This window comes from Pseudomonas sp. Pdm06 (assembly GCF_014851795.1).
GTDB lineage: Bacteria > Pseudomonadota > Gammaproteobacteria > Pseudomonadales > Pseudomonadaceae > Aquipseudomonas > Aquipseudomonas fluorescens_AA.
In genome coordinates, this window is record NZ_JACVAH010000011.1 from 115,344 (window position 1) to 171,950 (window position 56,607).

Sequence of the window (56,607 nt, forward strand, 5' to 3'; positions counted from 1 at the left end):
CAAGCCGGGCAAGGAGCCCCGCATCGGCGATGAGTTTGTCATCCGCACCGGGTTCGATGAAAAGACCGTGGTGGTCGAGGCCCTGTCGATCGTGCGTCGCGGCGCACCTGAAGCGCAGGCGTTGTATCGCGAAACCGAAGCCAGCATCGCCAAGCGCGAAGCCGCCGCCGCGCAACGCAAGGCCGGCGCCCTGGGGGTCAGCACCGATGGCAAGCCGAGCAAGAAGCAACGCCGTGACCTGTTCAAGTTTCACGGCAGCAATAACGAATAAAAGGCTGGCGCAAGGCCCGTGGCGAGGGAGCTTGCTCCCGCTGGGCTGCGTAGCGGCCCCAAAATCTGACGGTCGCTGCGCAGCCGAGCGGGAGCAAGCTCCTTCGCCACAATGACCATTCGGATTGAGTCATCGGTCTCTTCCCGTCAGGCAAACCCAAGCCTTGCTTGGAACCCACCCTGAATGCCCATAAAATGCCCGCCATCATTTGTCATCACCTCAGATACCAGATCCTATGACTGATTTACCGGATACCGACTACACCCAACGTTTCATCTTCGATGACAGCGACGCCCGCGGCGAGCTGGTGGCGTTGGAGCGTAGCTACGCCGAAGTCCTCGCCAAGCACCCCTATCCGGAGCCGGTCGCACAACTGCTCGGCGAGCTGATGGCGGCTGCGGCGTTGCTGGTGGGCACCTTGAAGTTCGATGGCTTGCTGATTCTCCAGGCGCGTTCCGAAGGTCCGGTCCCGCTGCTGATGATCGAGTGCTCCAGCGAGCGCGAGATCCGTGGCCTGGCCCGTTATCACGCCGAGCAGATCGCGCCCGACGCGACCCTGGCCGACATGATGCCCAACGGCGTGCTGGCCCTGACGGTGGACCCCACCCATGGCAAGCGCTACCAGGGCATCGTCGATCTCGACGGCGCGACCCTGGCCGAGTGCTTCACCAACTACTTCGTCATGTCCCAGCAGACCAATACCCGTTTCTGGCTCTACGCCGACGGGCGGCGCGCGCGCGGTTTGCTACTGCAACAGCTGCCCGCCGATCGCCTTCGTGACACCGAGGAACGTGACGCCAGTTGGCAGCACATTACCGCTCTGGCCAGCACCCTGAGCGCCGATGAGCTGCTGAGCCTGGACAACGAAACCGTGCTGCATCGCCTCTATCACGAGGAGCAGGTACGCTTGTTCGACGGCCAGCCGTTGCGCTTCCAATGCAGTTGCTCTCGTGAACGTTCCGGCAATGCGCTGGTCAGTCTGGGTCTGGAAGATGCGCAGCAACTGGTGATCGAGCATGGCGGCGCCATCGAGATCGACTGCCAGTTTTGCAATGAGCGCTACCTGTTCGACGCGGCGGACATCGCTCAATTGTTCGCCGGTGCGGGTGTCGACACACCGTCAGATACTCGACACTAAAACGGTTCAGCGCAGGTAAATCTCCTGGCAAACGCCGGATTTACGCCGTACTGACGGGAGGGCCCTACTTTTTTTGGGCTTTTCTGGCATAATCCGGCCCACTTTTTTCGGGTAGTAGTGCGCGACTTCCTACTACAAAACGTTTGGAGCACTCGGCCACGGGCCGACGGGGAATCTCATGACGCAAGCCAATAACGCCGTGTACACCGATCTGAGTGTCGATGATCTGGTCAAAGAAGCCCTGAATCGCGGTGAAGGCGAGCTTGCCGATACTGGCGCGCTGGTTGTTCGTACCGGTCATCGTACCGGTCGCTCGCCAGTCGACCGTTTCATCGTGGAAGAGCCAACCACCCAGGATGCCATCGCCTGGGGCCCGATCAACCGCAAGTTCCCGGCCGACAAGTTCGATGCCCTGTGGAACCGCGTCGAAGCCTACTTGGGCGAGCGTGAGCGTTTTGTCTCCCATGTGCATGTAGGTTCCGATCCTGCGCACTACCTGCCGGTCAAGATGACCACCGAGACGGCGTGGCACAACCTGTTCGGCCGTTGCCTGTTCATCAACCCCGAGCAATACAACGCCGGCGGCAAGGACGAGTGGCAGATCCTCAACGCGCCGAACTTCGTCTGCGAGCCTGAGCGCGACGGCACCAACTCCGACGGCACCGTGATCATCAATTTCGCGGCCAAGAAAGTGCTGATCGCCGGCATGCGCTACGCCGGTGAAATGAAGAAAGCCCTGTTCTCCGTGCAGAACTTCCTGCTGCCAGCCGTTGACGTGCTGCCGATGCACTGCGCCGCGAACATGGGCGAAGAGGGCGATGTGACCCTGTTCTTCGGCCTGTCGGGCACCGGCAAGACCACCCTGTCCGCCGATGAAAGCCGTTACCTGATCGGTGACGACGAACACGGCTGGGGCGTGGGCGTGGTCTTCAACATCGAAGGCGGCTGCTACGCCAAGTGCATCGACCTGTCCGAGAAGAACGAACCGGTGATCTGGAAAGCCATCCAGCACGGCGCCGTACTGGAAAACGTCGTCCTGGACCCGGCCACCAAGAAAGCCGACTACGCCGACGACAGCCTGACCCAGAACAGCCGCGCTGCCTACCCGCGTGAGCTGATCGAGAAACGCGCACCGAAAAACCTCGGTGGCGAGCCAAACGCCGTGATCTTCCTGACCTGCGACCTGACCGGCGTACTGCCGCCGGTGTCGATCCTCAGCGAAGAACAAGCCGCCTACCACTTCCTGTCCGGCTACACCGCACTGGTGGGCTCGACCGAAATGGGTTCGGGCAGTGGCATCAAGTCGACCTTCTCCACTTGCTTCGGCGCCCCGTTCTTCCCGCGTCCGGCCGGTGAGTACGCTGAGCTGCTGATCAAGCGCATTCGTGGTTTCGGCTCCAAGGTCTACCTGGTCAACACCGGCTGGACCGGTGGCGGCTACGGCGTCGGCAAACGCTTCAACATTCCGACCACCCGTGCGGTGATCGCGGCGATCCAGAGCGGCGCGCTGATCGGTGCTGCAACCGAACACCTGGACATCATCAACCTGGATGTGCCGCTGGCTGTTCCAGGCGTCGAGACTGGCCTGTTGAACCCACGCAACACCTGGGCCGACAAAGCCGCCTACGACGAAGCAGCCAAGGCATTGGCCGGTCTGTTCACCGAGAACTTCAAGAAGTTCGACGTGAGCGACGCGATCAAGGCTGCTGGGCCGCAGCTGTAAGGCTTGGTTGGTGAATGAAAAAACCGCCCTTTATGGGCGGTTTTTTCATGGGTGGCTATTTGAGGCGCGCCGATCAGCTAGGCTTCTTCCACTTCCCGCGTATCCCATCGCTGTGCCTTGATCGCCTTGTAAAGCATGCCGATGGTCAGTGGCAGCTTGTTCCCCCGGCCCTTGGCCCTGCGTTTTTGAAACACATCGAACCCTTCAGGCTGGAAATAGCGGTAGGCGTCGTAGTCGATGAGCTCGATGGCGAACCGCTCCTCCAGTGCCTCCATCAGGTGCCGGGCGTCCGCGCCATCGCAACCCAAGTCGAGATTGATCGCAGTGCCCAGGCGAATCGTCTTGCGCTCAGGCAGGCCGATTTCTTCGTGGAGCAGCTCCATGAGTTGGCGCATGGCATGGTCATCGGGGAAGTCTGGCGCAAGGTGCATGATGAAATGTCCAGAATAAAAGAGGTGCGTCTGTACCGGTGGAAAGTTTAGGGGGAAATCGTTGCCCGTTGGAAAAAGAAGAACGCTGCAATCAAGAAATCGCAGGCGTCGCGATTGCGGTTTTGACCGTCGCGAGGATTGGCGGGTCGTCGGGGAATTTCATGCATCCGCCCAGTAGTAGGGACAGCATCAGGACGGTAGGTAGGTTCAGTTTGTGCGACATGGTTACTTCCTTTTTCAAGCTGCGAACCGCGGGCGTCCTGCCGTTGGTGGGCCAGGCGTAAAGTGTTCATGGGTATCGCGAGTCGATTGCTGCCAGGCTCGCGAGCGATAGGGGTTTGGGTTCAGTCAGCCATTTGTTCAGGCATGCGTAGTGCGGCGGCCTCAAGGTCCATCAATCCTCTGCCATAGGCTTCGCTGTTGGCGTAGATACCTGTGCTGTTGGCTGTCGCCAGCAGATGTTCGCGTATCTGCTGCGGGCTGAGTTGCGGGTGAAGGCTTTGTAGCGCCGCCAGTGCGCCACTGACCAACGCGGCGGCGGGAGATGTGCCAGCGGTCTGCACGTAGCGGCCGTCCTTGCCAACGGTGAGCAGGCCGGCCTGTGCACCGGCGTCGCCGCCGGGAACGGCGATGCACCAGGCAGCTGCGACGCCGCAATAGTTGGATTTGCCATTGATGGCGCTGCCGTCGTTCTTCAACGCCACCACTGCGATCCAGCCTTTTTCCAGTTCTGGCAATGCGACCGGCAGTCCTGGCTCGGCCAGGGGCTCTCGCTTGAGTTCGTTACCGGTGGGGAAGACCAACACGGCGCCGTCCGCGACCAGTTTTCGAGCGACGGCCAGGGAGTCGGGCATCACCTGGTTGTAGCGCGCCTCATTGATCTCGGTGGCGGGAATGGCGTTGGCCCACGAGTTGTTGAACAGCCGGGCACCCTTGTCAAAACCACTTTGCCAGGACCGGGCGATTTCGCTGTCGAAGAAAAACGGCTCGTTGTCGTCGCCAAAGCGAAAGGGGATCAACCGCGCATTGAACGCGATGCCGTGCATGCCCCGGTCGTCCTTGTTGGCGGCGAGAATACCGGCCATCTGCGTGCCATGACCGATGCGGTCAACGGTGCCGGGACGGTCTTCGACATGGTCGAATCCAGGATCACCCAGTCTGCCCTCGAACTCCTCGAGGCTGGCGTTGAGCCCCGAGTCGATCAACGCCACGACAACATCCTGGCCAGTCCCGCCACGAGCGTAGAGCGCTGATGCCTTGACGACGGCCAAGCCTTGTTGGGCGTGGTACTCCGGGGTTTCGAACTGGGTAGGATCCACGCCGGGGGGATCGGGGACGGTCAAGCAACCGGCGAGCAATGAGGCCGACGTGATCGTCAGCGCGCGTAGAGCGGAAAATGGGTGTGGCATGGTTCGTTCCTTGAAGAATTGAAATCGAGCGTCAGGCTTCCTGGCCTTGACGTACAGCATGAGTTGTCGGCGCACCTTACCGTGGAGGCGAAGTCGGGACGAGACATCAAATTGCCCGGATTTGTATCTGCTCGTGGCAAGGCAAAGGCGCTCGACGCTGTATCATCCAGTATCGTTTTTACCCCCGACCTTTTCTCGACGCGCTGCGTTGTCCCGCTAGGCTTTCGGCATCGCAGCAGTCAAAGGAGCGACCGCGCATGCACAGCACCCTGGAACAGGTTTTCGGTTATCCACAGTTTCGTCCCGGTCAGGAGGCGGCCATCGGCGCCGTGCTGGCCGGTCGGTCGGCGGCGGCCATCTTTCCTACCGGCTCGGGCAAGTCCCTGTGTTATCAATTGCCGGCCCTGCTCTTGCCGCACCTGACCCTGGTGGTTTCGCCACTGCTGGCGTTGATGCAGGACCAGTTGGTGTTCCTCAAGCGCCACGGCATCGCGGCGGCCAGTATCGATTCGGCCCAGAGCCGTGACGAAGCCAACGACGCCATGGCGCGGGCCCGTTCGGGCGAGTTGAAGATCCTGATGATTTCCGTGGAGCGCCTGAAGAACGAGCGCTTTCGCAATTTCCTGCAGCAGGTGCCGATTTCGTTGCTGGTGGTGGACGAGGCCCACTGTATTTCGGAGTGGGGGCATAACTTTCGACCTGACTACCTCAAGCTTCCCGATTACCAGCACCAGTTCAATATTCCCCAGGTATTGCTGCTGACGGCCACCGCCACACCCAAGGTCATCGCCGACATGCAGGCGAAGTTCGCCATTGCCGCCGCCGATGTGGTGACGACCGGTTTCTACCGACCTAACCTCAACCTGTTGGTCGAACCCGTGCCGGGTGTCGCCAAGCGCGCACGGCTGGTGCAGTGGTTGGGCGCGCGCGTCGGGCAGCCGAGCATCGTCTATGTCACCTTGCAGCGAACCGCCGAGCAGATCGCCGAGCACCTGAGCCAGCACGGTATCGAGGCCGAGGCCTATCACGCCGGTTTGCCCCATGAGCAGCGCGAAGCCATCCAGCGGCGATTCATGGGCGGGCAATCCAATTGCATCGTCGCCACCATCGCTTTCGGCATGGGCATCGACAAGAGCGATATCCGCAACGTCGTGCATTTCGACCTGCCCAAGTCCATCGAAAACTACAGCCAGGAAATCGGCCGGGCCGGGCGCGACGGGCAGCCATCGGATTGCCTGGTGCTGGCCAACCGCGATAGTCTCAACGTGCTGGAGAACTTTGTGTACGGCGATACGCCGGAGCTCGCAGGCATTCGTTGCGTGCTCGACGAACTGAAGGCCGCTGCCCCCGATGGGCAATGGGAGTTCTTGCTGGGCCCGCTGGCGGACCAGAGCAACATCCGCCAACTGCCGCTCAAGACGTTGTTGGTCCAGTTGGAGTTGCGCCGGCTGATCGCGCCGCGCTATGCCTATTTCGCGGAGTATCGCTTCAAGTTCCTGACCGAGCCCCAGGAGCTGCTGGAGCGCTTCGAAGGTGAGCGCAGGGACTTCGTCGCGGCCATCATCCAGACCTCCAGTCGCGCCCGGAGCTGGGCCACGGTGGATTTCGACGGGATGTACCAGCAGTACCACGCTGAGCGTAATCGGGTGGTCAAGGCGCTGGATTATTTCCAGGAGAAGGGTTGGATCGAGCTGGAAAGCAAGCAGATGACCGAGGTGTACAGCGTGCTGGAAGCGGACCTGGATGTGCAGGTCTTGAGTGCCGAGCTGCATGCCTATTTCACCCGGCACGAACACAGTGAAATCGCGCGGATCCACGCCATGCTCGAATTGTTCGCCACCGACCGTTGCCTGGGTCATCGCTTGGCGCAGTATTTCGGCGACGACAGTGCGCCCCACCCGTGTGGCCATTGTTCGGTGTGCCATGGGCATATCGCTCGCCTGCCGGAGCCGCCTGCGCTGCCGGCGCTTATGGATAAAAGCTTCGAGGCACTGTGTGGCGATTTTATCCACAAGCATGAGCAGCACAGCGGCAGCGTGCCGTCTGCCGAGCGCCTCACCCGCTTCCTGTGCGGGATCAGTGTGCCGCTGTTCACCCGATTGAAGGCGCGGAAGGTCCCTGGCTACGCCGCACTGGAAGCGTATCCATACGCGGAAGTTCGCCAGTGGACTCAAGCGCACCTGTGAGCTGCATCCATCCGCTGAATGCCCTTCATCACACGAATAAATTTCAAAAACATTCGGCGGCTGACTAAGGTGAAGGCTGTCTTCGGATCGCCAACAAGAGAGCCAACATGAGCCAGACACCTTTCGATATTCAGCGCGCCGCGGTAGTCGGTGCCGGCACCATGGGACGGGGCATCGTGATGTGCCTGGCCAACGCCGGCGTGGCGGTGCAGTGGGTCGACAACAATCCGCAGATGCTCGAGCAGGCACTGGTTGCCGTGGCCGAGACCTATGCCCATGGTGTGCGCCAGGGTCGTATCGACCAGCGTGAGGCAGATGCGCGGATCGCCCGGGTGACACGGGCGGATGATTACGCGGCGATCCGTGAGGTGGACCTGGTGATCGAAGCGGTCTACGAAAACCTGGAGCTCAAACAGACCATCTTTCGCGAGCTGGACGGCCTGCTCAAACCCGAGGCCATCCTGGCGAGCAATACGTCGGCGCTGGACATCGATGCCATCGCCGCCGTCACCCGCAGGCCAGCCCAGGTCCTGGGCCTGCATTTCTTCAGTCCGGCGCACATCATGAAGCTGCTGGAGATCGTTCGCGGCGCACAAACCTCCAAAGCGGTGCTGGATGCGGCCCTGGTGCTGGGCCAGCGCATGGGCAAGGTCAGCGTGATATCGGGCAACTGCCATGGCTTCATCGGCAACCGGATGCTTCATCCGTATGTGCTGGAAGCGCGCAAGATGTTGCTGGAGGGGGCGTTCCCCCATCAGGTGGATGCGGCGTTGCAAGGCTTTGGTTTCGCCATGGGGCCGTTTCGCATGTACGACGTCGTTGGCATCGACCTGGAGTGGCGCGCCCGTGAGTTGGCGGGCAAGGGCCAGGATGCGCCCGAGGTGCAGGTGGACAATCGTCTGTGCGAGCTGGGACGGTTCGGCCAGAAAAGCGGCAATGGGTATTATCACTACGAGCCGGGCAGTCGACAGGCCGAGCATGATGTCGAGGTCGATGCGCTGGTGTTGCGGGTCAGTGAGGCGTTGGGTTTCCAGCGTCGCGAGATCGGCCCGGAGGAAATCCTCGAGCGTTGCTTGCTGGCGCTGGTCAACGAGGGGGCGAAGATCCTGCAGGAAGGCATTGCCGAGTCGGCCCACGCTATCGACCTGGTCTACCTCAACGGCTACGGCTTCCCTGCGGACAAGGGCGGGCCGATGGCCTGGGCTGACGGGCAGGGGCTGGAAGCCATCCATGCACGCCTGCTGGAGCTCGAAACGAAGCAGGGCGACCAGTGGAAGCCAGCGCGCGTGATTGGCGAGCTGGCGGCGCAGGGCAAGGGATTCGCGCAGGCCTGAGCCCCGTGCCACGTCAAGACCATTGAACAACCGTAAAGGACAGCTGATGCCCCAACGCAATGAATACCCACACTTGCAGCCTATCACCACGCGCTGGCACGACAACGATGTGTACGGTCACGTCAACAACGTCACCTACTACAGCTTTTTCGATACCGCTGTGAATACCTACCTGATCGAAGTCGGCGGCCTGGATATCCATGATGGAGACGTGGTGGGGTTCGTGGTGAGTTCGGCCTGCGACTACTTCGCTTCGATTGCCTTTCCAGACCGGATTGAAATCGGCCTGCGAGTTGGCAAGTTGGGCAGCAGTTCGGTGCAGTATGAGCTGGCGGTGTTCAAGGAGGGCGAGGAGGAGGCTTGTGCGGCGGGGCGTTTTGTTCACGTATTCGTGGATCGGGCGTCGAATCGGCCGGTGGCAATTGCGGATCGGCTACGTGGGGCGTTGGAGCGGTTGGTGGTCTGAAACAAAAAATCGCAGCCTCCTGTCAGCGCTGGGCGCTGTCGGAGGCTGCGATCTTCAACGGCTAGTATCGATCAGCCGTTAGTCGCGGTAGTGGCGATGATGTTTTTTGCGGTGGCCGTAGGCATGGCCGCGACCTGGATGGCCGTCACGGTAGTAGCGGCGATCACCACGGCGATCGTCATAACGACGGTCATCGTCATCGTCCTTGCCCATGTAGTTACCCAGGGCGCCACCCGCGCCACCGCCCGCCGCCGCACCGATCAGGCTGCCGGTGCTGCCACCGACGCTACGGCCGACCACGTTACCGCCGGCCGCGCCCAGCGCGCCGCCGATCGCCGCTTCGCCGCGGCTGTGTTTGTCTGCGCCGACCGCACTACCGCCCGCACCGCCCAGCGCCGCGCCGATAGTGGAACCGGTGTTGCCGCCCAGGGACTGGCCGACGACCGAACCCAAAACCCCGCCCAATGCGCCACCCACACCTGCTTCGGCAGTACCGCCGGCGGAAGCGATGCCACTGGCCAGGCTAAGGGACAACAAGAGAATGGAGGAGAACTTCATAGAGGAGCCTCAAAGGGATGACGGCGCGATCCTGAGGCTCGCTTCGCTTGGTTACAATAGAAATCCGACGAGTAACACGACTTGTGCACAATTCTCTAAGTTATTGTTTTACGGTCGGAACTTAACGCGAATTGGCCGGTCTTTAGCTACTTCGGACAGGCCGTTTTCTATGGAAAACGGCCTTTTTTGTGGGCGCTCGAAAAGTACGATCATGGGAGCGAGCTGTGTGGGAGCAAAGCTTGCTCGCGACACAGCGTCCCTATTCCTGTAAGACCGCATCGCTTTCATCGCGGGCAAGCCTTGCTCCCACACAATCCAATCGCCTCGCCAATGAACTGTGTCAGGCCGATTTGGCCAGGATCAGTCCATTCTCGCTCGCCGCTTCCAGGCGGATTGCGACGAATTTCGACGTCGGCGTGTGGCTGCCGTCGCCCGTGCTTTCCAGCGGCACCAGCGGGTTCACTTCCGGGTAGTAGGCCGCAGCCTGTCCGGCCGGAATGTCGAATGCCAGCAGGGTAAAACCCTTGACCCGACGTTCGCGACCGTCATCCCAGAGCGAGACGATGTCAGCTTTCTGCCCCGGCTTGAAGCCCAGGCGAATGATGTCCGCTTCGTTGGCGAACAACACGTCACGCTGGCCCTTGACGCCGCGATAGCGGTCATCGAGGCCATAGATGGTGGTGTTGTACTGGTCGTGGGAGCGCATGGACTGCATGATCAGGTCGGGCAACTGGCCGGTGGCACGGGTGCGTTCATGCACAAGGTCTCCCGGCAGCCGGTTGGACTTGAAGTTGGCGCGGCCCGACGGGGTGTTCCAGCGTCGTGAACCGGCGCTGTTGCCCAGATAGAATCCGCCGGGGTTCTTCAGTTTTTCATTGAAGTCCTTGAAGCCGGGTACGGTATCGGCGATCAGGTCGCGGATGCGACTGTAGTCGGCCACCAGCCAGTTCCAGTCCACCGGACGGCTACCCAGCGTGGCGGCGGCGATGCCGGCGATGATCCACGGTTCGGAGCGCATCTGGTTCGACAGCGGCTGCAACTGGCCGTTGGAGGCATGCACCATGCTGAAGGAGTCTTCCACGGTCACCGCTTGCGCGCCTTCGGTCTGCAAATCGATGTCGGTGCGGCCCAGGCACGGCAGGATCAACGCATCCTTGCCGTGAGCCAGGTGGCTGCGGTTGAGCTTGGTGCTGATCTGCACCGTCAGCTCGCAATTGGCCAAGGCCTGGAAGGTCCGATGGCTGTCCGGCGTGGCTTGGGCGAAGTTGCCGCCCAGGGCGATGAACACCTTCGCCTGGCCGTCGGCCATGGCGTGGATCGCCTCGACCACGTTATGGCCGTTTTCCCGCGGTACCTTGAACTGGAAGCGCCGCTCCAGCGCGTCGAGGAATGCCGCCGGTGGACGTTCGTTGATGCCCATGGTCCGGTCGCCCTGCACATTGCTGTGGCCGCGAACCGGGCACAGGCCTGCGCCTGGTCGGCCAATGTTGCCGCGCAGCATCATCACGTTGGCGATTTCCTGGATGGTCGCCACCGAATGACGGTGCTGGGTGATGCCCATCGCCCAGCACATGATCACGTTCTGGCTTGTGGCGTACATGCGCGCCGCCTGCTCGATTTCGACCAGGGTCAAGCCCGATTGCTCGACGATCTGTTCCCACGGCGTATCGTCGACCGCCGCCAGGTAATCCAGCACGTTGGTGCTGTGTTCATTGAGGAACGCATGGTCGAACACCGCCGCCGCGCCGCTGTTCTGCGCCTCACGCTCCCATTGCAGCAGGAACTTGGCCATGCCGCGCAAGATCGCCATGTCGCCACCCAGGGCCGGGCGGAAATACGCGGTGTTGGTCGGCTTATTGCCGTTGGTGAGCATTTCGATCGGGCTCTGCGGGTGCTGGAAGCGCTCCAGGCCCCGCTCCTTGAGCGGGTTGATGCACACCACCTGGGCACCACGTTTCACCGCCTCGCGCAGTGGTTCGAGCATCCGCGGGTGATTGGTGCCAGGGTTCTGGCCCCAGACGAAAATCGCGTCGGCGTGCTCGAAGTCATCGAACGTCACCGTGCCCTTGCCCACGCCCACGCTCTGGGCCAGCGCTACGCCGCTGGCTTCGTGGCACATGTTCGAGCAGTCGGGGAAGTTGTTGGTGCCGTAGGCGCGCACGAACAGTTGATACAGGTAGGCCGCTTCGTTGCTGGCCCGGCCCGACGTATAGAACTCGGCCTGGTTGGGGCTGGACAGCCCTTGCAGGTGCTTGCCGATCAGGGCGAACGCCGCTTCCCAGCTGATGGGCTTGTAGCGGTCGGTTTCGGCGTCGTAGCGCATTGGCTCGGTCAGGCGACCCTGGTACTCGAGCCAGTAGTCGCTCTGCTCCAGCAGCGAGGTCACGCTGTGCTTGGCGAAAAATGCACCGTCGACGCGACGCTTGGTTGCTTCCCAGTTCACGGCCTTGGCGCCGTTCTCGCAGAACTTGACCATACCGCTTTCGGGAGAGTCGCCCCAGGCGCAGCCAGGGCAGTCAAAACCGCCATTCTGGTTGGTCTTGAGCATCATGCGGATGTTTTTCAGCGCGTTGTCGCTGGTCAACCAGGCCTGAGCGACACTGATCAGCGCACCCCATCCACCGGCCGGGCCTTTGTAGGGCTTGTAACGCGGTACGGGTTTCTGGTCGGCTTGTTGATGATTGCTCACGCTTGTTTCTCCATCGCAGGGCTGTAGACCCGCGGCGCACTTTTTTGCGGCAGGTGGATGAGGTTGAGATTGTGTTGGCGGGCCCACTGCACGGCGAGGCCCGTGGGCGACGACAGGCTGACCAGGGTCTGGATGCCGGCGCGCAGTACTTTCTGGATCAGTTCGAGGCTGCAACGGCTGGTGACGATCGCCACGCCACCGGCCACTGGGACCTGTTGCCGGATCAACGCGCCGATCAGCTTATCGAGGGCGTTGTGTCGGCCAATGTCTTCGCGGCCCAGCAGCAATTCACCCTGGGCGTTCATGAACAACGCCGCATGTACCGCGCCGCAATGTTGGCCCAGGGGCTGGAATTGGCTGATACGGTCACGCAGGCCATCGAGCCATTGCGCCGCGGGCAGTGGTGCGCCGGGCAGCACCTTGAGGTTTGGCAAGGCCTGTTCCACCGCTTCCACGCCGCACAATCCGCAGCCACTGGTGCCCGCCAACTGCCGGCGTTGCTGCTTGAGGTTCCAGAAGGCGCGGTTGGCGATGGTCACCTGGGCATAGTGCGCGGCGCCCGTGCCGCTCAGTTGCAGGTCATAGATGTCCGATGAATCTTCGATGATGCCGCTGCCGAGGCTGAAACCGACGATGAAGTCTTCCAGGTCGGTGGGGGTGACCAGCATGACTGCCTGGCTGATGCCGTTATAGGCAATCGCCAGCGCCACTTCCTCGGCCAGCGCGGTGCTGTCCGATTGGGAGTGGTCCAGATTGCAGTAGCCATAGCTCTGGCTGGCGACCGGCGTGGATGTTTCCATCGCTGGCGCTGGACTGACCGGAGGCTTGTCGTTCATGGGCATCACTGAAAGTAGGAATAGTGTTAAGACTAAATGCGGCAATCTGCCACGTCTAATCGCTATTACTGATCTTCCAATAGATGACGTCGATCAAGAAGTCGTCGCTGATTTCTGGTAGAGGGCAAAACAGGCCTCTGCCAACGCCGAGCGGGGGGCACCACGCCGCATGATCAGGCCCAGCGGGACTAGCGTCTGGGCGTTTTCAATGGGTTGGATGCGCAAATCCTCGGTCAGGACGTCCAGGCCGCTGTCCAGGGGCATCACCGCGCAACACAGCCCGCCGTGCACAGCTTGTAACAATTGGTGCACCGCGTCGGTTTGCAACAGTGGTTGTGGGGTCAGGCCCCGGCTGTGGAAATTGTGGTCGATGGACTGGCGAAAATGCATGCCGCTGGTGAGCATGCCCAGGGGCAGTTCGATCAAGGCTTCCCAACTCAGCGGTTGTTCACCGAAAAAGAAATAACGCTGGTCGTAAAGCAAGCCCATGCGGGTGGGGCTGAAGGGCAGTGCCTCGAAACGTTCGTTGTCCAGGCGTTCCAGGTAGGAAACGCCCAGGTCGATGCGGTTGTTCGCCAACTGTTCGAGGATGCGTTCGGAGCTCAGGGACGACAATTCGAAACGCAGGCTGGGGTGCTCGGTGTGCAAGCGCTGCATCATCGCCAGCGGGTCGAAGTCCGACAACGGCACCACGCCCAGGCGCAGCGTACCCACCAGGTTGCCCCGACAAGCCGCCGCTTCGGCCTGCAGCCCGTCATAGGCCGCCAGCACCGTGCGCGCCCAGGCCAGCACCCGTTCTCCCGGCGCGGTGAAACCTTCAAAGCGCTGGCCGCGGTTGACCAGCGGCAGGTCGAGTTCTTCTTCAAGGCTGCGCAGGCGCATCGACAGGGTCGGCTGGGTGATGTGGCAGCGTGCGGCGGCCTGGCCGAAGTGACGGGTTTCGTCCAGCGCGATGAGAAATTTCAGCTGCTTGATGTCCATCTTCGCTCCAGGGCGCGGGAAGATCCGGATTCTAGCGCTTGCGCGTGGCGGGGTCATTGGTCGGCTGGGAACCGGGTTCGTCTTGCCTGGTCTAGTCTTTGCGTCTGGACATTTAAATCAAGGAGCGTGTGCCATGAGTATCTTTAGCTTTGTGAAGGAAGCCGGTGAAAAGCTGATCGACCTGCTGACCCCCGGCAATGCCAATGCCAGCGAACAACTGAAAGAGCACATTGAAAAGGTCGGCCTGGGCAATCCGAACGTTCAGGCCACCGTCGAGGGCGATAAAGTCATCGTCACCGGTGAAGTCGCGAGCCAGGAAGAGAAGGAAAAGATCCTGTTGGCGGTGGGCAACATCGCCGGCGTCGGCAGTGTCGACGACCAGATCACCGTGACGGGCCCGGTCGCTGTACCGGCGAAGTTCGTCACTGTTGAGAAGGGTGACACATTGAGCGCCATTTCCAAGCGAGTTTATGGCGACGCGAACAAGTACAACAAGATTTTCGAGGCCAACAAACCGATGCTGTCGCACCCGGACAAGATCTACCCAGGGCAGGTGTTGCGTATTCCCGAGTAACTTGCAGGTCTGTATTGTCTTCATCGCGAGCAAGCTCGCTCCCACAGGGTTTCCTGGTTCGCCGCGAAACCAATGTGGGAGCGAGCTTGCTCGCGATGAATATGGCGCGGTTCAAAGCCCGGCAATCAAGTCCCGATAATCCTCCAACGCCTCGAACTCTCCCGTATCCTTCGGCCCCTTGCGACTGTCCGGTTCGCTGACCGCCAACAGGTGCGCCACGCCGAAATCCCGGGCGCTGCGCAGCACCGGCAGGGTGTCGTCGATGAACAGGCTGCGGGCCGGGTCGAAATTCAGGTCGGCTTGCAGCGCGTCCCAGAATTGCGGGTTTTCCTTGGGGAAGCCGTAGTCGTGGGAACTGATCAAGCGTTCGAAGTAGGGGGCCAGTTCGATGCGTTCCAGCTTCAAGGACAACGAATCGCGGTGGGCATTGGTGATCATTACCACGCGTTTGCCGGCCCGCTGGATGGCCGCCAGGAACGTATCGGCGTCCGGGCGCAAGGCGATCAAGTGGGCGGTTTCCAACTTCAGTTCGCGCACCGGCAACTTCAGCTCAGTGCTCCAAAAGTCCAGACAATACCACTGCAACTGGCCGGCGTTGCGCTCGAACAGGGGTTGCAGCTCCATCTCGGCCATCGCCCGGCTCACGCCATGTAGTTCGGCGTAGCGCTGGGGCAGGTGTTCGAGCCAGAAATGGTTGTCGTAATGCAGGTCCAACAGGGTGCCGTCCATGTCCAGTAGAACCGTATCGATCTCATGCCAGGGCAGCAAGGCCATAAAACTTCTCCAGCGGTAATCGGATATCCGACACAAACAATCAGAATAGGCCGGGTATAGTAGCCCGCTATCGCCCAGGGAGCCGTTTATGCGCCAGAAACCCACCATACTCGATCGCCGGATCGTCGCTACCAGCCGCCTGTTCTGTGTGGAAGAACTGAAATTGCGGTTTTCCAACGGTGTGGAACGTACCTATGAACGGCTGGCGAGTAACGGTGCGGGCTACGGCGCGGTGATGATCGTGGCGATGCTCGACGCCGACCACGCGGTGCTGGTGGAAGAGTATTGCGGTGGCACCGATGCCTACGAACTGTCCCTGCCCAAGGGCTTGATCGAGCCAGGGGAAGACGTGCTGGCGGCGGCCGAGCGTGAGCTCAAGGAAGAAGCCGGCTTCGGTGCACGACAGTTGGAACACCTGACCGAGTTGTCGCTGTCCCCTGGCTACATGAGCCAGAAGATCCAGGTGGTGCTGGCCACCGATCTGTACGAAGAACGGCTGGAGGGCGACGAGCCCGAGCCGATGGGGGTGGACAAGGTCAACCTGCGTGAGCTCTCGGCCCTGGCGCAGAACCCGCAATTCACCGAGGGTCGGGCCTTGGCGGCGCTGTACCTGGCCCGTGACCTGCTGGCCCAGCGTGGAGCGTTCCTGTCATGACTTTCCCTCATCCGTTGATGGCTCCCGTAGTCGAGCTGGCGCTCCAGGCCGGTGAAGCGATCCTGCCGTTCTGGCGTGCCAACGTGCAGGTCAACCATAAGGCTGACGAGTCGCCGGTGACTGCCGCGGACATGGCGGCTCATGATGTGATCGTGGCCGGGTTGACGGCGCTGGCCCCGGATATTCCGATCCTCTCCGAAGAGGACGCCGATATTGCCCAAAGCGTGCGCGCCGGCTGGCAGCGCTGGTGGCTGGTGGACCCGTTGGATGGCACCAAGGAGTTCATCTCCGGCAGCGAGGAGTTCACCGTCAATATCGCCTTGGTGGAACAGGGCCGTGTGGTGTTCGGTGTGGTATCGATGCCGACCAATGGACGCTTTTACGTCGGCGGCGCCGGGTTGGGTGCCTGGCGTGGCGACAAGGGCGGCGTGCCTTTGCCTATCGCGGTTCGTGATGTATTGGCGCCGGGCGAAGCGTTCACCGTGGTCGCCAGTCGCCGGCACACCAGCCCGGAGCAGGAACGCCTGCTGGAGGGCTTGAGCGGGAGCCTGGGCGAGCTGCAACTGACCAGCATTGGCAGTTCGTTGAAGTTCTGCCTGGTGGCCGAAGGCGCGGCGGATTGTTATCCCCGGCTGGCGCCGACCTCCCAGTGGGACACCGCCGCCGCCCAGGGTGTGCTGGAGGGGGCGGGGGGCGAGGTGTTGGACTTGAGCGGCGAACCGTTCTGTTATCCACCGCGGGAGTCGCTGTTGAATACGTCATTCCTGGCGTTGCCGGCCAAAGCGCCGTGGCGTGGGAAGCTGTTGGAGCTGGCTCGCGCTTAAGTCTGGCTCGATCCCTTGTGGCGAGGGGATTGTGGGAGCAAAGCTTGCTCGCGATACAGGCGCCTCGATTTCTGAAAGACCGCAGCGCCTCCATCGCGGGCAAGCCTTGCTCCCACACAGCGATACCTCGCCACAGGGGCCGGCGGTGTTTCAGCGGTGCAACACGTATTGCCCCTCGAATTGCACCGCGATTTCATCGCTCCCCACGTTCATCACCTGTGTCTGCAACGCCAGCCGCGCCCGGCCATAGCGCCGATACGTGGCCAGGAAGCGCTTCCACAGCTTTTCCTCGGGCGCATCGCAGACGACAGTCGCATCGCGGGTCACTGGCAGCGGATAGCTGATCTGCCCTTCCTGAATCACGATATGCCCGTCTTCGATGCCTTCCTCGCGCAGGGCCAGGTGCAGCCAGCCCCAGCCACCCAGTACGGCGCCGCAATACAGGCTGCCACCGAACATGGTGCTCTTGTGGTTGACGTTGGCCGCCAGCGGCAAGGACAGGCGCAGTTGCCGAGCCTGCCAATCGAGCACCTTGAGGCCCATGTCCCGGGTCAAGGGGATGTCGTGGTGCAGGATCGATTCCAGGTAACGGCTGTCGCGGTTCATTGCGGGGCCTCTTGCTTGACGGGGAAATGACGATAATTCAATCGGACTCATCGGCCGAACCCTGGCTGCTGTCGCCGAAGGTCAGGCCATGCTTGCGCAACTTGTCGTGCAGGGTCTTGCGGGGGATGCCCAGGGCTTCGGCCAGGCTGCGCACCGAGCTGTGGGGGCGCGCCAGTTCGGCGGCGATCAGGGTTTTCTCGAAATTTTCCACCTGTTCGCTCAAGCCGCCACTGACCAGTTCCACCGGTGCGCCGGGGTTGCCGTCTGGCGCGCTGTTGTCCAGGGCCAGTTCCAGTCCCAGGGCAAAGCGTTCGGCGGCGTTCTGCAGTTCCCGGACATTGCCCGGCCAGCTATGGCGCAGCAGCAACGCCCGTTGCGCCGGCTGCAATTCGTGGGGCGGCAGGCCATGGCGAGCACTGGCTTCGTTGGCGAAGTGCTGGAACAGCATGAGCGCATCCTCGCCCCGTTCGCGCAACGGCGGTATGCGCAGCGGCGCGACGTTCAGGCGGTAATACAGGTCGGCGCGGAAACGTCCCTGGTCGGCGGCCTGGCGCAAGTCTTCCTTGGTCGCGGCGATGACGCGGATATCCAGCGGGATCTGTTGATTGCCCCCCAGTCGTTCCACCATGCGCTCTTGCAGCAGGCGCAGCAGCTTGACCTGGACATCCAGGCTCATGCTTTCGATTTCATCCAGAAACAGCGTGCCACCGTTGGCGAACTCGAACTTGCCGATACGGCGTTTCTGCGCGCCGGTAAAAGCACCGGGCTCGTGGCCGAACAGCTCGCTTTCCACCACCGACTCGGCCAGGGCCCCGGCGTTGATAGCCACGAAGGGGCCATTGCGTCGGCTTGAGAGGTCGTGCAAGGCACGGGCGACCACTTCCTTGCCAGCGCCGGTTTCACCGAGGATCAACACGTCGGCGCGGGTGGCGGCCAGAGCCCCGATCTGTTCGCGCAGGCGCAGCATCGGAGTCGATTGGCCGACCAGGCGGGCGCTGAGTTCGTGGCGATCGCTCAGGGCCAGGCGCAGGCTGCGGTTGTCCAGCACCAGGCGACGCAAGGCCAGGGCGCGGCGTACGCTGTCGAGAAGATGATCGCTGGCGAAAGGTTTTTCCAGGAAGTCGTAGGCCCCGGCGCGCATTGCCTGCACCGCCAGCGGCACGTCGCCATGGCCGGTGATCAGCAGCACCGGCAGTTCCGGGTCCTGGGCGTGGAGTTCGCCCAGCAGTTCGAGGCCATCCATGCCCGGCATGCGAATATCACTGACCACCACCCCCGGCCAGTCACGGGGCAGTTGCCCGGCCACGCCCTTGGCTTCGGCCAGGGGCAGGATTTTCAGGCCGGCCAGGTCGAGGGTCTGGCTCAAGGCCTGACGCAGATGGGGATCGTCATCGATCAGCACCACCTCAATCCGGTTATCGATGGTCATACACTTCGGTCCTCGGACGGTTGCAGGCTCACCCCGGGTGCGCCGGCGCGCAGCTTCAGGGTGATCAGGGCGCCGCCTTCCTTGTGGTTGGCGAACGACAGTTCGCCGCCGAAGGCGCGCATCAGGGTGTCGCAGATCGCCAGCCCCAGGCCAAGGCCCTGGGTGCGCGTCTTGGTGGTGTAGAAGGGCTCGCCGGCGCGGCCCAGGGCTTCCATGCAAAACCCCGGGCCGTTATCGCGGATGTACAGGTTGACGCCGGTGTCGGTGGCCTGGGCGCTGAGCCAGAGTTTGCGTGGCGGGCCTTTCTCTGTGAGCGCATCGAGGGCGTTGGCCAACAGGTTGCCGAGTACCTGGCGCAGGCGGGTTTCGCCGGCCTCGACCCACAGCGTGGCGGCCGGCAAGTCACGGATCAGTTCCACTTCCATGCTGCGCCGGCGTTTGGCGAGCAGCGCCAGGGCGTCGTCCAGCGCCGGTTGCAGGGCGACGCTTTCCGGGGCATGACGGTCGCGGCGGGCAAAGGCGCGCAGGTGGGCGATGATCGACGCCATGCGCCCGGTCAGTTCGCTGATCAGCTTGAGGTTGCCGCGGGCATCCTCGGTGCGTTGGTGGTCGAGCAATATCTCGGCGTTTTCCGCGTAGCTGCGAATCGCCGCCAGCGGCTGGTTGAGTTCGTGGCTGATGCTCGCCGACATGGTGCCCAGGGCCGACAGCTTGCCGGCTTGCACCAGGTCATCCTGGGCACGGACCAACTCCTGCTGGGCTTGTTCGCGCTCCAGCACTTCCTGCTTCAAACGTCGGTTCAGCCCTTCCAGGTCGCTGGTCCGTTCGGCCACCCGCCCTTCCAGCTGGTGGCGGGCCTTGGCTTCGAAGGCGATCCGATCCAGATAATGGCGCCGGCGTTGCATCATCAAGCCGAGCAACAGCATCAAGACCAGCAATGCCGCGCCGCCGATGGCGACCACGGTGCGCACAGGACGGTCGATCAACGTGCGCGGGGCGAGAATGCTCACGCTCCAGCCGGTCTCTTCGATGGATTGGGTCTGGGTCAGCCAGGCGTTGGCATCCAGGTTCAGCGGCTTGGGGTCGCGGGTCGGATAAGGCTGTACCGCGCTGATGGCCTTGCGCTCGTCGTCGCCCAACGGCCGGGTCGCGCGAAATCGCCATTCCTGGCGCGACGTGAGGATGACCACGCCATTGTGGTCAGTCACCAGCAACTGCTCCGGGGTCTTGCCCCACAGGCTTTCGGTGTGGTCGAGGTCGACCTTGACCACCAGCACGCCGATGACTTTCTCGCGGTCGCGCACGGCGGCGGCAAAGAAATAACCACGCTTGGCCGAGGTGGTGCCCAGGCCGAAGAAGCGCCCCAGGCGCCCGGCCATGGCTTCGATGAAGTACGGACGGAAGGCGAAGTTGCGTCCCACGAAACTGTCGTGCTTGTCCCAGTTCGACGCCGCCAGGGTCTTGCCGGTGGGGTCCATCAGGTACATGACTTCCGCGCCGGTCTGGGCGCTGATGTTTTTCAGCAGCCGGTTGGCGTTGCCTTGGGTCACGCCGTCGTCCGGGGCCGACAAGGCGGCGCGCAAGGCCGGCAGGTCGCCGAGAATCTGTGGCAGCACCTCATAGCGGTGCAACGTGCCCAACAAGTTGGCGACGTAAAGGTCCAGGGTCTGGCGGTTCTGCCCAGCCAGTTCACTGCGGTAATAACGTTCGGCCAGATGCTCCAACGGCCACAGCAACGGCGCCAGGCACAGCGCGAGCAAGGCCAGGCTACGCCAACGGGGTCTGCGGGGAAGGGTGGAATTCATGAGCATCGGGCGCCTGTGGTGACAGGCGTATTATGCCTAGTTGCCTCGCAAATACTATTTGTAAGGCCTTACCAGGCTTGTCCGGCAAGACACTGCTGCAACGCGTCTCGCCAGTCGGGTTGGCTCACCGCCCATTCCTTGAGCAGGCGGCTGCAGTCCAGGCGCGAGTTCAGCGGTCGAGGGGCCGGCGTCGGGTAAGCGCTGGACGCAATGGGCTCAAGCAGTGCACACGACTTGTGTCGCTCGAGCAGGTTTTCGCCGATGGCCTGGGCGAAACCGAACCAGGACGTCTCGCCCCGGGCCGTCAGGTGATAGGTGCCCCAGGCTCCGGGTTGACCGGCCTGCCAGCGTTCGATCAGTTGGGCGGTGCTGTCGGCAATGGTGCCCGCCCAGGTCGGTGCGCCAATCTGATCGGCCACCACCCGCAGCTGCGGTTTTTCCTGCAACAGGCGTTGCATGGTCAGCAGGAAATTGCGTCCCTCGGTGGAGTACACCCAACTGGTGCGCAGGATCAGGTGCTGGCCGCCTGCCTGGCCGATGGCATGTTCGCCAGCCAGTTTGCTGCGCCCGTAGACACTCAGCGGGTTGGGCGTGTCGTCCTCGGTGTAGGGGGCGGGCTTGAGGCCATCGAAGACGTAGTCGGTGGAGTAGTGAATCAACGGGATGCCCAGGGCGAGCGCTGCCTGGGCCAGGATGCCCGGTGCCGTGGCATTGATGGCAAACGCCCGTTCCGGTTCGCTCTCGGCCTGGTCGACGGCCGTGTGAGCGGCGGCATTGATGATCAGGTCGGGCCTCAGGGCTTCGATGGGCGCGTGCAGGGCGTCCGGTTGCGCCAGATCGAGCTGGTCGCTGCCGCGTACCAGCAACTCGCCCATGCCGCTCAGGCGCGACTGGAGTGCCTGGGAAACCTGGCCATTGCGGCCGATGATCAGGATGCGCAGGGTGGAATTCATGGGAACAGGTCTGCCTCGTGCAAGGCCTTGCCGTTCTGGTCCTTGGCCGAGAGGATCGGCGCGCCTTCCAGCGCCCAATCGATGGCCAGTTGCGGATCGTCCCAGCGAATGCAGCGCTCGGCCGAGGGGGAGTAGTAATCGGTGGTCTTGTAGAGAAAGTCTGCCGATTCGCTCAGTACGACAAAGCCGTGGGCAAACCCTGGTGGCACCCACAACTGCCGATGGTTCTGCGCCGACAGGCGAACGCTTGCCCATTGGCCGAAGGTCGGCGAGCTGCGACGAATGTCCACCGCGATATCCAGCACCTCCCCGGCAGTGACGCGTACGAGTTTCCCCTGGGCCTGTTCGATCTGATAGTGCAGGCCCCGCAACACACCCCGGGTGGAGCGTGAGTGGTTGTCCTGGACGAACGGCAGGGTGCAGCCGGTCGCCTCGGCAAACGCCCGGGCATTGAAGCTTTCGTAGAAAAAACCCCGATCGTCACCGAAGACTTTCGGTTCGATGATCAGGATGTCCGGCAGACGGGTGGCGATGACGTTCAACGTGTTTCTCCGGCGATCTTGAACAGGTACTGGCCGTAGCCGGTCTTGCCGAAATACTGGGCGCGCTCAAGGATGTGCTCGCGGCTGACCCAACCTTGCTGGTAGGCAATTTCTTCCAGGCACGCCACTTTCAGGCCTTGGCGATGTTCGATGGTCTGCACGTACTGCGAGGCTTCCAGCAGGCTGTCGTGGGTGCCGGTGTCCAGCCAGGCGAAACCGCGGCCGAAGCGCTCGACGTGCAGGTCGCCGCGTTGCAGGTAGGCGTTGTTGACGTCGGTGATTTCCAGTTCGCCGCGTTTGGAAGGCTTGATGGCCTTGGCGATCTCGATCACGTCGTTGTCGTAGAAGTACAGGCCGGTCACCGCGTAGCTGGATTTAGGCACAGTGGGTTTTTCTTCGATGGACATCGCCCGCCCTTCCGCGTCGAAGTCGATCACGCCAAATCGCTCGGGGTCCTTGACCCAGTAGCCGAACACCGTCGCGCCACTTGGCCGGTTGATGGCCGTCTGCAATTGCTCGCCGAAATACTGACCGTGAAAAATGTTGTCGCCCAGGATCAGGCACACCGAGTCGCTGCCAATGAACTGTTCGCCGATCAGGAACGCCTGGGCCAAGCCATCGGGCGATGGCTGCTCGGCATAGCTGAAGTGCACGCCAAATTGCTGGCCGTCGCCCAACAGGTTGCGGTATTGCGGCAGATCCTGAGGGGTGGAAATGATCAGGATGTCTTTGATGCCCGCGAGCATCAGCACCGAGATCGGGTAGTAAATCATCGGTTTGTCATAAATCGGCAAGAGCTGCTTGGAAACCCCGAGGGTAATCGGGTGCAGGCGGGTGCCGGAACCACCGGCCAGGACAATGCCTTTCATCATGCAATTGCATCCTTGTTGTCGAGCGAGCCCAGGCGCTCGCCTTGATAACTGCCGTCCTGGACACGTTGGCACCACAGCAGGTTCTCGAGGTACCACTGCACGGTCTTGCGCAGCCCGGTCTCGAAGGTTTCCCGAGGTGTCCAGCCCAGTTCCCGTTCGATCTTGCTGGCGTCGATGGCGTAGCGCAGGTCGTGGCCGGGGCGATCCTGGACGAAGCTGATCAGGTCGGCATAGTGCTCGACGCCTTCGGGTTTGCGTGGTGCCAGCTCTTCGAGCAGCGCGCAGATGCTGCGCACCACGTCGATGTTTTTCTGCTCGTTGTGCCCGCCAATGTTGTACGTCTCGCCGACCGCGCCCTGGGTGACGACCTTGAGCAGCGCCCGGGCATGGTCTTCGACGAACAGCCAGTCGCGCACTTGCTGGCCGTTGCCGTAGACCGGCAGCGGTTTACCGGCCAGCGCATTGAGAATCACCAGGGGAATCAACTTCTCGGGGAAGTGAAACGGCCCGTAGTTGTTCGAGCAGTTGGTCAACAGCACGGGCAAGCCGTAGGTGCGTTGCCAGGCGCGGACCAGGTGGTCGGACGCCGCCTTGCTCGCCGAATACGGTGAGCTTGGGGCGTAGGCGGTGGTTTCGGTGAACAGGTCATCCACGCCGTGCAAGTCGCCATACACTTCATCGGTGGAGATGTGGTGGAAGCGAAACGCGCGTTTCTGCGGTTCGGCCAGGGCCTGCCAATAAGCGCGGGTGGCTTCCAGCAGGCTGTAGGTGCCCACGATGTTGGTCTGGATGAAGTCTGCCGGGCCATCGATGGAGCGGTCTACATGGGATTCGGCCGCCAGGTGCATGATGGCCTCAGGCTTGAATCGCGCGAGCACCGCACTGACGGTCGCTTGATCGACAATGTCGGCCTGGACGAATTCGTAGCGGCTGTCGTGATCGATGCTGCTCAGCGATTCGAGATTGCCAGCGTACGTCAGCTTGTCGAGGTTCAGGACCTGGTGCTCGGTATCGAGAATCAAGTGCCGTATGAGCGCCGAGCCGATGAAGCCAGCACCGCCAGTGATGAGAATGCGCATCCGGTTAAGCCTTTTTCCGTGGGACGACAAAGCATTAGGAGCATAGCTTGTCGGCATGGCGGGAGCGGCGCAAGCGAATATCCCCTGGACACACTCTCCCCATACATCGCCTCAGGAGCGCTGTGCATATTTTTGAACAGAGGGGTTGCTTATCCTCCGACTCAGTGGCGAGATAGGCATCCAAACAAAACCACTTCAGGGGTCCTTGTATGCCACTCGCTACGTTGGTTCACCGTGCCAGTTTGCCAAGCCCACAGATCAGCGCCGAGCAAGCGCTGGTGCTGTTGCGCTTGAATTACGGACTCAGTGGCGACCTGCGACCCCTTGGCAGCAACCAGGACCTCAACTACCGCGTTGACAGCGAGCGCGGGCGCTTTGTGTTGAAAATTTGCCACGGCGACTACGCTGTCCCGGAAATACAGGCTCAACACGCAGCCCTCAAACAGTTGGCCGGACACGACGCGGTGAAAGTCCCGCGGGTGATTTGCGCCAGCAACGGGCTGGACCTGCTGACATTGGACGTCGACGGCCAAGCGATTCACATGCGCCTGCTGGAGTACATCGACGGCCAGTCCCTCACGCAACTCAAGCACCTGACACCCGAGCTTGTCACGGGCCTGGGCCGCCTGTGCGCGGAAATGGACCTGGCCCTGGCGACATTCGACCACCCGGGCCTGGAGCGCACCCTGCAATGGGACGCGCGCCATGCCCCGGCCCTGGTCGAGTACCTGTTGCCTGTCATCGCGGATGAACAACGGCGCCATCTGGTCGCCGAGGTCGCGCAACAGGCCGAGCGACGCTTGCAACCGCTCAAGGCCAGCTTGCCGGTGCAGGCGATCCACATGGACATCACCGATGACAACGTGGTCTGGCAGCGCGATGCCCAGCGCCAGTGGCAATTGCAGGGCGTCATCGATTTCGGCGACCTGGTCCGTACCTGGCGCATCACTGACTTGTCGGTGACGTGCGCGGCCCTGCTGCATCACGCCGACGGCGATCCGTTCTTCATCTTGCCGGCGATCAAGGCCTACCACGCAGTCAACCCCTTGCAGCACCAGGAGCTGTTGGCGCTGTGGCCACTGATCGTGGCGCGCGCCGCGGTGCTGGTGCTCAGCGGTGAACAGCAGGTTTCCATCGACCCGGACAACCAATACAGCCGCGACAACCTGGCCCATGAGTGGGAGATTTTCCGAGTGGCTCACTCGGTGCCTTTCGAACTGATGGAAGCGGCGATTCTCACCGCCGTCGGCCACAGCCTGCCGGCCATTGCCAGCGAGGGCTTTGCGCCGCTGTTGCCGACCCTGGTGGGGCGTGAGTTCGCCCTGATCGACCTGGGTGTGCTGAGCCCGCATTTCGAGGCCGGCAATTGGGAGCAGCCGGGTATCGACCAGCGCCTGCTGGACGAAGCCGCCGGGCTTCACGGCCTGGCCGCCAGCCGCTACGGGCAGTACCGTTTGTCTCGCACCCGGCCGGACAGCGCCATCGAACCCGACACTTATCCGTTGCACGTGGCGTTGAGTGTGCCCCAGGGCACGCCGCTCGAATCGCCGTTCGCCGGGGTTGTGCACAAGGCTGCCGACGGTATGTTGCAACTGGACAGCGCGCAGCTGAGCGTGCGCGTGTGGGGCGTGACGTCGCCGTTGCATTCCGGGGCGGCGCTGGTCAAGGGGCAGGTGCTGGGTGAAGTCACGGGGCCGTTGCAGGTCCAGTTGTGCCGGGGCGCCCAGGTGAATCCGCCGCTGTTCTGCACGCCCAGCAGGGCCGCGGCCTGGCAGGCGCTTTGCCCTTCGCCGGCGTTGCTGCTGGGGCTGGCCTGCGATGCCGAGCCGGAGGCTGACCCCGAGGCGCTGCTGGCCCGCCGCGATGCGAGCTTCGCCCGTTCGCAGAAACATTATTACGTCGATCCGCCGCGCATCGAGCGTGGCTGGCGCAACCACCTGATCGACATGCAGGGCCGCTCGTATCTGGACATGCTCAACAACGTCGCCGTGCTGGGCCACGGCCATCCCCGCATGGCGGCGGTGGCTGCCCGGCAATGGTCGCTGCTCAATACCAACTCGCGTTTCCACTATGCGGCGATCGCCGAGTTTTCCGAACGCCTGCTGGCGCTGTCGCCGTCCAACATGGACCGGGTGTTCCTGGTCAACAGCGGCACCGAGGCCAATGACCTGGCGATCCGCCTGGCCTGGGCCTACAGCGGCGGACGGGACATGCTCAGTGTGCTGGAGGCCTATCACGGCTGGTCGGTGGCCGCCGATGCGGTGTCGACGTCCATCGCCGATAACCCCCAGGCCCTGAGCAGTCGCCCGGACTGGGTGCACCCGGTGACCGCTCCGAACACCTATCGTGGCGAGTTCCGCGGTCCCGACAGTGCGCCGGACTACGTGCGCAGCGTCGAGCACAACCTGGCGAAAATTGCCGAGAGCAAGCGTCAGCTCGCCGGCTTCATCTGCGAACCGGTGTACGGCAACGCCGGTGGGATCGCACTGCCGCCCGGTTACCTGAAGCAGGTCTACGCGATGGTGCGCGAGCGCGGTGGGGTCTGTATCGCCGACGAGGTGCAGGTCGGTTACGGACGCATGGGCGAGTTTTTCTGGGGCTTCGAAGAGCAAGGCGTGGTGCCGGACATCATCACCATGGCCAAGGGCATGGGCAACGGCCAGCCGCTGGGTGCGGTCATCACCCGCCGGGAAATCGCCGAGGCACTGGAAGCCGAGGGGTACTTCTTCTCGTCGGCCGGTGGCAGCCCGGTCAGTTGCCAGATCGGCATGGCGGTGCTGGATGTCATGGAAGAAGACAACCTCTGGGAAAACGCACGGGTGGTTGGCGGGCACTTCAAGGCTCGACTGGAGGCTTTGATCGACCAGTATCCATTGGTCGGTGCGGTGCATGGTTCCGGGTTCTACCTGGGCGTGGAACTGATCCGTGATCGCGAGACCCTGGAGCCGGCCACTGAAGAGACCATGGCGCTGTGCAATCGCCTGCGAGAGTTGGGGATCTTCATGCAACCGACTGGCGATTATCTGAACATCCTCAAGATCAAGCCGCCGATGGTGACCACGCGTCAGAGTGTGGATTTCTTTGTCGATATGCTGGCGAAGGTATTGGACGAGGGGCTGTAATCGATCTGGAACGCCAAGCTGTTCTCTTGTTGGAGCGAGCTTGCTCGCGATGACGGTGTCCAAGCCAATATTAATGTGGCTGAACAACCGCTATCGCGAGCAAGCTCGCTCCCACAGGGTTTGGCGCACCTTTTTAAATCGATTTTTGTCGGTGTTTTCCGCTTTTTTTTGATGGTGTTTAGTTTTTGTGGCTTTATTAGTCGATATTTATCGTTTATAAAGTTGCCACTGCCCATCGCCCAGGAGATGACCCATGACAACGTTGCACAGCACTCCGCGCGCGGATGGTTTCCACATGCCTGCCGAATGGGCGACCCAGACCCAGGTCTGGATGATCTGGCCCGAGCGTCCGGACAACTGGCGCCTGGGCGGTAAGCCCGCGCAGGCCGCCCACGTGGCGGTCGCCAAGGCCATCGCCCGTTTTGAACCGGTGACCGTAGCGGTGTCCGCGGCCCAATACGAAAATGCCCGGGCGCGCCTCGATGTACCGAATATTCGCCTGGTGGAAATGTCCAGCGACGATGCCTGGGTCCGCGATACCGGCCCTACGTTCGTAATCAATGACAGCGGGGAAGTGCGCGGTGTCGATTGGGATTTCAACGCCTGGGGCGGTTTTGACGGCGGCCTGTACGCGCCCTGGAATCGGGATTCGCAAGTGGCTGGCAAGATCCTCGAGATCGAACGCAGCCCGCGTTATCGCACCGAAGGTTTTGTGCTCGAGGGCGGGTCGATCCATGTGGATGGCGAAGGCACCGTGATCACCACCGAGGAGTGCCTGCTCAACCGCAATCGCAACCCGCACATGAGTCGTGAGCAGATCGAGGCGGTGCTCAGCGCGCAATTGGCGGTGGACAAGATCATCTGGCTGCCGGACGGTCTGTTCAATGACGAAACCGATGGCCATGTGGATAACTTCTGCTGCTACGTGCGTCCGGGCGAAGTCCTGCTTGCCTGGACCGACGACCCGCAAAACCCGAACTACACCCGCTGCCATGCGGCGATGGATGTGCTGCAAAACAGCACTGACGCCAAGGGACGCTCGTTCACAGTGCACAAAATGCCGATTCCGGGGCCGATGTATGCCACCGAAGAGGAATGCGCGGGCGTGGATGCGGTGGAAGGTTCCCAGGAGCGCAACCCAACCGTGCGACTGGCCGGCTCCTATGTGAACTTCCTGATCGTCAACGGCGGCATCATTGCGCCCAGCTTTGACGACCCGCTGGACGCACCGGCCAGGGACATCCTGCAGAACCTGTTCCCGCAGCACGAAGTGGTCATGGTGCCCGGGCGCGAACTGTTACTGGGCGGCGGGAACATTCATTGCCTTACCCAACAGCAACCCGCGCCATACGTAAAATGAGTGGCGATGTAACAGCCTGCTGATAGCGCCTGCGCCGGCCCTGCGTTGGCGATTTTGGATCCATCCCGGCAAGCCCGCGGCCCGATTGGGCCGTGGGTTTTTTTGTATCTGTTCATGGGTGGGCGTGGATACATTGGCATAGCTCTTGTATCGGATCCGCGGCAGTTCCGGGGAATGGAGCTGAGTTGTTTTGTCATAAACCTTGGATAAATTAGCCGCTCATCAACCAGGAGAGGGCGCTGGAATGAATATGACAAGCGAGCGCACATGCCATCCCTTGGCCGTCAATGGTGAGTCGCTTCAAGCCTTGGCGCAGTGGTTGAAGTCCAACGGAACGCGTCAGATCAGAGAACCTGATCCGCGCCGGATGATCGTTGAGCGTTACCCCGCTGGCCTGTTCAGCGAGGCTGAGTTGGAAGCGTTGTGGGATGTGATGCAAGGATAGAATTCGACGGATTGATAAAAAGCGCTGGCCGGGATGGCAGCGCTTTTTTTGTGCCCGCGGGTTTTCGAGTTCACACAAAAATCCCTGTGGGAGCGAGCTTGCTCGCGATAGCGGTGGATCGATAACACGACTGTTGACTGACACACTGCCATCGCGAGCAAGCTCGCTCCCACAGGTGGCTGGGCAAGCCCGAGGCCTTCGCCCAATGGCTCAAGCAAACCCTGCCGGAGCAGGCCTTTGCGCCATCGGCGACTTGCGGTTTGGATGGCTGTTCGTTCTGATCGATTCTTAGATGTTTTTCGCCCAATCACAGACGATTCACGAAATTGACACACTGTTGAGGGCGCGACTAGGATTCGCCCTACGCCTGTGGCTGACAGCCATGACTCTTAAATAATAAAAAGGCCCGACACGATAAAACGTGGGCGGGCCTTTTCATTATTTTCAGGAGCAAGAGTCCGAAAAAGAGCGCAAAAAGCGCCATTTCGGCTGCTCGCCGCGGTGCGTATCAACCCGTACAAGGAAAATAATCATGTTGAACAAGCGCATTAGTTTGATCGCACTGGGGATCTTGAGCACGACACACGCCATGGCCAACGACCAGGCGGAGTCAAAGGGGTTCGTTGAAGACAGCAGCTTGAAAGTGCTGTTGCGCAACGCTTATATCAACCGCGACTACAAAGACGGCAACAAGGACAAGGCTGAATGGGGCCAGGCGGCCATCGGTACGTTCTCGTCCGGTTTCACCCAAGGCACGGTGGGCGTGGGTGTAGATGCCTTCGGCCTGTACGCGTTGCGTCTGGACGGCGGCAAAGGTCGTAGCGGTGCGCAAGGCATCGACTTCTTCAAGCAAGGTGACAGCGGCAACGCGGCCGATGACCTGTCCAAGTTCGGTGCCGCGGTCAAGTTTCGCGTTTCCAACACCGTACTGGCCTACGGTGACCAGATGCCGGCCCTGCCGGTGCTGAGCTATGACAACTCGCGCCTGCTGCCGGAAAGCTACACCGGCACGCTGATCACCTCCAAGGAGATCAAGGGCCTGGAACTGAATGCCGGTCGTTTCACCGCCGAATCGCGCAAGAGCGCCGAAGGCCGCGACAGCGGTGGCCTGAAGTCGATCAACGTATTGGGCGGCAGCTACCAGTTCACCGAGCAGTTCAAGGCTTCGCTCTACGCCTCGGATGTCGAGGACGTACTGAAGAAGCAATACGTGAACGCCAACTACGTGTTCCCGCTGGCCAAGGATCAATCCCTGACCCTGGACTTCAACGGTTATCGCACCAAGCTGGACAACAGCTATGTTCGCGAAAACAACGTCACCGGCGACGACAACAAGATCTGGAGCCTGGCCGCCACCTTCGCCACCGGCCCGCACAGCTTCACGCTCGCTCACCAGCGCAGCACCGGCGACAGCAACCTGGGCTACGCCTACGGCGGCTATCAGCGCGGGCAGAATCGTGTGGGTGACGGCGGCAACACGATCTACCTGGCCAACTCCTACTGGTCCGACTTCAACGCCGAGGATGAGCGCAGCTGGCAGTTGGGCTACGGCCTGGACTTCACCACCTTCGGCGTTCCGGGCCTGACCTACAACGTCGCTTATGTGCGTGGCGATAACATCACCACGTCCACCAGCGAAGGCGGTACCGAGCGCGAGATCTTCAACCAGTTCAAGTACGTGGTCCAGAACGGCCCGGCCAAGGACTTGAGCGTCAGGTTGCGCAGCTCCGTGCTGCGGGTGTCGCAGAAGTCCAGCGAGTACAACGTCAGCGGCAATGAGCTGCGGGTGTTCGTGGATTACCCGATCAGCGTCTTCTGATGCCTGAACGGGTTACGAGCTTGTAAAACCGTGGCGAGGGAGCGAGCTCCCTCGCCACAACTGATTCATACCCGCCTGAAGTGAATAGCGTTGCGACGCCAAACTCGGGTTCTTTTGGCTTTTTGCGCAAGAAAAGCCACTGAAACAGCCTGTTTTCCCGAGAAAAAGTCGTACTAATGCAACGTTGCCCTCCGTTTCAAGCGTCGCTTGAAATGCCTCAAATACTTTCTCATGGACGTAAATCCTGCACCTACTAGATTAGGCCGCTCAATGCAGTGGAGACCTATGAAAAATGATCGTTCTGAACAGGGAAGTGGGCGAAGCGCTGAGACGTGACAAATACGTCAACGTTCGCGGTGGGGACTTCAACCTCTACGGTCATTTCGGCGATTTTGTCCGGCTGACCAAAAGCTGGGAAAACATGGAGCCCGACAGTTACTACGGCCAGGCCGAGTCAGGCATGCGTTTTCGCCGCTACAGCGACTTCGAATACAACCCTACGACCCGAGAGCTCAAGCAGCTCGAACACCGGGCCTACGTTCAGTCCAAGGCCAACAACAGCTATGTCGGCGGACTGGAGCGTCACTTCCAGGACTTCTCCAACGAAGTGATCAATTCGCCGGTGATGCGCAGCCTGATCGACACGGACTTCGAGGTGTACAAGAACGTCCTGCCGCAGGAGTTGCACGATGAAATCTGGCAGTGCCAGATCCATCAGATCCGCATCGAGATCAAGCCGGGCAAACAACTGGAAATCACCCCCGAAGGGATTCACTGCGACGGCTATCCGTTCAGCGGCGTGCACTTCTGGGGCCGTCAGAACGTGGCGGGTGCGGAGAGCCGTTTGTACAGCACCCAGGAAGAACAACTGGCGGCGACGACCTACGAGGACATCCTCGACACCACGTTCTTCCTGGACCGCGACATGCGCCATTACGTGACCCCGGCGCGCAACACCCATAGCCATGACATGGCGTACCGGCAGATCCTGGCCATTTCCTTCTCGCGGCCCGGGACCGCTTTCGACATTGTTCGCTGAGCGGCTCGAACCCATGGACGACCCGGTGCAGCAAGTCCTGTTGCGCCGGGCCATGGTCCGGGACGCCGAGCGATTGGAGCGGTTCTTTCGCGGTTTCGACGAAGTGTCGTTCTGCGAATGGCAGGACGCCCGATTCTTGCGCGGTGTGTTGTTGCAGGACACCACCACTGCGTACCTGGCCATCGATGCGAGCGGTGACGTGGTGGGCGCGGTGATCGGCGGCATGCTCGGTACCCGTGGCACGATCAATCACTTGGCGGTCAGCCCGCAGCATCGTACCAAAGGCCTGGGCCAGCGCCTGGTCGAGGCCGCATCGGCTGACATGAAACGGGTAGGCGTGCTGCGCATGTTCCTTTTCGTCGACGATGCTAATCTGGCCGGCAAGCGTTTCTGGGCCGCCCAGGGGTTCTGTGAGCCCCGGGGTGAAATCACCTTCGAGAGGGATTTATGAACAAGACTTCCAGCCAGCCGCTGGCGGTCGAACCACAAGCCTCGCGTACCTTTGCTGAAGCCAGTCCGGTGGTAGCGGGTTATTTCACGGTTTCGTTTGTGTTCGGTCTGATGGCGGTCAACGCCGGGCTACCCCTGTGGTTGCCGGTGGCGATGTGCCTGTTCGTTTACGCGGGTGCTTCGCAATTCGCGGCGCTGGCATTGATTTCCAGCGGTGCGTCACTGACCACCATCGTGCTCACCACGTTCCTGATCAATGCCCGGCACATGCTGATGTCGGTCTACATGGCCAAGGCCCTGCGTGCGCTGGGTCTCAGTCGTTTCGAACGCTGGTGCTACGCGGCAGGGTTGACGGACGAGTCATTCGCTTTCCACAGCGTCAAGCTCGGCAGCGGGGCGCCGGTGAGCGTGCGCTACCTGGTCGGTTTCAACCTGTTCTGCCATACGTCCTGGGTGCTCGGTGGTTTGCTGGGCGCGGTGTGCGCGCAATACGCGGCGCACCTCATCAAATACCAGCTCGACTATGCGCTGACCGCGATGATGCTCTATGTGCTGGTTTCGTTGTGCGACACCCGCAACAAACTGATCGCGGCCCTGGCGGCCGTCGTCTGCATGGGCGGGCTGAGCCTGCTGGGCAGCTCGCCGTTCAATGTCTTCATTGCCACGTTCGTTGGCTGCGGGGTGGGCGTATGCCTGACCAAACGTTCCTGATCCTGGTCGTGGTCCTGATGATGGCCGTGACCTTCCTGCCACGTGCCCTGCCGTTGCAGGTCAATACCGACCACTGGCCGCCCTTCGTCGCCCGTGCCCTGGAATACCTGCCAGTGGCGATCGTCGCTGCCATCAGCCTGACCCCATTATTGATCAAGGACCAGCAGATACAACTCGACCGCCCTGAGTTTTATGCCGCGATTCCGACGCTGTTATGTGCGTATTTCAGCCGCAACCTGTTTCTCAGTGTGGCGCTGGGCACGGCGGCGTACATCGCGCTCGGTTCGTTCCTGTAGCGTCAGGTCCACCACATCGTGCAGCGCCTGGCCAGACAACTCCGGATTATTCACCGCCAGACGGACCTCGAGGAAATCCTCGAAGTCCGGGAAAATCGCCAGGCCGTTGCGCAGCGCCGCCTCCCGGGACACCAGCCCCAGGCCATCGAGCTGCGTGATCAACGACAATGTCAGCGTCTCACTGCAGGAATACACCATGCGCTGGCTCGATCCGTATTCACCCAGGCCTGCGTCGAGAAAGCGCAGGAAGCTGTGGGAGTACGGACATTCTTCTGCCGGACGCACCTGAAACTTGTCACCGAGCAGGCCAAGGGAGTCGTCTTCGTCACCACAATGGGCGCCGACCACCTGAACCTGCACATCCGGCATGGCGATGCTGGTAAACCCGCCCTGTTGCTGCCCAATCAGGATCGCCAGGTCAAAATCTTCGTTCCTGAGCTTGCTCAGGTTCTCCATCGACTCGGCGTAGCTGAATTCCAATTGATACTGGGGGAACACGGCGATCAATCGATCGATCATCCGTCGGTTGAATTCCGCCGGCAGGGTGGTATTGAGCGCCACTCTGAGCGTGCGCTGTCGCGGAGTCTTGAGTGCCGCGACTTTTTCTTCCAATTGCCGGGTGGCAATCAGCACCTGATCCATGAAAGGGGTCAGTTCCGAGCCCTGGCTCGTCAACGTCAGGCCCTTGTTCGAGCGTCGGAACAAGCGGAAACCGAACTGTTCCTCGACCTTGTTCAACTGCGCCGCCAACGCCTGCACCGTGAGGCACGAATGCTCGGCCGCTGCCGACAACGAGCCGGTCTGCACGATACGCATGAGGTTGCGTAGGGTTCTGCTATCCATGAGGTAATGCCCTCTGCTTAAGTGGGCTCGCTATTGTTGTGCACCTGGGCCGGCCAGGTGGTCATGCTGGCTATCATCATGCACCTTGCCACGCTTGTCGCGATTTTGTGCCGAAAAGCGCCGGGAGGCGATGGTTGGAGCTTATGCGGGATTTGGGGCTTTTGCCCAGTGGATGCTGGCCAAGGCCCATTAGCTGGAACCTGGTTGCGTTTGTTGACCTGGAAAGCCATGCCGAATGGGTTCAGATGGAGCGTCGATAGAGTTCGTTTGCGAATAAAAACTTAAAAATAATCCATATGTGTACTATCCTCTAAGCACCACCCCGCTAAAAAGGAGCCAAAGCCATGGCGACTTCCTCCATCACCCTCAACGCGCAGCAACAATTGGACTCCCCGGATGCGGGTCGAGTCGCGTTGAAGTTTTTCTTCAACCTCATGGCGCTCTGGGGTTGCAGCGTCGAGCAGCAGCGCACCTTGTTGGGCAAGGTGGGAAACACGACCTTCTACAAATACAAACAGTTGCCGGAGAACGTGAGGCTGCCTCGCGATACGCTGGAGCGCATTTCCTACCTCATGGGTATCCACAAGGCGCTGAGCATTATCTTCAGCAATAGCCGGGACCGTGCCTATCAGTGGGTCAGCAGCCCGAATACCGCGGCACCGTTCAATGGCCAGTCGGCGCTGTCCTACATGTTGACCGGGCGGGTGGTGGACATCGCCGATGTGCGGCGATACCTCGACGGAGTGCGCGGTTAATGATGCCACCACTGGCGGACCCGCAATGGAAACGGGCCTATCGGATCGTCAACAGCAGCTTCCCTCCGATTTCGCTGTTTGAAGACGTACTCGACCCTGAAGACCTGCCCACGGCCTACGCCCTGGAAGCGCTGACCAACGATCGGCTGATGGAACAGGCCGGCGTGCTGTCCCGGGTCCGCCCCGAGGACCGCGTTTCCGGGCCCGGCTCCTCGCCGGTGATGGCGGCGTTTACCCACATTGGCAAAAGCAGCCGCTTCAGCGACGGCACCTTCGGTGTCTACTACGCCGCCAGCAGCCAGGAAGCCGCCATCGCCGAGACCTGCTACCACCAGGCGCGATTCCTCGGGGCGACCAACGAGCCGGACCTGGAGCTGACCATGCGCACCTACGTCAACAAAGTCGTCAAACCCTTGCACGACATTCGTCACGACTACCCCCACCTCCACAACCCGGACCCTACGGCCTACGGCCCATCCCAGGTGTTCGCCCGGCAACTGCGGGAAACCTTGTCTTGGGGGCTTCTGTACAACAGCGTCCGCCTGCCGGGTCACGAGTGTGTGGCCGCGTTTCGCCCGCCGGCGGTTTCGATTCCGGTGCAAGGCAAGCATATTCGCTACGTCTGGAGTGCCCAGAAGCGGGAGATTTCGTTTGTGTTCGAGGTGAGCGAGGTTTGAAAAGGGCTGCCAGGCAGCCCAGCGGGAGCAAGCTCCCTCGCCACGGGTATCCGATCAAATCTTGAACTGCTGCACCGAAGCCTGCATCGATCCCGCCGCATCGTTCAATTGATCCGCTGTTTGCGTCAGGTTGTGAATCGAACGGGTGTTCTCGCGGGACTGCTCGGCAATCGACTCCACTCGCTGGGCCATTTCATCACTGGCTTTGGATTGCTCGGCAATGGTCTGGGAAATTTCCTCCACCACTTCGGCCGCATGCCGGGCACCGGTGCGGATTTCGCTGATTGATACCCCGGCCTGCTGGGCCAGGTTGACGCCTTCGTCCACGCGGCTGACACACGCCTGCATGTTCGCCACCGCATCCCGTGCACTGGACTGGATGCGCTCGATCATCGCGGTGATTTCCTGGGTGGACTGGGTGGTGCGCGCCGCCAGGTTGCGCACTTCGTCGGCCACCACCGCAAAACCACGGCCCGCCTCGCCGGCGCGGGCGGCTTCGATGGCGGCGTTGAGGGCCAGCAAATTGGTCTGTTCGGCGATGCTCTTGATCACCTGGATAATGGAGTGGATGTCCTCGGACGAGGCATCCAGCGCGGTGATCTTGCTGGAGGACTGGTTGACCACCTCGGCGATCCGGTTCATGCCTTCCACCACCCCGAGAATCACCTGGCCGCCGCTGCTCGCCAAATGCTCAGACTGCGCCGAAATCGTCCGGGCGCTGTCGGCGTGCTGATGGATCTGGCTGATGTTCGCCATCATCTGCTCCATGCTCGCCGCCATGCTGGTCGCGCTCTGGGCCTGTTGGTCGGCACTGGAGACAATCTGCCGCGCCGTATCGCCCAGGTTCCGGGACGTGCCGTGCAACTCATCGCTCTGGCTGCGGATCGTGGCGATCATCTGCCGCAGATTGGTCTGCATCTGCTCGATCACGCCTTGTAGCTGGCCCAGCTCATCCTTGCTTTGCGTGCCCATGGAGCGCTGCAGATCCCCTTGGGAAATCGCCTGGGTATTGAGGATGATCTTGTTCAGCGGTGTAAGCACCGCCTTGAGCAGGCTCCACGACAACAGTGCCAGCGCCACGCAGGTGGCCAGCAACGTCACGATCAGCCAACGCTCCGAGCTCTGAATGCTGCCGTCCTGATGCTCGCGGGATGACTGCGCCTGGTTCTCGATCAGTTCACTCACTGCCTCGTTGCGCTCCTCCAACGCCGAAAACGCCCCGTCGAACTCCGCCCGCAACGCCTGGCCATCCTGGGCGCCGCTCAGTGCCTTGCTGATTATTTGCTTGGCTTTATCAATGTAGGTCTCCACCTGTGGCTTGAGCTCGCCAATCGCCTTGGCGACATCCCCCGGCAACTTCGCCTCGGCATTTTCGGCGATGACCTTGCGCATCCGCTGCGTATGCTCGTCGAACGCCTCAAGCACCTCCTTCGTCCCCTGGGCATCCCCCGGCTTGACCAGCAGAGCGGCGAGCACGTCGGCACGAATGGCGTCATGCATCATGTCCGCCTCCATGTGCTTGCGCATGGCGGAAATGCTGGTCTCGTTCTGCACCAGGGCCTCGGTCATGGAGTGATAGCCCCACAACCCGATACCGCCGAGCAGCAACGCAAAAGAAAGACTGACCAACCCCGAGCCTATGACCTTGGTGCGGATCTTCATCGCTTACTGCTCCTGGAGCGGGGGAATTCTGGAAAAGTGTAGTCGAGCGCGAGCAGAGCCTTGCGGTATTCCAGGCTCTTATCCGAGGCTATCGGCGGGGGATTTGATTAGATGAATACGTTGCAAACTGTTTGGACAGGGGCAGGGTGGCGGGAACACCGCCCATTCAGAAATCCCACAAACTCATTGCAGTCAGTCATTGTGTTCTGTCCCTAATCCGTGGCGAGGGAGCTTGCTCCCGCTGGGCTGCGAAGCAGCCCTTCTTCAATCGTTCCCGTCATACAGAAGAAACCCAATGCTGCTCGACCCAGCGGGCAGCATTGGGCCTGCGGCCCTTAAGCAGGATTACTCCCCGGCGCCTCCAGCACCTTCACCACGTCGTCGATAACGGCCTTACTCATATCCTGCAAATAACACGACGCCCAGGCATACCGATCCGTACCGCGAATCATCGCCGCGTCCTCGGCCAGGACCTTGGCAACGTGGAGCAGATCGGAAGCGTGGGACAGGGCTTCGCCGATGGGTATGCCGCTGTTGACGCGGAATAAAGGGCGGTCGGAGTGGTAGCAGAAGGGGGTTAGGCCTGGGGTTTTGAGGTCTTGCGGGTTTGGCATTGTCTGGCTCCTTGACTGTGAGAGCCGCAACCGTCCTTTCCTACGGGATTGGGTGGCGGCCATGCACGGGGTAGGAAAACCGGGAATCAAGGCACCCGGCACACCCGAAGGTGTCCCGCGCACAGCCGCCATAACGCATATCGCAGACACAGAAAAAGCGCCTGCAATAGTAAGCGAGGCGCAGCTGATACGCCTTGATTTACTTCGGGTTTCCTACGCCCGGTCGCTGAATTGGCAGCGACTGTTGAAGAGTAGTCAGCGATTGGAGGAGGGGCAATCGTGGCGCGATGCTGGCGAATCCAAAATTGCGTATCCAGATTTTACCTGGCTTGTAGCTTCTAACTGGCTGGAGTCCAGTGGTCTGAAACCTTCTTTTCATGGGGCACTGGCGAAGCGATTACGGAAAATCGTCGATATCCATTCGTCGCCACTGTCAGTCCTGACAGTGGCGAATTTATTGTGGATACATCCAAGCTAGGTTTGCTCAGTCTGGACGCAGTGTGGAAGAAGTCATTTGGCTCAAGGTGGTCTTCAGGATGAGGCAATTTATTCTTTCCGACATCTTGGCTTTTCCAGCCTCTTCCGCTCAGTCGCATGCAACGATTCCATTAATGGAAGGGCCTGGCATGGTCATTGATGGTGAAGTATTTAGGAGTGAATACGCGGATGTGAACGGCATTCGCATGCACTATCTGGTGAGCGGTAACGGTGAAAGACCGGTGCTCCTGATCCATGGCTTTCCGGGAAGCTGGAGGAACTGGGAGGCCGTGATGGGGCGCTTGGTGCGCGCTGGCTACACCCCTGTCGTTCCTGATTATCGTGGCGCCGGAGAAACGGATATTTCAGCCAGCGGTTATGACAAGAAGAACATGGCGCTGGACCTGCATGAGCTGATTAAAAAACTGCAGATGAATCGGGTTGATGTTGTGGGGCACGACATGGGTTTGATTGTCGCCTATGCCTACGGCGCACTTTATCCATACGAAACCAAACACATCGTCTTAATGGACGGCTTTATCCCGGGTATTCCAGGGTGGGAGATTCCCTTTAATGGCAATCCCGCAACCGGTATCTCGAGCAAGTGGCATTTTCGCTTCTTTGGAAGCACCGCCGAAAAAATGATCAAAGGTAAAGAAAAGATTTACCTGGACATGTTTTTCGATGAGTTCGTTTACCCAGGAAATCCCAAGGTAACGCAAGAGGTGCGTGAGGCCTTGTTGAACGACTATTCCCGGTCAGGGCGCATGGGCGCGGCTTTCAAGCTTTATTCGGCGTGGATAGAGCATGACGCAAATGACAACCAAGCGTTCGCTGAAAATAAACTGACCCTCCCGGTGCTCACCATTGGCGGGGATCACTCAAGAGGCAAGACGTTGGCCGAGCAAGTGCAGCACATTACCTCGCAACCCCATTCCTTGATCTTGCAAAATACTGGGCATTGGGTGCTTGAGGAGAAAGCGGAAGCTACCAGTCAAGTGATCCTGGATTTTTTGCGAAATTAAAGAATGCATAGGTCTTGGCGAGTTGCGACGGAGGCAGGGGGTAGGGATATCAATATCCCAGAAACAACAAAGCTCTCGTAGCGATACGAGGGCTTTGTTGCATGAGCCGCAGAACGGAAACCGGTTTGATCGCGGAAATCAGAAATCCCAGCGAGTGGCGAGCATCACGTTGCGCGGATCGCCGTAGTACGACGAGTTATAGAACCCGATATTGGTGTAGTACTTCTTGTCGAAAACGTTGTTGACGTTGAGGGTGGCGGAAACGTTGTCAGTCACTTGATACCGCGCCATTACGTCGACCAGCCAGTAAGGGTCTTGCGAGAACTTGTCGGTGGTTTTCTTCGGGCGGTTGTTCAGTAGCTGCCATCCCTCGCCCTGCCAGCGAGCGCCGCCGCCCAGAGTGAGGCGGTCCCAAGAGCCGGTGAGTTTGTAGGTGGTGTAGAAGTTGACCTGGTCTTCCGGTTCCCAGGTGGAGACCTTGGTGCCGCTCTGATCGCGAATGATCTTGTGGGTATAACCCGCTTGCAACTGCCAGCCGGGCGCCAGTTCGCCGGAGATTTCCGCTTCATAGCCTTTGGTCTTGGCGGTGATGCCCCTGTAAGGGTTGGCAACCAGCGAGGTGTCTGCGGTCGAGTCGAATTCCGCGCGGTTTTCCTCATGAACCTCGAAGTAGGCCAGGCTGGTGTTCAGTCGTCCGTCGTAGAACTCACCCTTGAGGCCGAGCTCGTAGTTGGTGCCTTCATCCGGCTCCAGCATTTTGTTGCTGCTGTCTCGATATGCGGTTTGCGGCAAGTAGATTTCGGTGTAGCTGGCATAGAGCGAGTAGTTATCGTTGAGGTCATAGACCAGGCCGGCGTAAGGAATGACCTTGCCAGTATCCTTGGTGTCGCTGGTACCGGTTACCTGATAGTTGGCGATACGCGTGCCCAGCAACAGGTGCAAGTCATCCATCAGGCTGAAACGCCCGGTCATGTACACGCCCGATTGGCGGGTGGTCTCGTCGTTCTTGAAGCCGACATCGCCCCAGTCTGGCTCGATGCTGTCACCGTTCCAGTTGTAGAAGTCGATGACGTTGTTGGTGTAGGTCGGGTTGTAGTAGTCCTTGCCCACCCAGTGTGAAGAGGAGATCGACGAGCCGATGACCAGCTCATGTTCGCGACCGAGCATGCTGAAAGGGCCGGTGAGGTAGAAATCGCCGCTGTCGCTGACGGTTTCACCGGTGTACTTGTTGGCGTAGATGGAGGACAGCCCGGTCGTCGGATTGGGTTCGGCCAGCGAGCCCAGCGGGGCGTTGTAGCCATTGATCTGGTGGTTGTATTGCCCTTTGGCCACCCAGCCGTTGTTGAACGTGTGCTCCAAGGTTGCGAACGCGGTACGCGAGTACTGCTCCCACTTGCTCCACTTCGCGCCATTGTTGAAGGAGCGCGGCAAACTGATCGGATTGCCCGCGGAGTCATATACCGGACGGCTGCCCGACCAGCCTGAGCCTTTTGGATCGTTATCCTGGTAGTCCGCACCGACGGTGAGGAGGGTGTCTTCATCCAGGTCGAATTCGAGAATGCCGTAGAACACGCTGGTCTTGCGCTCATAGTGATCCATGAACGAATGCTTGTCCTGATAGGCAGCGACCGCGCGGCCACGTACGTTGCCGGTTTCCGTCAACGGGCCGCTGACGTCGATTTCCGAGCGGTAGTTGTCCCAGGAGCCCGCGCCCAGTTCGACATGGCCCTTGAACTCGGAAGTGGGCTTCTTGCGCACCAGGTTGATGGTGCCCCCAGGGCCACCGGCACCGGTCAATAGGCCGGTCGCGCCTTTGAGTACTTCGACGCGATCGTAGATCGCCATGTCAGTCAGCGTCTGCCCGGCCGAGTAGGGGGCGTTGCGGGTCATCGGGATGCCATCGTACTGGAAGTTCTGGATGGCGAAGCCGCGAGAATAATAGTTGGTACGTTCACTGTCGTAGGTGGAGACGGTGATGCCCGGCGTGTGGCGCATCACGTCATCGATGCCGCTCAGGCCGAAGTCATCCATGGCTTGGCGGGTGACCACCGATATCGATTGTGGTGTCTGTCGTGGCGTCAAGACCATGCGTGTAGCGGTTGCAATGGTGCCGGGGGTGTAGGAACCGGTGCCTTCGGTCACCGTACCCAACTGGTTGGCAGTGACCTGCGTGGCCCCCAGTTCCAGGGCATCGTCGGTGCGGTTCGCGACCAGAACGTACCCGCCATTGCTCTGACGTTGCGCTTGCAGTCCACTGTTGGCGAGCAGGCGCGACAGCCCATCCTCGATGCTATATGAGCCTTTGAGCCCGGCTGTCGTGAGATGACGAGCCTGCTCGGTGTCGAACGAAAGAGTAACCCCCGCTTGCACACCAAACTGGGCCAGGGCGGAACCCAACGGCCCGGGGGCGATCTGGTAAGCGGTTAGGTTTTGAGCCATGACCTGAACCGGCATCAGCACCAGGCCAGACAGGCTGGCGAGGGAAGCGCCCAGCACGGCCAGGCGAACGGTGCGCGTCAGCAGCGTCGGGGTTTTGAGGGGAAGCGGGGGCATTGAGTGATCCTTCCGTTGTCATGGCAGAAACCCGCTATATCGCGGCTTATGTCATTGACGGATGAGAATCGAAATCAGCAAGGTTGCCGGTGAAGATTCTGCGAAGCGGGTTCACACCGGTTCAATGCTGGCCCAGTAGCGCGTCAGGTAACGCACTTTCACCGGCAAGGATTTACCCAGGTTTTCCAGCACGGTGTCCGTATCATCGATGCGGAAGGCGCCCGAAATGCTCAACCCCCGAACCTCTGCGGCACAGCGCAGCACGCCCGGGCGATAGCGCCCCAACTCCTCGATGAAATCCCCCAGACGCCAGTCGTCTACGCTCAGCATTCCCTGCACCCAAGCGGTCGAGCCCGCTGGCAGGGGGCGGGGGCTGCCCACCCGATCGAGATCGAACGTGACCTGCTGGCCGGTTTCCAGGCGCAGTGCGTGATCGGCATGCCGCTGCGGGCTGACTTCAACCGCGGCCTCTAGCACACCGACCCGCGTTTGCTCGGGCAGTTGTCGCACACTGAACCGGGTGCCGAGCGCGCGTACGCCCCCTTGCGCGGTCTGAACCATGAAGGGGCGCTGGGCGGGATCCTTGGCGGTCTGCACAATGATTTCGCCTCGGAATAGCTGGATCAGCCGCTGTCTGGAGTCGAAATGGATGTCCAGTGCAGTGTCGGCGTTCAGTTCCAGTTGCGAGCCATCGTCCAGGCGCAGCGAGCGACGTTCCCGGATGCCCGTGCGCTGTTGCGCCAGCATCGAGCGGTACGGCACCTGCTCAACGGCCAGCCATGAACCGCCGCCGATGACCATCAGCATACCAAGCATTTTCAGTACGTCACGGCGTTGCGCTTGCGCTGCACCCAGGCCGGACAACGCCGCCTGCTGCGGCATCATCGCCCACTGCTGCTGAAGCTTTTCAACCCGCGACCAAGCGGCCGCATGTTCAGGGCTGGCTTGCATCCACGCTTGCCACGCCTGCGTGCGCGCTTCGCAGGTTGTACCGTCATTGAGCTGCACGTACCACGTGGCGGCCGCTTCCAGCGTCTCCAGGTTCAGGGACGAGGACATCAGTTATCCACCAGCAACAGGCATTGGGTCATGGCGCGAATCAGATGATTTTTCACCGTGGTCACCGACACGCCGAACCGCTCGGCCGCCGCCACGTAGCTCAGCCCTTCGAGCTGCACCGCCAGGAAAATTTCCCGCGTGCGCTGGCCCAGCTCATCGAGCAGGCTATCGACCGCCACCAGCATCTCGATGATGGACAAGCGAATCTCCGGCGAAACATCCACCGGTTCCGGCCGCTGGGCCAACGCCTGCAAGTAAGCCTGCTCAATGGTGCGGCGACGGGATTTATCGATCAGCAGCGAACGGGCGATGGCGCTCAGATAACTACGGGGTTCGCGGATGGGCGCGTCATTGCGCGCCGTCATCACTCGCAGGAACGTGTCCTGCGCCAGGTCCGACGCATCGGCGGCGTTGCCCAGACGCACACGCAACCAGCCTTTCAGCCAACTGTTGTGTTCGCTGTACAACCGATGAAGAGCCGAATGATCAAGCGCCGACATGAGAGAGATACCGAGGCATAAATGATAATCGATCTCATTATTGTGATGGCGGGATATTAATGCAAGAGACTTTCCATGGCACCCACTGAATGAAGTCCGTGGAAAACCTGATATCGCGAACAAGCACTCCATGGATCGAGCAGGATTTTTACGCGCCGCGGAGCAGGCAATCGGGTCGACCTGATCCAGTGCCCGGTTCACTGAGAGTTCCGCCAGCATCCGCTTGACCTCCAGCCGCTTCTTGCGCGCATCGATTGTCGGCTAAAAGCGGCCCTTCAACTGCACGGGCGACTACGCAAGCTCACAGCGGTAGCGGCCGATCCTGGACAACCCGTTTCATCACCAGCGTCGAGGTCAGCCGCTGAACATTGGGCAATGTTGAAAGGCTCTCGTCATACAGTCGCTGAAAGGCCGGCAGGTCCTGGGCGATGACGTGCAGCAAATAATCCGGCTCGCCAAACAATCTTTGCGCATCGACCACCTGGGGGATCTCAATGAGCGCCGCTTCGAACGCCTCTACCGCTTGCCTGTCACCCTCTCGCAGGGTGGCGAATACCATGGCGGAAAAGTTCAGGCCGAGCGCGGCGGGGTCCAGTTGTGCCCGATAGCCGAGCAATACACCGGACTCTTCCAATGCCCGCACTCGACGATGACAAGGTGAAAGGCTCAGGCCGACCCGTTCAGCCAGTTCAGTGACCGAAAGGCGACCATCCTTTTGCAATTCGGCAAGAATATTTCGATCAATTCTGTCCACGCAGTAAAACCTTCCAATACACAGTGTCGTCACGACAATCTTTGAAAGAATATTCTAGCCGACTTTCATTATTCTTCCTTCAGCCATAAACGACCGAGCCCTTCCAAAGAGGCGCGATCCTGGATTGATGGGAAGCGATGATGACAAGAACAACGTTGTATCAACCGGCGTGGGTGACGCCATGACCTTTAGTGTGTTCGCCGCGTTCTGGGCCGTGTCGATTCTGTTCGTCATCACCCCGGGTGCAGATTGGGCCTACGCGATATCCGCAGGCTTGAAGCATCGCGTTGTTATTCCTGCCGTGGGTGGACTGTTATCCGGCCACTTGATCGCCACGATGATCGTCGCGGCCGGTGTTGGCACGCTGGTAGCCAATCACCCGCTGGCATTGTCCGTGCTGACGGTGGCCGGCGCGGGTTACCTGCTTTGGTTGGGGGCCAATATGCTTGCTCGCCCTTCCACACCGCACGCCGATGAAAGCCAAACGACCGACTCATGGGCGCGATGGGCGCTAAAGGGACTTTGCGTGAGTGGGCTGAATCCGAAAGTGTTTCTGCTGTTTCTGGCGCTCCTGCCGCAATTCACCGACACCACCGCGCCGTGGCCTGTGCCCATGCAGATGATTGCACTCGGGCTGATCCACACCATCAGCTGTGGAGTGATCTATCTGCTGGTCGGATTTGGCTCACAAGTCGTGCTTCGAGCACGCCCTGCCGCTGCGCATCTGGTCAGCCGTTTGTCTGGAGTGATCATGATCATCATCGCGCTAGTGCTGCTGATCGAGCAGTTACACGCCTAACCCATCCTGTCAGCGAGACGTCCCGATGAGCGAGCAAACTTCACCCTACGACCGTTCCCCCCAGACAAAACCTGCGACACGAATCCGGATCCCACACCTCAAACAAATGAAAGTGGAAGGTCGCAAGTGGGCGATGTTGACGGCGTATGACATGTACAGCGCCGCCATTTTCGAGGATGCCGGCATACCTGTCCTGCTGGTGGGCGACTCCGCCTCTAACAATGTCTACGGCAATGAATCAACGCTTTCGGTCACCGTCGACGAACTTATCCCTCTGGTGCGAGCAGTCAACCGCTCGACACAGCGAGCACTGGTGATTGCCGACCTGCCTTTCGGCTCCTATCAGGCCTCACCGGAACAGTGCCTGCATACCGCCGTTCGATTCATGAAGGAAGCCGGTGCCCATGCCGTCAAACTGGAAGGCGGGATCGAGTTGCTGCCACACATCGAAAAGCTCACTCGCTCGGGCATCCCCGTCATGGCACACATCGGCTTCACACCACAAATGGAACATCAACTGGGCGGCTATCGTGTGCAGGGCCGAGGTGACGATGCACAGCGCTTGATAGACAGCGCCAAAGCACTGGAAGCCGCCGGTGCCTTCGCGGTTTTGATCGAGATGGTACCCGGTGAAGTCGGAGCCGCGATCACCCACGCTATTTCCATACCTACCGTCGGGATCGGTGCCGGAAACCAATGTGATGCTCAGGTACTGGTTTGGCAGGATATGGCCGGTTTGCGTCAGGGTCGCCTGCCGCGATTCGTCAAACAGTACGCCGACCTCCGTTCCGTACTTCAAACAGCGGCAAGAGATTTTGCACTGGATGTGGAAGCCGGGACATTTCCTGGTCCCGAGCACACTTTTTAACGACCGCCCCGCCGCTACCAGGAAGCCTTTATGAAAAGCCCGAGAGAACGTGCCGCCGAAGGACTCAACGTAGGAGACCGCTTCACCGTTGTCCGCTGTTTTTCGCGAGACGATATCCATCAATTCGCGCAGATCTCTCGGGACTACAACCCGGTCCACAGCGATGCGCATTACGCACAGTTGCGCCGGTTCAAGGCACCTATTGCTCATGGCCTGCTAACGGCAAGTCTGATTACCGAGATCGGCGGGCAGATCGGTTGGTTGGCCACCGGCATGAGTTTGGAGTTCAAGCGGCCCGTGTACCCAGAGGAACAGATCACCTGCCATTGGCTCATCGTTGACATCGATGAACGCGGTCATGCGAAAGCCGAGGTCAGGGTACTCAACGAAGAGGGCGTCACTGTGCTGCAGGCGATAACAACGGGCGTGCTACCCGGTGCCCAGGAGCGTGAATGCTTGAAGCGTATGCTTGCTGAGGGAGATCCTACCAACGGTGCGCGGTGAGGATGAGAGTCAAACATCCATCCCGGCACGATGATTCTCGTTAATCCCGATACCGCCACTCAATCGCTGCTGGTTAACGGCGACGGCTGTTTTCTGATCTTTGTTTGATGGTTGAACAGCCAGGGTTTTCCTAAGCGATGAGTGAGTCGCTCCCACAGGTTTTTAGGGGGTGGAGGAAAAGTGAGCACCTAGAAACAACGAAGCCCTCGCATTTCTGCGAGGGCTTTGTTTTGTATGGCACCAAGAGTCGAATCGCATTACTATTGAGTTAAAAATCAATGATTTAAGGTAATAGTCTTTGAGGCGCTACCTCTATTTATACCCTGATCGTGGATCAAATAATGGAGGGTGTTCGTTATTGATATGAGCGACTATTCGTGATCTGAAAGAGGAATGAGCTAAAAATTCTTAAATTTCGCGTATGGCATATTGACAGCGTCAATGCCGTTTGGGATATTCGACCCGTTCTTTACGCGTACAAGCTCGGTCTCGGTACCGATGCTTAGTCGGGCGATTAGCCAGACTCTAGAAAATTGCTTGGATTTATTCCGCAGAGAATATCTGCGGCCCTCCAATCGCGGGCTCATTACGGTCCACAGATATTCTCTGCGGCTGTTTCTTGGTAAAGAACCTCTTCTAAATGACAGATCCTCGACTTGCTGCTCTATCATCGATAAAAATAGAGTCATCAAGAGTCGAGTACTGTAAGTCTCACATCGTTCTTCTGTGTGGTGGCCGGTCGCCTGAAAAGGGGCATCCGGACGATCCCACCCCTTCGGTACAGTCGCTACGTCACGCGCTTGAGACAGACCTCAATAATAGAATTGAGTTCTTCAAGCCTGAGGATGTCACTAATTGGCAAGTTGACGCTATCTTTAGAAATCTGATTGATCTCGAGGTGGAGTTGGCTGCAATGTGCTCTCTGGTGGTTATCATACTAGAGAGTCCCGGAGCAATAGCTGAGCTTGGTGCGTTTTCTCAGTTGAAGGAGTTCAACGACAAAATTGTTGCTGTTTGCTCGGAAGGTCACTTTCAGAATGACTCATTCATAAAATTAGGTATTTTTCGACATATCTCAAACGATAAGCGAACTGCAGTAAAAAGTTATCCATTTGAAGTCGGATTTCCACTTACTATAACTGCTGAGATCATAGAGGATGTTGTGGTTGATGTTCAGCGCGAGTTGGACGAACTGCCGAAATCGCAGCTTCTTAAAGTATCCAATAGCTCCCATGTTTTTGTTCTCTTGTATGAGCTTATAAAGCTATTTGTTGCCGTTAAAGAGAGCGAGCTATTGGATTATCTTTCCAGGCTAGGAGTTGACGCTGGCAGGGATCAACTAAGGGGCAAGCTTTTTTTGCTTCAGCGATTCAGACTCATTAGTCTTGAGATTTATAGTGATTCCCAATTTTACGTCGCTAGAAACTCTGAGTTCCACAGGGTTAATTTTTCTGCGAGCTCTTCTGTGCCGATAGATAAGCTACGTATTTCTACAGAGTGTAAAGAGTTCTATAATACTTCGGGAAAAGATAATCACCGGCTTAGAGTTATTCGTCGGCTGTTTGGGGGTGGGAAGTGATCGCCCATAAAACGCTTGAGAAAATGTTGGCTGATTTGTCATTGTCAAGCGAACAGTTAGTACGTGTGGTTTCGAGGGCTCCTTATTCTTATAAAACTTATAGTATTCCAAAAAAGAATGGCGGGTTGCGAATAATCTCTCAACCTGCCAGGGAAACAAAGTATGTTCAACATTGGTTGATTCATAACGTTTTTCATCTATTGCCAATTCATGAGGCCGCGTCGGCATATGTAAAAGGTGCAAGCATTAAAAAGAATGCCGAGGCACACAGAACAAACGAGTACATGGTTAAGCTGGATTTTAAAGACTTCTTCCCGTCTATTAAAATTGATGACCTGATAGCGCACTTTCAGAAAAGCTTGCCTTTTCTTGATTTGCTAGAAATTCGATATATTGCAAGACTGTCATGTATTAATAGAGGGAATGGCGGTGCTCTGAGTATCGGCTCTCCAGCTTCACCAATATTATCGAACTCTATCATGTATGAGTTTGATAGTGTGGTAGCTGATTGGGCATCTCAAAACAAATTTGTTTATACTCGCTATGCTGACGATTTGACATTTTCCACGGCTTTACCTTACGCTTCTGAGTCAGTCGTGCCTGTAATAAAAGATTTGTTGTCTAGTTTGAAATACCCACGCTTAAGCTTGAATGTTGATAAGACGATACATTTGTCTAAGCGAGGGAGCCGCAGGATTACCGGATTAGTAATCACAAACGATGATAAAGTTTCTCTTGGTCGTGATAGAAAGCGAGAAATTAGCGCTCTTGTCCATAAGTATGGTCTGGGACTGCTTGAACAAAAAGACGTGTTTAGGCTTCAGGGATTGCTCGGTTTCGCTGCTGATGTAGAACCGTTGTTTTTATCGCGTTTAGGTAAGAAATATGGGATGAAAACCATATTGAATCTTCTGAGAAAGCGTCAGTGAGACCCGCGGGCATTATTATTCAATCTCCGTGAAAGCGTTCATGGTCTTTCTACTTTGGCGGCGGCTGATATTTTTACGGAGTAACCTCGCTGGGAAAGACTATCATATGCCCTAACAAGGTTTACTTTACTGAAGAAGGGCAGATTGCTTTTCACGCTTGCGGCATCGTCGCCCAATATCAGAAAAACCACTTCATATTCTGCGCTTCGAAAGTTGTCGAGTGGAATGATTTCGCGTGCAGCGTTACTGAAAGTACCCAATACCTTTCTGGCTGATTTTCTAAATTCTCGGTCTCCGAGCAATATCTCTGCGGCGACGCTCCCTTGTGCGAAAAGATGACTTAGTCCAGCAGATCCCCCTTTGCGATGTTTGACGTGTATGAATTGCTTCTCAGTTGAAAGAAGATCGCACAGTTCAACTGAACTAGTCGATTTGTTGCTTTTGATCAGTCTCTTGTCTAATAGGTGATATCCGTGCATCTGAGAGGCCCTAATATTGTAATCACCTTCAGCCTCTATTTTTGCCTTCTCACCTTCTTGCCACACGTATACCCCTGGAAATTGAAGTTCAGAAACACCTATATTCGTTAAGCTAGAATTGATTCTCCCTATGAATGAGTTGTCAATTTCATACCAGGTTCCTCCAAATATTATGTTGGTTTTGTTTGCGTTTATTATTTCATAATAGATGCATTTGTATATTGAGTGATCAAATTCGTTTTCATGTATATCGAAAACATACAAATGATCTCTTTTGACTGACTCGATAGATAGCTTTGTATTGTCAATCGTAGATAGATATTTTTCCGATGATACAGTTGGTGATCGATCACTTTTGGCTCGGGTAAAGCTGAAGCCGGTTATCGAGTCCCATTTCTCTATTTCTGGTAGTGTTATAACTATACTCGGATCACGGTCTTTAATTGCTTCAAGCAGAACCCGGTCTAACTGGTCTATGTGTGATTTTTCCTTGATTCTTCTGACGTTGTCTACCCATAGAAAGTCTGTTTTATAATCATCTTTTAGGTAATGGGTTTTTAAATTCTCAGTTATGGTTGGTAAATCGCTGATCTCCATTTCAATACCAAATGAAAACATTGCATCACCGCCAGAGATATTTTTGAAATCTATACCTGGTTTAGGTGTTCCAGTCACAGCTCTCAATATATCTCTAGATATATCAATGCCAAACACACTTATTTCTGAGTCGCGTGCGGCCTGTGATCTTTTTTGAACCGGTTGGTCTTCTAATGTATGAATATCTACGCTTCTTAAACTTTCGTGATTAAGAGTATTTAAGGCGGTTTTTAGCCCGAAGTCTTGGGCGAAGTTTGCAAGATTTACTAGGTGTCGGCCATAACCAAAAGTTATGGCGAATATGTCGGTATCTGTTTTTATGAATAATACCGCAGAGCTTGATTTGTTTCCGATCTGTATTACGTTGGTTCCGGTAATTGTGTCAACCAATTCGCCCCAATTCGGCCTTTTTTCAACTGTGCGCTTTACATATAAAACTCCTTCTAAGCCAAAATCTGCATCCAGTTCATATGGGACTACGTCCTTATCCAAAACTAGTAGATCCGAGAAACCGTTGATAACAGTATCTGGTTTCATCATGAACACATTTAAGTGACGATATTTCATTCCTGGTATTCTCCCTTCCCTAGGTGATATCTCGTGCATGGCATAACGCTACTCCACCCTCTGGATATTGCTATAGTTGAAAGAGCTTAGCAATTTTTTTTGGGAGGCTGAGTTTTCCAGTGTGGCGAATGTCCATGGTCGTTGAGAGCTGGCTCATTAATGATAGTTGTTCGCGTCTGATGGCGCGGGATTTTTCGATTGGTCACGCCGCAGTGTTCGGCATTACGTATTAAGGAAAAAAGATGAATAAGCCAGACGTTGCACTAATCTATGAAGAGGGCATGCCAAGTGAATTGTATGTTGATTTCGAGAAGGCATTGCACAACCCAAATATCTGTATAGCGATTGAGTCTAGGCCCCCTAGTGGACCTCAAGCATGTCTTGAGTGGTTTATTTTTCCAATTGTCGCGGCTTACATAGCAAAACCTTACTTTAAGGCACTTTTTGGGGAGATGGGTAAGGACCATTACTTGCTTCTGAAGGAAAAACTTTCCGAAACAGCAGGCAAGGTGATGTCGCAACCTAAAATAGAGCCAGTCCTCTTAGGATCAGCAGGTAAGCTGAGTACGGAAAATCCATACTCCCTCGCTTTCTCCATATATGCGGAAGCAAATGATGGCAAAAAATTCAAACTACTTCTCCCAAAGAAATCGTCAGTAGAAAACGACTACAACGAAATAGTTAATGTTTTTTTGGATTTCCTATCTGAGTATCATGCAGGAATAAAGCAGCTTGACGAAATTGGTTTTGACTCTAATGCCAATCCGCCGAGTGGACTTATATTTGTTCGTGTTGATCCAATCACTAAGAGCATCGAATGGCTAGATCACAGACGCAATGGATAATGTAGGGAAGGCGAGCCCGCAAAAAAAGATCGGACATCGTCAAAGATGCCATCCAAACTTCCGATGGGCGAGTTTATTCTTGCGAATACTGTGACAAAGATTGGAGCTTTTAAAGGTTTGGCAACCTACTATGGCCTTGATTTTTTTTAAAATTATGCGCACAAATTTTTTATGTTTTTTATCGGAGTAGTTCGATATGTTTGAGATATTTAACTCTTTAATCGGTCAAGTTGGTGGCGCGGCAATCGTCATTACCGGACTTTCGGCTTGGCTGGGGAGTATTTGGAAGGATCGCATCAGCTTGAGAGAGAAGGCGACTTTTGACGTTCTTATAGAAAAACTCAAATCAGAGCACTCTCGCCAGACACAGAATCTGGAAAGCGCATTGCAAACCGAGCGTCACCTAGTTCAATTGGGGCATGCAAATCTGATCGAAAAAAGAGCTGTATTTATCGACGAAAGCTACAAGCTTCTCGTTGATCTGCACGAAGCGATATATGAAAATATTCGACCCGATTATTTTGGGAGACAACGACCTTCAATCACGCAGGCATATGAATCGGCATTGCCAAAATTCGATGCCTTCGTTGAGGTTTATGAGAAAAATAAAATTTATTTTTCTAAGGCAACGTCAGAAAGAATTTCAGACTTCTATGTTTCGGCTGCTCAGACATTGGATCAGGCTAGAGTAGCCATGCGGTCAGGGGAGGCGCTGGGGCACGGTGAGACGCCTCACCTTCAAAAATTGTTCGAGAAAGTGAATTACGAAATGCATGAGACTCGGACGGCCGTCGAACAGGAATTCAGACAACTAATGCACGTGCAATGAGTAATATCTATTTTTATAGAGGGGTTTTAATGTTTGGCTTAGACTTATGTCAGTCTTTTTACAACTCTACGGATTGAAAACTTCCAGCCAGAAATGTCAGGGTGTGACCGTTGGTCAGTCGGCCACTTTTGGCCGATTGCTGACCTTCGCCTAACGCTTGAACTGCCAGGATTTCCCTATACGAAGAGTTAGCAAATGGATGGTCAGGAGATAGTAATAGCGCGTCGATTCAGCGTGCTGATTCAGGTGGTGATTTAGAAACCAGTCGAGATGCTTTTGCTGCCAGGTCCATGGATTGTCACGGTGCCAGCGATTAGACATCGCCGCTTGAATGGCCTTTGCTTGGCGTAGGTGACGCTCGCGTGTGGCATGCGACCCGGTCAGTACGCTTGCCAGGAACAGCTCCATATCGAATGGCTTGCTCATGCTCGTCCCCCGATATACGCCGATACTACGTCGATACGGCCGTGCCCGAGTTCATAGCTGATTTGGTCTCGGGCCGCCTGATCGAGGCGTCGGTCGAGCTGGTAGCAACTGCCACCGTTGATGGGCGCAGGATGCTGGGTGATTTGCTCATAGCGTTCGCACGCATAGGCTGCCCGCAGTTCGTGGAAGCCTTTTAGGTTGTGCGCATGAAGGGTGTCCCGGGCTGGACGGACGATTCGCTTTTGGAAATCGAGGTAGCTTTCGTTCGGTGCAAGCAGGTTGCGGCTGCCGTCGGGCGAGACCTGATCGGCAAACTTCAGCGCGTCACGAATATGATCATCTACCGTAATCCAACGAGGAGCTGATGCGCCCGAGCGGCCACCTTTGGTGCCGTCCTGAATGTTGATCTTACCGAATTGCTTGGCTTCACGTTTTAGACGGGGTAGGTCCGCCAAAATGGCCTCACGTAAGCGCATGCCGGTGGCTCGCGCTAACTGAGCGATGGCCGCGGCGCGCGGCTTCTGGTGTTCGTAAAGTACGTCGACGATCCGCTGCACGTGTTCGCGGTCTTGGCCTTGTGGAACTGTCGTGCGGATGGTGGTGCGCTGCATTTCCAACGCCTTGCTCGGACTCGGCACCTTCACATACTGATCACCGCGAAGTGCCGCCATGGTTCGGTTGACGCTGGACAATCGGTTTTGTGCGGTGGCGATAGCGAGGTCGCCGCGCTCGACTAAGTGACGTAGATGCGCCGCGTAATCCGACAAGATCTGGCGATCTATCTGCCGTGCATCGTTGAGTCTTGGTCCATCATCTGAGCGACACCAGCGCACAAACGCCTGCCAGCGATCACTGTGCGCCTTGACCGTGCCGTAATGCCCGCCGCCAAACAGATCGCGCAACGCCTGTGGCCCGGCATAACTCAGTTGCCGTCCATATCCAAAATTCCGCCCATCCCGTCTACCTACCAATGCCATGATCAAACTCCTGTCGAAGCCAAATCTTTGAAACTTTCCCCACGTCATCCCGCCACGAATGTTGAGTGTTATCAGGGATCAAGGCCCCTGCGACCTGTGAGGGTTGTCCACTAACGCGGGACTGGCGGCTCTTTACGACCGGGAGCTTGGGCATCTCATTACCTGACCTCCTGAGCACCTCTGAAGAAGTGGGCGGGTGGAGGCTGCACTGGCTGACGAGACCAATGCCGCGAGATCCTGAGTCGGGTGAATGCAGCGAAGTGATGACCGGGGCGTGCCTGACTGTCAGTCAGGTGCAGTCCATTCCGTGGGCTGCGGCACCATCATCTGCATCGCTGTTGCTGGTGACTTCAGTGTTTGTCACGCCGATTGTCACGAGGGGGAATGCCGCAAAGCCTTGTACGAGTTGGGCTGCAGCAGCGGTAGGAGCGCCCGTCTCTTTCCGGGAGAAAGAGACGGGCGCAGGTTGGCGCACGGGAATGGCCAAGCGGATAGGTTGCTGCAGGGCAGCTATGAAAGGGGATGAGTTGCCGCAGTGGGCACACTGGAAAAAGTAGGCATCCATCACATCGCTGTGACCGTGCGAGCCGCCGGACGCTAATCGCACTTTGGGAGAACCACCACCGTGTGGCGTAGCCTTAAAGGTTCTGGCTACCTAGGTTGCTGTCGGCGACAGCGCTTTGCCCGATCTTTTCTACGCCTGTGGATAATTCGGGTCAAGACTCCAATTTTCGGGAGTTCTGCGGCTGTGGATGAAATTATCCACCGGTGGAAATCAGTGGTTTTCCACAGACAGTTGGGTGGGCTTTAGATTTTTTAAGTGAGGTCCATCCAAGCAGGGCGGCTTTGCAGCCCTGTTTGGATGGACCCGCGTTGACAAGCGGATCGCTGAGATATGAAGATCGAGCGCTTACTCGGTTGCGCCACGTTTTGCTTTTAGGCGAGTGACGTTCGCTCCGGTCTGGTTCGCGAATTCGTGTGGAGTGACATGTTCCTGCCGGTTGGCCTCCAGATACCGGCTCCACCAGTTCATGATCAGCCTGCGCTCCTCAATGAACTCGGCCTTGTGGATGTATGCGGCGCGGACGTTGTTGCGTTCCTTGTGGCTCATCTGCCTTTCAATGGCGGTCTCGGACCACAGTCCTGACTCGATCAGTGCGCTGCAGGCCATCGAACGAAACCCATGTCCGCAGATATCGGTTTTGGTGTCGTATCCCATCGTCCGTAGCGCGTTGTTCACGGTATTTTCGGACATGGGCTTCCAGGGTTTGGCATCGCCTGCGAAGACCAATGCGAAGTTACCTGTGAGCGCATGGATTTTTTCGAGTAGCGCCACTGCTTGCGGCGATAAGGGTACTAAATGGATATCCCCTGCCATCTTCGTACCCCTTGTGGAAAAGGGTACTCCCTCCAACGCGGGTCGAGTGTCCGGTATCTCCCAGGTGCCACGCTTGAGGTCGAATTCGCTCCAGCGGGCGAAACGCAGTTCGCTGGATCGTACAAACACATGCAGCGATAGCATCACCGTCAGGCGGGTAAGTGCGCGGCCTTTATAGGTGTCGATCCGCTCCTGTAGTTCCGGCAGTCGCGATAAGGGTAGAGCGGGGCGATGTACCACCCGCGGGGCTTTGATCAAGCCTTCGAGGTCGTATGCAGGGTTGGCGGTGATAAGCCGGAGGCGTTTTGCCTCGCGCATGATGCTCTGCAGGTAGTTTTGTACCCTTAAAGCTACGTCTATCGTTCCGCGCTTCTTGATCGTTTCCAAGGGCTGCATGAGGTCATGGGTGTCGAGGTCGACAATGGCGCGGGCGCCGATCAGCGGGAACACGTGAGTTTTGAGGCGACTCATCACAGTCTTGGAATGGCCTGGTGCCCACTTGGCCGACATTTCCGTATGCCAGTCGAGCGCAACGCTTTCAAAGGTTCTGCCTTTGATTACGGCTTCCGCCTTGGCTTGGTGCTTGGTCTCTATGGGATCAATGCCATCCGCCAGCATTCGCTTGATCTCCAAGCGCTTGCGGCGTGCATCGGCGAGGCCAATGACGGGGTAGTTGCCGAACGAGGTCAGTCCTTCGCGTCCATCAGGTTTGACGTAACGGAGCCGCCAGCCTTTGCGGCCGTTGGGTTGGACTAGGAGGTAGAGGCCATCGCCGTCGAAAAGCTTGTAGGCGCGGTCGGTGGGCTTGGCTGAGCGGCAAGCCGAATCAGAGAGTGGAGCAGTGGTGCGCGACATAAGGGTACTCCCTTTTATCGAAGTGACCTTTACCCCAAACTCTACCCTTAAACCAGTTGGAATCCACCAGGATTCACCGGAATCCGACGGAACGCCAAAACGAAAAAACCCGCCAGAAGGCGGGTTTTTCGGGGGTTCCAGAGATTTTGAAAGCCTTCTCTGGAACCTTGTATGGTGCCGGCACCAGGAGTCGAACCCGGGACCTACTGATTACAAGTCAGTTGCTCTACCAACTGAGCTATACCGGCGTGTGGGCGACGATTATAGCGATTGGGTGCGTTCTGTAAACCCCTGAATTCTGACTATTTTTGCGCAGGTCCGGCTTAGGCGCGGTGGAGCAGGTTGCGCAGTTTGTTCAGGGCGCGCCAGGTGCGGCTGTTTTGGATGGCGTGGAGTTGGGCTTCGGCCTGTTCGGCGCGGCGCAGGGCGGCGTTGAGTTGTTGGTCGGTGTCGTCGATGGGGTGGCTGAATTTGTGGCCTTTGCAGAGCTGGAAGCCGTCGAGGTTGCACGGTGGGATGTCGAAGGCGGGTTTGAGGGCCAGGTGTTCTTCGGCGAGGTAGTAGGTGTTGATGCCGTCGAACAGGATGGATTGGTAGCCGGCGTCGGTGATCAGGTGCTCCCAGGTCTGGTCGCGGGCCCACGGGGTTTCGATGAGGATGATCCAGGGGCGCCAGCGGC

54 protein-coding genes, 1 tRNA gene and 1 pseudogene (2 of these 56 running past the window's edge) are annotated in these 56,607 nt (G+C 58.6%); 28 read left to right on the top strand and 28 right to left on the bottom strand.

Translation table 11 applies throughout. The annotated features are described in order from the left end of the window. The 3 genes from IB266_RS18560 to IB266_RS18570 all read left to right on the top strand — a co-directional run. A protein-coding gene (locus tag IB266_RS18560) for an RNA-binding S4 domain-containing protein (protein WP_060739670.1) crosses the window boundary here: on the top strand, positions 1-271 show its 3' portion. 134 nt of this gene lie to the left of the window's left edge; only the last 271 of its 405 coding nucleotides appear in the window; its start codon lies off the left edge, out of view; it ends in the stop codon at positions 269-271. Between the two features lie 235 nt (positions 272-506). Next, the gene (gene hslO, locus IB266_RS18565; protein ID WP_192262045.1) at positions 507-1,409 is read left to right on the top strand and encodes an Hsp33 family molecular chaperone HslO; all 903 of its coding nucleotides are present in this window, start codon (positions 507-509) and stop codon (positions 1,407-1,409) included. Between the two features lie 178 nt (positions 1,410-1,587). Beyond that, positions 1,588-3,132, top strand: a complete 1,545-nt coding sequence (locus tag IB266_RS18570; RefSeq protein ID WP_192262046.1) for a phosphoenolpyruvate carboxykinase — start codon at positions 1,588-1,590, stop codon at positions 3,130-3,132. A gap of 77 nt (positions 3,133-3,209) precedes the next feature. Here IB266_RS18570 and IB266_RS18575 read toward each other — a convergent pair whose 3' ends face one another. The 3 genes from IB266_RS18575 to IB266_RS18580 form a co-directional block, all read right to left on the bottom strand. Then, complete coding sequence (locus IB266_RS18575; protein WP_060739667.1) at positions 3,210-3,563, bottom strand: DUF1493 family protein; 354 nt, start codon at positions 3,561-3,563, stop codon at positions 3,210-3,212. Between the two features lie 91 nt (positions 3,564-3,654). Further along, the gene (locus IB266_RS30895; RefSeq protein WP_257720543.1) at positions 3,655-3,786 is read right to left on the bottom strand and encodes a hypothetical protein; all 132 of its coding nucleotides are present in this window, start codon (positions 3,784-3,786) and stop codon (positions 3,655-3,657) included. Between the two features lie 121 nt (positions 3,787-3,907). Continuing rightward, positions 3,908-4,972, bottom strand: a complete 1,065-nt coding sequence (locus IB266_RS18580) for a S8 family peptidase (protein WP_192262047.1) — start codon at positions 4,970-4,972, stop codon at positions 3,908-3,910. Between the two features lie 257 nt (positions 4,973-5,229). On the opposite strand from IB266_RS18580, the gene IB266_RS18585 reads away from it, so the two are divergent. The 3 genes from IB266_RS18585 (at position 5,230) to IB266_RS18595 (ending at position 8,958) form a co-directional block, all read left to right on the top strand. Continuing rightward, complete coding sequence (locus tag IB266_RS18585) at positions 5,230-7,158, top strand: ATP-dependent DNA helicase RecQ (RefSeq protein ID WP_192262048.1); 1,929 nt, start codon at positions 5,230-5,232, stop codon at positions 7,156-7,158. A gap of 107 nt (positions 7,159-7,265) precedes the next feature. After that, the gene (locus tag IB266_RS18590) at positions 7,266-8,492 is read left to right on the top strand and encodes a 3-hydroxyacyl-CoA dehydrogenase (RefSeq protein ID WP_192262049.1); all 1,227 of its coding nucleotides are present in this window, start codon (positions 7,266-7,268) and stop codon (positions 8,490-8,492) included. 46 nt (positions 8,493-8,538) lie between these two features. Then, a complete protein-coding gene (locus IB266_RS18595) occupies positions 8,539-8,958 on the top strand; it encodes an acyl-CoA thioesterase (RefSeq protein ID WP_192262050.1) in 420 nt (139 codons plus the stop codon). A 78-nt stretch (positions 8,959-9,036) separates the two neighbouring features. On the opposite strand, the gene IB266_RS18600 is transcribed toward IB266_RS18595, so the two are convergent. From IB266_RS18600 to IB266_RS18615, 4 genes are all read right to left on the bottom strand, one after another. Continuing rightward, positions 9,037-9,516, bottom strand: a complete 480-nt coding sequence (locus IB266_RS18600; RefSeq protein WP_060739662.1) for a glycine zipper domain-containing protein — start codon at positions 9,514-9,516, stop codon at positions 9,037-9,039. Positions 9,517-9,856: 340 nt separating this feature from the next. Beyond that, entirely contained in the window at positions 9,857-12,205 is a 2,349-nt protein-coding gene (locus IB266_RS18605; RefSeq protein WP_192262051.1) for an FdhF/YdeP family oxidoreductase, read from the bottom strand. Then, on the bottom strand, positions 12,202-13,041 hold the full coding sequence (fdhD, locus tag IB266_RS18610; RefSeq protein WP_192262052.1) for a formate dehydrogenase accessory sulfurtransferase FdhD: 840 nt from the start codon (positions 13,039-13,041) through the stop codon (positions 12,202-12,204). The genes IB266_RS18605 and fdhD overlap by 4 nt, the downstream gene beginning before the upstream one ends. Positions 13,042-13,134: 93 nt before the next feature. Continuing rightward, the gene (locus tag IB266_RS18615; RefSeq protein WP_060739659.1) at positions 13,135-14,022 is read right to left on the bottom strand and encodes a LysR family transcriptional regulator; all 888 of its coding nucleotides are present in this window, start codon (positions 14,020-14,022) and stop codon (positions 13,135-13,137) included. Positions 14,023-14,155: 133 nt separating this feature from the next. On the opposite strand from IB266_RS18615, the gene lysM reads away from it, so the two are divergent. Next, the gene (lysM, locus tag IB266_RS18620) at positions 14,156-14,596 is read left to right on the top strand and encodes a peptidoglycan-binding protein LysM (RefSeq protein ID WP_192262053.1); all 441 of its coding nucleotides are present in this window, start codon (positions 14,156-14,158) and stop codon (positions 14,594-14,596) included. Positions 14,597-14,707: 111 nt separating this feature from the next. Here lysM and yrfG read toward each other — a convergent pair whose 3' ends face one another. Continuing rightward, positions 14,708-15,370 carry a GMP/IMP nucleotidase gene (gene yrfG, locus IB266_RS18625; RefSeq protein WP_192262054.1) on the bottom strand — a complete coding sequence of 221 codons (663 nt, stop codon included), beginning with the start codon at positions 15,368-15,370 and terminating at the stop codon, positions 14,708-14,710. Positions 15,371-15,458: 88 nt separating this feature from the next. Here yrfG and nudE point away from each other — a divergent pair, with 88 nt between their 5' ends. Together nudE and cysQ are read left to right on the top strand one after the other, a co-directional pair. Next, positions 15,459-16,025: an ADP compounds hydrolase NudE gene (gene nudE / locus IB266_RS18630; RefSeq protein ID WP_060739656.1), complete on the top strand. Its 567-nt coding sequence runs from the start codon at positions 15,459-15,461 to the stop codon at positions 16,023-16,025. Then, positions 16,022-16,849 carry a 3'(2'),5'-bisphosphate nucleotidase CysQ gene (gene cysQ, locus IB266_RS18635; protein ID WP_192262055.1) on the top strand — a complete coding sequence of 276 codons (828 nt, stop codon included), beginning with the start codon at positions 16,022-16,024 and terminating at the stop codon, positions 16,847-16,849. Before nudE ends, cysQ begins: the two co-directional genes overlap by 4 nt. Before the next feature lie 150 nt (positions 16,850-16,999). On the opposite strand, the gene IB266_RS18640 is transcribed toward cysQ, so the two are convergent. The 7 genes from IB266_RS18640 to rfbB form a co-directional block, all read right to left on the bottom strand. Then, a complete protein-coding gene (locus tag IB266_RS18640; protein ID WP_060739654.1) occupies positions 17,000-17,455 on the bottom strand; it encodes a YiiD C-terminal domain-containing protein in 456 nt (151 codons plus the stop codon). A gap of 37 nt (positions 17,456-17,492) precedes the next feature. After that, positions 17,493-18,884, bottom strand: a complete 1,392-nt coding sequence (locus tag IB266_RS18645) for a sigma-54-dependent transcriptional regulator (RefSeq protein ID WP_192262056.1) — start codon at positions 18,882-18,884, stop codon at positions 17,493-17,495. Further along, the gene (locus tag IB266_RS18650; RefSeq protein ID WP_060739652.1) at positions 18,881-20,689 is read right to left on the bottom strand and encodes a sensor histidine kinase; all 1,809 of its coding nucleotides are present in this window, start codon (positions 20,687-20,689) and stop codon (positions 18,881-18,883) included. Before IB266_RS18650 ends, IB266_RS18645 begins: the two co-directional genes overlap by 4 nt. Positions 20,690-20,757: 68 nt before the next feature. After that, complete coding sequence (gene rfbD, locus IB266_RS18655; RefSeq protein ID WP_192262057.1) at positions 20,758-21,642, bottom strand: dTDP-4-dehydrorhamnose reductase; 885 nt, start codon at positions 21,640-21,642, stop codon at positions 20,758-20,760. Next, complete coding sequence (gene rfbC / locus IB266_RS18660; protein WP_192262058.1) at positions 21,639-22,184, bottom strand: dTDP-4-dehydrorhamnose 3,5-epimerase; 546 nt, start codon at positions 22,182-22,184, stop codon at positions 21,639-21,641. The genes rfbD and rfbC overlap by 4 nt, the downstream gene beginning before the upstream one ends. Then, positions 22,181-23,056 (bottom strand): glucose-1-phosphate thymidylyltransferase RfbA, encoded by an 876-nt coding sequence (gene rfbA / locus IB266_RS18665; protein WP_192262059.1) that lies wholly within the window; start codon positions 23,054-23,056, stop codon positions 22,181-22,183. The genes rfbC and rfbA overlap by 4 nt, the downstream gene beginning before the upstream one ends. After that, positions 23,053-24,135 (bottom strand): dTDP-glucose 4,6-dehydratase, encoded by a 1,083-nt coding sequence (gene rfbB / locus IB266_RS18670; RefSeq protein ID WP_103308422.1) that lies wholly within the window; start codon positions 24,133-24,135, stop codon positions 23,053-23,055. Before rfbB ends, rfbA begins: the two co-directional genes overlap by 4 nt. A gap of 209 nt (positions 24,136-24,344) precedes the next feature. On the opposite strand from rfbB, the gene IB266_RS18675 reads away from it, so the two are divergent. From IB266_RS18675 to IB266_RS18710, 9 genes and pseudogenes are all read left to right on the top strand, one after another. Continuing rightward, positions 24,345-27,257 carry an aminotransferase gene (locus IB266_RS18675; protein WP_192262060.1) on the top strand — a complete coding sequence of 971 codons (2,913 nt, stop codon included), beginning with the start codon at positions 24,345-24,347 and terminating at the stop codon, positions 27,255-27,257. Positions 27,258-27,510: 253 nt separating this feature from the next. Beyond that, positions 27,511-28,617, top strand: a complete 1,107-nt coding sequence (gene aguA / locus IB266_RS18680; protein WP_192262061.1) for an agmatine deiminase — start codon at positions 27,511-27,513, stop codon at positions 28,615-28,617. Between the two features lie 244 nt (positions 28,618-28,861). Then, positions 28,862-29,062 (top strand): hypothetical protein, encoded by a 201-nt coding sequence (locus IB266_RS18685; protein ID WP_057449186.1) that lies wholly within the window; start codon positions 28,862-28,864, stop codon positions 29,060-29,062. 176 nt (positions 29,063-29,238) lie between these two features. Then, positions 29,239-29,343: pseudogene (locus IB266_RS30745) on the top strand (DsbA family protein); the annotation flags it as partial. 251 nt (positions 29,344-29,594) lie between these two features. Further along, positions 29,595-30,881 (top strand): OprD family porin, encoded by a 1,287-nt coding sequence (locus IB266_RS18690; protein ID WP_192262062.1) that lies wholly within the window; start codon positions 29,595-29,597, stop codon positions 30,879-30,881. A gap of 292 nt (positions 30,882-31,173) precedes the next feature. Further along, the gene (locus tag IB266_RS18695; RefSeq protein ID WP_192262063.1) at positions 31,174-31,920 is read left to right on the top strand and encodes a 2OG-Fe dioxygenase family protein; all 747 of its coding nucleotides are present in this window, start codon (positions 31,174-31,176) and stop codon (positions 31,918-31,920) included. A 13-nt stretch (positions 31,921-31,933) separates the two neighbouring features. Next, complete coding sequence (locus IB266_RS18700; RefSeq protein ID WP_170842317.1) at positions 31,934-32,371, top strand: GNAT family N-acetyltransferase; 438 nt, start codon at positions 31,934-31,936, stop codon at positions 32,369-32,371. Then, a complete protein-coding gene (locus IB266_RS18705; protein WP_053117411.1) occupies positions 32,368-33,081 on the top strand; it encodes an AzlC family ABC transporter permease in 714 nt (237 codons plus the stop codon). Before IB266_RS18700 ends, IB266_RS18705 begins: the two co-directional genes overlap by 4 nt. Then, positions 33,060-33,377, top strand: coding sequence for an AzlD domain-containing protein (locus IB266_RS18710; RefSeq protein WP_060739643.1), 318 nt, complete (start codon positions 33,060-33,062; stop codon positions 33,375-33,377). Before IB266_RS18705 ends, IB266_RS18710 begins: the two co-directional genes overlap by 22 nt. Here IB266_RS18710 and IB266_RS18715 read toward each other — a convergent pair. Further along, on the bottom strand, positions 33,294-34,220 hold the full coding sequence (locus IB266_RS18715) for a LysR family transcriptional regulator (protein WP_192262064.1): 927 nt from the start codon (positions 34,218-34,220) through the stop codon (positions 33,294-33,296). The two genes, IB266_RS18710 and IB266_RS18715, sit on opposite strands and share 84 nt — an antisense overlap. A 344-nt stretch (positions 34,221-34,564) precedes the next feature. Between IB266_RS18715 and IB266_RS18720 the strand changes: the two genes are divergently transcribed. Then, complete coding sequence (locus tag IB266_RS18720; RefSeq protein WP_060739641.1) at positions 34,565-34,975, top strand: MbcA/ParS/Xre antitoxin family protein; 411 nt, start codon at positions 34,565-34,567, stop codon at positions 34,973-34,975. Then, entirely contained in the window at positions 34,975-35,652 is a 678-nt protein-coding gene (locus tag IB266_RS18725; protein ID WP_060739640.1) for an RES family NAD+ phosphorylase, read from the top strand. Before IB266_RS18720 ends, IB266_RS18725 begins: the two co-directional genes overlap by 1 nt. Before the next feature lie 54 nt (positions 35,653-35,706). Here the strand turns inward: IB266_RS18725 and IB266_RS18730 are convergent, their stop codons facing one another. After that, entirely contained in the window at positions 35,707-37,314 is a 1,608-nt protein-coding gene (locus IB266_RS18730) for a methyl-accepting chemotaxis protein (protein WP_192262065.1), read from the bottom strand. A gap of 335 nt (positions 37,315-37,649) precedes the next feature. Further along, positions 37,650-37,928, bottom strand: coding sequence for a DUF3077 domain-containing protein (locus IB266_RS18735; protein ID WP_192262066.1), 279 nt, complete (start codon positions 37,926-37,928; stop codon positions 37,650-37,652). A 500-nt stretch (positions 37,929-38,428) separates the two neighbouring features. Here IB266_RS18735 and IB266_RS18740 point away from each other — a divergent pair, with 500 nt between their 5' ends. Beyond that, positions 38,429-39,430 (top strand): alpha/beta hydrolase, encoded by a 1,002-nt coding sequence (locus IB266_RS18740; RefSeq protein ID WP_318646598.1) that lies wholly within the window; start codon positions 38,429-38,431, stop codon positions 39,428-39,430. Positions 39,431-39,568: 138 nt separating this feature from the next. Here IB266_RS18740 and IB266_RS18745 read toward each other — a convergent pair whose 3' ends face one another. From IB266_RS18745 to IB266_RS18760, 4 genes are all read right to left on the bottom strand, one after another. Next, positions 39,569-41,983, bottom strand: coding sequence for a TonB-dependent siderophore receptor (locus tag IB266_RS18745; protein ID WP_192262067.1), 2,415 nt, complete (start codon positions 41,981-41,983; stop codon positions 39,569-39,571). 111 nt (positions 41,984-42,094) lie between these two features. After that, positions 42,095-43,042, bottom strand: coding sequence for a FecR domain-containing protein (locus IB266_RS18750; protein ID WP_225613583.1), 948 nt, complete (start codon positions 43,040-43,042; stop codon positions 42,095-42,097). Continuing rightward, on the bottom strand, positions 43,042-43,542 hold the full coding sequence (locus IB266_RS18755) for a sigma-70 family RNA polymerase sigma factor (RefSeq protein WP_192262068.1): 501 nt from the start codon (positions 43,540-43,542) through the stop codon (positions 43,042-43,044). The genes IB266_RS18750 and IB266_RS18755 overlap by 1 nt, the downstream gene beginning before the upstream one ends. 301 nt (positions 43,543-43,843) lie before the next feature. Next, entirely contained in the window at positions 43,844-44,296 is a 453-nt protein-coding gene (locus IB266_RS18760; RefSeq protein ID WP_060739637.1) for an Lrp/AsnC family transcriptional regulator, read from the bottom strand. Positions 44,297-44,477: 181 nt separating this feature from the next. Here IB266_RS18760 and IB266_RS18765 point away from each other — a divergent pair, with 181 nt between their 5' ends. From IB266_RS18765 to IB266_RS18785, 5 genes are all read left to right on the top strand, one after another. Continuing rightward, positions 44,478-45,095 (top strand): LysE family translocator, encoded by a 618-nt coding sequence (locus tag IB266_RS18765; protein ID WP_192262107.1) that lies wholly within the window; start codon positions 44,478-44,480, stop codon positions 45,093-45,095. A 25-nt stretch (positions 45,096-45,120) separates the two neighbouring features. Next, on the top strand, positions 45,121-45,963 hold the full coding sequence (gene panB, locus IB266_RS18770) for a 3-methyl-2-oxobutanoate hydroxymethyltransferase (protein WP_060739636.1): 843 nt from the start codon (positions 45,121-45,123) through the stop codon (positions 45,961-45,963). A 30-nt stretch (positions 45,964-45,993) separates the two neighbouring features. Next, complete coding sequence (locus IB266_RS18775) at positions 45,994-46,467, top strand: MaoC family dehydratase (RefSeq protein ID WP_192262069.1); 474 nt, start codon at positions 45,994-45,996, stop codon at positions 46,465-46,467. Positions 46,468-47,107: 640 nt separating this feature from the next. After that, positions 47,108-48,046 (top strand): retron St85 family effector protein, encoded by a 939-nt coding sequence (locus IB266_RS18780; protein WP_069553459.1) that lies wholly within the window; start codon positions 47,108-47,110, stop codon positions 48,044-48,046. Beyond that, on the top strand, positions 48,043-48,975 hold the full coding sequence (locus IB266_RS18785) for a retron St85 family RNA-directed DNA polymerase (RefSeq protein ID WP_141562821.1): 933 nt from the start codon (positions 48,043-48,045) through the stop codon (positions 48,973-48,975). Before IB266_RS18780 ends, IB266_RS18785 begins: the two co-directional genes overlap by 4 nt. Before the next feature lie 38 nt (positions 48,976-49,013). On the opposite strand, the gene IB266_RS18790 is transcribed toward IB266_RS18785, so the two are convergent. Then, positions 49,014-50,618: a DUF6119 family protein gene (locus IB266_RS18790; RefSeq protein ID WP_192262070.1), complete on the bottom strand. Its 1,605-nt coding sequence runs from the start codon at positions 50,616-50,618 to the stop codon at positions 49,014-49,016. Positions 50,619-50,860: 242 nt separating this feature from the next. Here IB266_RS18790 and IB266_RS18795 point away from each other — a divergent pair, with 242 nt between their 5' ends. After that, on the top strand, positions 50,861-51,463 hold the full coding sequence (locus IB266_RS18795) for a hypothetical protein (protein ID WP_192262071.1): 603 nt from the start codon (positions 50,861-50,863) through the stop codon (positions 51,461-51,463). A 196-nt stretch (positions 51,464-51,659) separates the two neighbouring features. Continuing rightward, positions 51,660-52,292, top strand: coding sequence for a hypothetical protein (locus tag IB266_RS18800; RefSeq protein ID WP_192262072.1), 633 nt, complete (start codon positions 51,660-51,662; stop codon positions 52,290-52,292). Between the two features lie 150 nt (positions 52,293-52,442). Here the strand turns inward: IB266_RS18800 and IB266_RS18805 are convergent, their stop codons facing one another. The 5 genes from IB266_RS18805 to IB266_RS18825 form a co-directional block, all read right to left on the bottom strand. Then, positions 52,443-52,718: a hypothetical protein gene (locus tag IB266_RS18805; protein ID WP_099169306.1), complete on the bottom strand. Its 276-nt coding sequence runs from the start codon at positions 52,716-52,718 to the stop codon at positions 52,443-52,445. Continuing rightward, complete coding sequence (locus IB266_RS18810) at positions 52,715-53,695, bottom strand: integrase domain-containing protein (protein ID WP_192262073.1); 981 nt, start codon at positions 53,693-53,695, stop codon at positions 52,715-52,717. Before IB266_RS18810 ends, IB266_RS18805 begins: the two co-directional genes overlap by 4 nt. Before the next feature lie 910 nt (positions 53,696-54,605). Further along, positions 54,606-55,928 (bottom strand): tyrosine-type recombinase/integrase, encoded by a 1,323-nt coding sequence (locus IB266_RS18815; RefSeq protein ID WP_192262074.1) that lies wholly within the window; start codon positions 55,926-55,928, stop codon positions 54,606-54,608. Between the two features lie 172 nt (positions 55,929-56,100). Continuing rightward, positions 56,101-56,176 (bottom strand) — tRNA-Thr (locus tag IB266_RS18820). Positions 56,177-56,251: 75 nt separating this feature from the next. Beyond that, positions 56,252-56,607, bottom strand: partial view of an FkbM family methyltransferase gene (locus IB266_RS18825; RefSeq protein ID WP_192262075.1) — the final stretch only. 469 nt of this gene lie beyond the right edge of the window; 356 of the gene's 825 nt are visible here — the last part of the coding sequence; its start codon lies beyond the right edge, outside the window; it ends in the stop codon at positions 56,252-56,254.

Bases quoted from the DNA above. Each gene is read 5' to 3' on its own strand.
- IB266_RS18675 (WP_192262060.1), top strand. From the start codon at position 24,345: ATGCCACTCGCTACGTTGGTTCACCGTGCCAGTTTGCCAAGCCCACAG.
- rfbB (WP_103308422.1), bottom strand. From the start codon at position 24,135: ATGCGCATTCTCATCACTGGCGGTGCTGGCTTCATCGGCTCGGCGCTC.
- aguA (WP_192262061.1), top strand. From the start codon at position 27,511: ATGACAACGTTGCACAGCACTCCGCGCGCGGATGGTTTCCACATGCCT.
- IB266_RS18755 (WP_192262068.1), bottom strand. From the start codon at position 43,542: ATGTCGGCGCTTGATCATTCGGCTCTTCATCGGTTGTACAGCGAACAC.
- IB266_RS18780 (WP_069553459.1), top strand. From the start codon at position 47,108: ATGACAGATCCTCGACTTGCTGCTCTATCATCGATAAAAATAGAGTCA.
- IB266_RS18700 (WP_170842317.1), top strand. From the start codon at position 31,934: ATGGACGACCCGGTGCAGCAAGTCCTGTTGCGCCGGGCCATGGTCCGG.
- IB266_RS18775 (WP_192262069.1), top strand. From the start codon at position 45,994: ATGAAAAGCCCGAGAGAACGTGCCGCCGAAGGACTCAACGTAGGAGAC.
- panB (WP_060739636.1), top strand. From the start codon at position 45,121: ATGAGCGAGCAAACTTCACCCTACGACCGTTCCCCCCAGACAAAACCT.
- IB266_RS18810 (WP_192262073.1), bottom strand. From the start codon at position 53,695: ATGGCATTGGTAGGTAGACGGGATGGGCGGAATTTTGGATATGGACGG.
- IB266_RS18705 (WP_053117411.1), top strand. From the start codon at position 32,368: ATGAACAAGACTTCCAGCCAGCCGCTGGCGGTCGAACCACAAGCCTCG.
- hslO (WP_192262045.1), top strand. From the start codon at position 507: ATGACTGATTTACCGGATACCGACTACACCCAACGTTTCATCTTCGAT.
- IB266_RS18720 (WP_060739641.1), top strand. From the start codon at position 34,565: ATGGCGACTTCCTCCATCACCCTCAACGCGCAGCAACAATTGGACTCC.
- IB266_RS18590 (WP_192262049.1), top strand. From the start codon at position 7,266: ATGAGCCAGACACCTTTCGATATTCAGCGCGCCGCGGTAGTCGGTGCC.
- yrfG (WP_192262054.1), bottom strand. From the start codon at position 15,370: ATGGCCTTGCTGCCCTGGCATGAGATCGATACGGTTCTACTGGACATG.
- IB266_RS18580 (WP_192262047.1), bottom strand. From the start codon at position 4,972: ATGCCACACCCATTTTCCGCTCTACGCGCGCTGACGATCACGTCGGCC.
- IB266_RS18710 (WP_060739643.1), top strand. From the start codon at position 33,060: ATGCCTGACCAAACGTTCCTGATCCTGGTCGTGGTCCTGATGATGGCC.
- IB266_RS18600 (WP_060739662.1), bottom strand. From the start codon at position 9,516: ATGAAGTTCTCCTCCATTCTCTTGTTGTCCCTTAGCCTGGCCAGTGGC.
- IB266_RS18690 (WP_192262062.1), top strand. From the start codon at position 29,595: ATGTTGAACAAGCGCATTAGTTTGATCGCACTGGGGATCTTGAGCACG.
- IB266_RS18745 (WP_192262067.1), bottom strand. From the start codon at position 41,983: ATGCCCCCGCTTCCCCTCAAAACCCCGACGCTGCTGACGCGCACCGTT.
- lysM (WP_192262053.1), top strand. From the start codon at position 14,156: ATGAGTATCTTTAGCTTTGTGAAGGAAGCCGGTGAAAAGCTGATCGAC.
- IB266_RS18750 (WP_225613583.1), bottom strand. From the start codon at position 43,042: ATGTCCTCGTCCCTGAACCTGGAGACGCTGGAAGCGGCCGCCACGTGG.
- IB266_RS18715 (WP_192262064.1), bottom strand. From the start codon at position 34,220: ATGGATAGCAGAACCCTACGCAACCTCATGCGTATCGTGCAGACCGGC.
- IB266_RS18730 (WP_192262065.1), bottom strand. From the start codon at position 37,314: ATGAAGATCCGCACCAAGGTCATAGGCTCGGGGTTGGTCAGTCTTTCT.
- fdhD (WP_192262052.1), bottom strand. From the start codon at position 13,041: ATGAACGACAAGCCTCCGGTCAGTCCAGCGCCAGCGATGGAAACATCC.
- IB266_RS18765 (WP_192262107.1), top strand. From the start codon at position 44,478: ATGACCTTTAGTGTGTTCGCCGCGTTCTGGGCCGTGTCGATTCTGTTC.
- nudE (WP_060739656.1), top strand. From the start codon at position 15,459: ATGCGCCAGAAACCCACCATACTCGATCGCCGGATCGTCGCTACCAGC.
- cysQ (WP_192262055.1), top strand. From the start codon at position 16,022: ATGACTTTCCCTCATCCGTTGATGGCTCCCGTAGTCGAGCTGGCGCTC.
- IB266_RS18615 (WP_060739659.1), bottom strand. From the start codon at position 14,022: ATGGACATCAAGCAGCTGAAATTTCTCATCGCGCTGGACGAAACCCGT.
- IB266_RS18650 (WP_060739652.1), bottom strand. From the start codon at position 20,689: ATGAATTCCACCCTTCCCCGCAGACCCCGTTGGCGTAGCCTGGCCTTG.
- IB266_RS18805 (WP_099169306.1), bottom strand. From the start codon at position 52,718: ATGAGCAAGCCATTCGATATGGAGCTGTTCCTGGCAAGCGTACTGACC.
- IB266_RS18570 (WP_192262046.1), top strand. From the start codon at position 1,588: ATGACGCAAGCCAATAACGCCGTGTACACCGATCTGAGTGTCGATGAT.
- IB266_RS18725 (WP_060739640.1), top strand. From the start codon at position 34,975: ATGATGCCACCACTGGCGGACCCGCAATGGAAACGGGCCTATCGGATC.
- IB266_RS18800 (WP_192262072.1), top strand. From the start codon at position 51,660: ATGTTTGAGATATTTAACTCTTTAATCGGTCAAGTTGGTGGCGCGGCA.
- IB266_RS18795 (WP_192262071.1), top strand. From the start codon at position 50,861: ATGAATAAGCCAGACGTTGCACTAATCTATGAAGAGGGCATGCCAAGT.
- IB266_RS30895 (WP_257720543.1), bottom strand. From the start codon at position 3,786: ATGTCGCACAAACTGAACCTACCTACCGTCCTGATGCTGTCCCTACTA.
- IB266_RS18640 (WP_060739654.1), bottom strand. From the start codon at position 17,455: ATGAACCGCGACAGCCGTTACCTGGAATCGATCCTGCACCACGACATC.
- IB266_RS18815 (WP_192262074.1), bottom strand. From the start codon at position 55,928: ATGTCGCGCACCACTGCTCCACTCTCTGATTCGGCTTGCCGCTCAGCC.
- rfbD (WP_192262057.1), bottom strand. From the start codon at position 21,642: ATGAATTCCACCCTGCGCATCCTGATCATCGGCCGCAATGGCCAGGTT.
- IB266_RS18735 (WP_192262066.1), bottom strand. From the start codon at position 37,928: ATGCCAAACCCGCAAGACCTCAAAACCCCAGGCCTAACCCCCTTCTGC.
- IB266_RS18575 (WP_060739667.1), bottom strand. From the start codon at position 3,563: ATGCACCTTGCGCCAGACTTCCCCGATGACCATGCCATGCGCCAACTC.
- IB266_RS18695 (WP_192262063.1), top strand. From the start codon at position 31,174: ATGATCGTTCTGAACAGGGAAGTGGGCGAAGCGCTGAGACGTGACAAA.
- IB266_RS18595 (WP_192262050.1), top strand. From the start codon at position 8,539: ATGCCCCAACGCAATGAATACCCACACTTGCAGCCTATCACCACGCGC.
- IB266_RS18645 (WP_192262056.1), bottom strand. From the start codon at position 18,884: ATGACCATCGATAACCGGATTGAGGTGGTGCTGATCGATGACGATCCC.
- IB266_RS18685 (WP_057449186.1), top strand. From the start codon at position 28,862: ATGAATATGACAAGCGAGCGCACATGCCATCCCTTGGCCGTCAATGGT.
- rfbA (WP_192262059.1), bottom strand. From the start codon at position 23,056: ATGATGAAAGGCATTGTCCTGGCCGGTGGTTCCGGCACCCGCCTGCAC.
- IB266_RS18585 (WP_192262048.1), top strand. From the start codon at position 5,230: ATGCACAGCACCCTGGAACAGGTTTTCGGTTATCCACAGTTTCGTCCC.
- IB266_RS18790 (WP_192262070.1), bottom strand. From the start codon at position 50,618: ATGAAATATCGTCACTTAAATGTGTTCATGATGAAACCAGATACTGTT.